Here is a 54,311-nt window from a genome sequence, read left to right on the forward strand (position 1 = left end):
GGCGTTGCGGGCGGGCGCCCGGGCCAGCCGCGCCTTGAGCCGGGCCCGCCGGCGGGAGCCGCGGCGGGCCCGGGCCAGGGTGCGGCGAAGCTTCACCCAGCCCACCTTGGGCACCCACACCCGCGCCCAGCGGCGGCCCAGCTGCTCCACCCGGCCGGCGGCCGGCCCGACGATGCGGAAGCCCTCACGGCGGCCCTTGCGCCGCCAGGTCGGGCGGCCGTGGGTGTCGTTCTGCCAGTTCCGCACCGCCTGGGCGAAGTCCCGCAGCGCCTGCTGCTGCACGGTCTGCGACCCCTCGCCCAACCAGCCGACCGCGGCGCGCGCCTCGGTGAGCTGCCGGGCCTGCTCGACATACCCCGGTACCCGCTGCCCACGGACCCGATAGCCCAGCTGTTCGACCGCGAGGTTCCACACGAACCGGGCGTGCCCGCAGTGCCCGAGCAGGCCGGCCTCCTGCTCGGGGGTGGGGTACCTCCGGAACCGCACGCCCGCACCGTCCCATGTCCTACCGACAGTTTCGCGAGGGGAGGCAGCGCCGGTCCTCCGCCCCGGCAAGCGGGCGGAGGACTGGCGCAACTCAAATGACGGTCCCCGAGCTCGCCGACCACCCAGCCGACCTGTCCGGCGGCTGGGTGCCCGACGTGTGGATCGGCGCACCGGCTCCGGGCGGTCTCGCGCTGCCCGCCGCCAGCCCGACGATGGCCTGGTGCTACTCCCCGCGCGGGGTTCACCTCGACGACGACCACCTCGTCATGGCCGATTCCGGTAACCATCGGGTGTTGATCTGGCACGGGGTTCCGGAGCGCGACGAGCAACCCGCCGATGTCGTGCTGGGACAACCGGACGGCACCACCGAGGGCCGGGCCGCGGGCGGGCGGGGCCCGGAGCGCGGGATGAACCTGCCGACCGGGGTGCTGGTGCACGAGGGCCGGTTGATCGTTGCCGACGCCTGGCACCACCGCGTCCTGGTGTGGAACGAGGTGCCGCGCGAGAGCGACCGGGCACCGGATCTGATCCTCGGCCAACCCGACCCCGCCTCGATCGAGCCCAACCGCGGCACCGAGTGTTCGGCGAACACCTTCTACTGGCCGTTCGGGATCGACGTCGTCGGCGGCCGGTTCTATGTCGCCGACACCGGCAACCGCCGGGTGCTGGCGTGGGACGGTGGTATCCCGGAGACCGACCGGCCCGCCGATCTCGTCCTGGGCCAGCCGGATCCCGCCGCTCGCGAGGAGAACCGTGGCGGTGCCGTCGCGCCGAACAGCTTCCGCTGGCCGCACGACATCGCCGGCACCGACGAACTCCTGCTGATCGCCGACGCCGGCAACCACCGGGTGCTCGGCTGGCCGCAGCACCCCGACGCCGACCGCGACGCGGACGTCCTGCTCGGCCAGGCCGATATGGGCTCGGCCGTCGAATGGCCCTACGGCCCGCAGCGCGGCGACCGGCTCCGGTTCCCGTATGCCCTCGCGCTGGACTCGGGCCGGCTCGCGATCGGCGATACCGCGAACAACCGCATCCTCATCTGGGAGGGCCCGTTCACCGACGGCAGGCCCGCCGACCATGTTCTGGGGCAGCCGACGATGGCGGCGAACGGGGAGAACCGCTGGAGCGGTGTCGACCGCGACTCGCTGTGCTGGCCGTACGGACTGTCGCTGCACGGTGACCGGCTCGCGGTGGCCGACTCGGGCAACAACCGGGTCGTGCTGTGGCGGCGGCAGTGAAACTGGGGCAGGTGCGGACCGTGGCCGCGGCGCAGCGGCGGCGGTTGACGGTGACCGGCGTCGTGCAGGGCGTCGGGTTCCGGCCGTTCGTCTACCGGCTGGCCACCGAACTGGGGCTGGCCGGCCTGGTCGGTAACGCCGCCGGAGCGGTGTTCATCGAGGTGGAGGGGCCCGAACCGGTGCTGGAGGAGTTCGCGCACCGGCTGGTCGACCAAGCGCCGCCGCTGGCCGACGTGGCGTCGGTGCAGGCCGAGCCGATCCCGCCGGTGGGCGACGACGGCTTCCGGATCGTGACCAGCCGCGAGAGCGAGGGCGCGCGGACCGCGATCCCCCCGGACGTCGCGGTGTGCGACGACTGCGTGGCCGAGCTGTTCGACCCGGCCGACCGGCGCTACCGGCACCCGTTCGTCACGTGCACGAACTGCGGTCCCCGGTTCACGATCATCACCGACCTGCCCTACGACCGCCCGGCCACGACGATGGCGGGCTTCCCGATGTGCGAGCGCTGCGCCCGTGAGTACCACGATGTCGGCGACCGGCGCTTCCACGCCCAGCCGGTGTGCTGCCCGGACTGCGGGCCGTCGCTGCGGTTCGAGTCCGGCGCGCAGCGGGTCGACGGCGCCGACGCCGCGCTCGCCGCGGCCCAGCGGGCGCTGGCGGACGGCCGCATCGTCGCGATCAAGGGGATCGGCGGGTACCACCTGGCCTGCGCGGTGGACGACGAGTCCGCGGTGCGGGCGCTGCGCGGCCGCAAGGCCCGGGGCGGCAAGCCGTTCGCGGTGCTCGTCCGCGATCTGCCGGTGGCGCGCAGGTTCGCCGAGGTCGACGCCGCCGAGGCCGCGGTGCTGACCAGCCCGGCGCGTCCGGTGGTCCTGCTCGACCGCCGCGCCGAGGCCCCGGTCGCCGAGGCGGTCGCGCCGGGCTGCCCGCAGCTCGGGCTGCTGCTGCCCTATTCCCCGGTGCACCACCTGCTGCTCGCCCCGGTGCCCGGCTCTCCCGCCCCGGTCCCCGACGCGCTGGTGCTGACCAGCGCGAACCTCTCCGATGAGCCGATCTGCTTCACCGACGACGACGCCCGCGACCGGCTGCCGCGGCTCGCCGACGCGGTGCTGACCCACGACCGGCCGATCTTCGTGCCGTGCGACGACTCGGTGGTCCGGGTGCTCGACGACCACGAGCTGCCGATCCGTCGCTCGCGCGGCTATGCGCCGCTGCCGGTGGATCTCGGGTTCGCCGCACCGCCGGTGCTCGCGGTCGGCGGCGAGCTGAAGAACACGTTCTGCCTCACCGACGGCCGCCGTGCCTATCTGTCGGCGCATATCGGCGATATGGGCAGCCTGGAGACGTTACGGGCCTTCGAACGCTCGGTCGGCCAGCTCGGCACGCTGCGCCGGGCCGTCCCCGAGTGGCTGGCCGCGGACGCGCATCCCGGCTACCTCACCACCGGCTGGGCACAGCGCCACGCCGAGGACCGTCCGGTCGAGCTCGTCCAGCACCACCACGCGCATGTCGTTTCCCTGCTGGCCGAGCACGGCAGGCTCGGGGAACCGATCGTCGGGGTCTCCTTCGACGGCACCGGCTACGGCAGCGACGGCGCCGTCTGGGGCGGGGAGATCCTGCGGCTCGGCACCGACAGCCATCGATTCGTCCGAGCCGGGCATCTGCGCGCGGTGTCGTTGCCCGGTGGGGATGCCGCCGTCCGAAACCCCCGGCGGATGGCGCTCTCCCACCTGAGCTCGGCCGGTGTCGACTGGGCGGCTGACCTTCCGCCGGTGGCCGCCTGCACGCCGGCCGAGCTCAGGGCGTTGCGCTCCCAGCTGGCTTCCGGGATCGGTTGCGTCCCGTGCACGAGCATGGGCCGGCTGTTCGACGCGGTGTCCTCGCTGCTCGGGGTGCGACATCGCATCGAGTACGAGGGCCAGGCGGCGATCGAGCTGGAGGCACTGGCCACGACGGTCGGCGGCAACCCGGCCGCGGCCACGCCGCGGCTGCGGCTGCCGGTCCATCCCGACGGGCAGCTCGACCCCTTCCCGCTGCTGGTCGAGCTCGTCGCCGGGTTGCGGACCGGAGTCCCCGCGGCCCTGCTGGCGGCCGCCTTCCACGAGGCGGTGGCCGACGGCGTGATGTCGGTGGTGGCCCAGGTCGGCGAGCGGAGCGGGATCCGGCTGGCCGGGCTGACCGGCGGGGTTTTTCAGAATGTGTTGCTGTTGCAGGCATGCCGGAGCCGGTTGCAGGAGGCCGGCTTCGAGGTGCTGACCCACCGGGTCGTGCCGCCGAATGACGGTGGGCTGGCGCTCGGCCAGGCGGCGGTGGTGGCGCTGCAGGCGCGTGAGGAGGGGGGCTGACCATGTGTCTCGGAATCCCGGGCAGGATCGCCGAGGTGTGGGACGACGAGCGCGGGGCCCGGATGGCCCGCGTCGAATTCCCGGAGGAGACGATGACGGTCTGTCTCGCCTACCTACCCGACCTTCGGGTCGGGGACTACACGATCGTGCACGCCGGGTTCGCGCTGACCCGGATCGAGGAGGAGTCCGCGCTGGTCACCCTCGCCACGATGCGTGAGTACGGCGTGTTCGGCGACCCGGCGCGCGCGATGCCGGGAGGGCTGTCATGAGTGGGCCCACCCGCGAGGCCACGAGCGCGGCGGCGCTCATCGACGACGGGCTGGCGGCCGATCTCGCGGCCGCCTCGCTGATGCTGGCCCGCCGGTTCGCGGCGGGGGCGACGCTGTGGTGTCTGGCCCCGTCCTGGGAGCCGCACGCCAACCACGTCGCGGTGGAGTTCGTGCACCCGGTCGTCGTCGGCAAGAAGGCGCTGCCCGCGGTGGCGCTGACCGGACCGGATCTGGTGTCGACCGTGCGGGTGTCGGTCCGGCCCGGTGACGTGGTCGTGGCCGTCGCGTCGGCCGCCGATCCCGCGGTGCGCTCGGTGATGCGCCGGTCCCCGGCCTGGGGTGTGTCGACGCTGTGGATCGGCAGCGGTCCCCGGCCGCCCGCCGGTTCGGCCGATCACGTGCTCTGGCTCGACGATCCGGATCCGCGGCTGCCCGCAACAGGTGGATTCGTGCTGCTCTACCACCTGCTGTGGGAGCTCACGCACGTCTGCTTCGAGCACCCGGGTCTGCTGAGCGAGCCCGTACCGGAGTGCACCGACGAGGTCTGCGTGACCTGCAGCGACGAGGGCAGGCTCGCCGAGGTGATCGAACCCGCGATCGGCGGCCGGAGCCTGGTGCGCACCGCCGAGGGCGAGGAGACGGTCGACACGATGCTGGTCGACCCGGTCGAGGCCGCCGACCTGCTGCTGGTGCACGCGGGGATGGCGATCAGCAAGGTGGACGAGGAGCTGGACCGATGACCGGGCCCGAGACATCTGAGGCGACGGGATTCCTCTACCCGTTCCTGGAGGCCGCGGAGCGAGACCACGACTCGCTGCTCACCGACCTGGCGGCGTCCGCGCGGGCCAAGGCCGCGGAAAGCGCCGCGCTGCAGCGCAGCACGCTCGCGGCGAGCGCGGAACTGGTCGAGACGACCGCCGCGGAGATGGCGCGCCGGTTCGCGCGCGGCGGCCGGATGTTCGCCTTCGGCAACGGCGGCAGCTCCACCGACGCGGCCACCCTCGCCGGCCTGTTCGCCCGCCCGCCCGCCGGCAGGCCGCTTCCGGCCTGGTCGCTGACCGCCGACCAGGCGGTGATCACCGCGCTGGGCAACGACGTCGGCTTCGATCTGGTGTTCGCTCGCCAGTTGATCGCGCGCGGCAGAGACACCGATATCGCGGTGGCGATGTCGACGAGCGGCAGCTCGAAGGACCTCACGGTGGCATTCGCCGAGGCCAAGCGGCGGGGAATGCTCACAGTCGGCTTCGCAGGCTACGACGGTGGGCAGTTCGCCGCGGACGGCGCCGTCGACGCATGTTTCGTGGTGCGCTCACAGAGCGTGCACCGCATTCAGGAGTCGCAGGCCCTCCTGGGATACCGACTATGGGCCGCGGTCCATGAGCACCTTGCTGAACTGGGGGAACGTCAATGACGTCCGTGCACCACTCCGGCCCGACCTTCGCCGAGAACGAGGTCATCGAACGGATCGAGGCGTTCCGCAGACGGCGCCCGCGGCTGCGGGACGAGATCGTCACGCTGGCCCATGGGGCCGGCGGAAAGGCGTCGGCGGCATTGGTCGACGCGGTCTTCGTCGAGGCATTCCGCAACGAGCAGCTGGAGGCCCTCGGCGACGGCGCGGTGCTCACGCTGCCCAGCGGTGACCGGCTGGCCTTCAGCACCGACTCCTTCGTGGTCCAACCGCTGCGCTTCCCCGGAGGCTCGATCGGTCACCTCGCGGTGCACGGCACCGTGAACGACCTGGCGATGGCGGGAGCCCGGCCGTCCTGGATCTCGGCCGCGTTCGTGCTGGAGGAGGGTTTCCCCGTCGCGGAGTTGCGGAGCATCGTCGCCGATATGGCGCAGGCCGCCGAGACGGCCGGGGTACAGATCGTCACCGGCGACACCAAGGTGGTCGCCAAGGGCGCTGCGGACGGCCTGTTCATCACCACGGCGGGCGTCGGGGTGATCCCGGGCGAGCGGCAGCTGTCGGCGGCCGCGGTGCGTCCGGGTGACCGGGTGGTGATGTCGGGATCGATGGGTGACCACGGGATGGCCGTGATGCTGGCCCGCGGGGATCTCGCGATCGAGGCCGATATCGCCTCCGACACGGCCGCGGTGAGCGATCTGGTGGAGACCCTGCTCGCGGCGGCACCGTCGACGCGCTGGCTGCGTGACCCGACCCGGGGCGGGGTCGGGACGGTCTGCAACGAGTTGGCCCAGACCACCGGGCTCGGCGTGGTGCTCGACGAGCAGCGGCTCCCGATCCGGCCCACGGTGAACGGAGCCTGCGAACTCCTCGGCATCGACCCGCTCTACGTCGCCAACGAGGGCAAGTTCCTCGCGGTGGTGGCGCCGGAGGAGACCGAGGCCGCGTTGTTGGCGATGCGCACGCATCCGCTGGGCGGCGAGGCGGCGGTGATCGGCGAGATCACCGAGGAACCGGCCGCCACGGTCGCGTTGCGCACCGGCTTCGGCGGAACCCGAATCGTGGACATGCTGGTCGGCGACCCTCTGCCGCGAATCTGCTGAATAAGGAGAAATCTATGTGCCTGGGGATTCCGGGGCAGATCGTCGACATCGTCGATGCCGATAACCACCTGGCGACGGTCGACGTCAGCGGTGTGCAGCGCACGATCAGCGTGCGACTGCTGGAAAAGGATCCGCCACAGCCGATGGACTGGGTGCTGGTGCACGTCGGCTTCGCGATGGCGAAGATCGACGAGACGGAGGCGCTGCTGACCCTGGCCGCGGTGGAGAGGCTAGGGGAGGCCTATCGCGAGGAGATCGAGGCATTCGACTCCTCCTCGATCGTCTGACGCGAGACCGGCCCGAGCCGACCCCACCCACCACGAAAGGAATTCCCTGTGCGTTTCGTCGATGAGTTCCGCGACCCCGCGGCCGCGCGTTCGCTGATCGCCGCGATCGAGGATATGGCCGGCTCCGAGCATCACAAGTTCATGGAGGTGTGCGGCGGCCACACACACACCATCTACCGGCACGGGCTGGAGCATGTGCTCCCGGAGTCGGTGGAACTGGTGCACGGCCCGGGCTGTCCGGTGTGCGTCATTCCCATGGGACGCATCGACGACGCGATCTGGCTGGCGGAACAACCGGACGTGATTTTCACGTCGTTCGGCGACATGATGCGGGTGCCGGGCAGCAAGGGCAGCCTGCTCGATGCGAAGGCGCGCGGCGCGGACGTGCGTTTCGTCTACTCGCCGCTGGACTCGCTGCGGCTCGCGGTGGACAACCCGGACAAGAAGGTCGTGTTCTTCGCCGTCGGGTTCGAGACCACCGCGCCGTCCACCGCGGTCACCCTGGTCCGGGCCCGCGAACTGGGCGTCACCAACTTCAGCGTGTTCTGCAACCACGTGACGATCGTTCCGCCGATCAAGGCGATCCTGGACTCGCCGGACCTGCGGCTGTCCGGGTTCCTCGGCCCCGGGCACGTCTCCACCGTGGTCGGCATCCGGCCGTACCGCTTCGTTCCGGAGACCTTCGGCAAACCCCTGGTGGTGGCTGGATTCGAGCCGCTGGACGTCCTGGCCGCCGTCGCCATGCTGCTGCGCCAGATCCGGGAAGGCCGCTGCGAGGTGGAGAACCAGTACTCCAGGGTGGTCCGCCCGGAGGGCAATCCGGCGGCGCTCGCCCTGCTGGGCCAGGTCTTCGAGCTGCGACCGCATTTCGAATGGCGGGGCCTCGGGTTCATCTCGCAGAGCGCGTTGCGGATGCGCGCGGAGTTCGCCGGCTTCGACGCCGAGCAGATCTACGAGATGCCCGGGGTGCGGGTCGCCGATCCTAAGGCGTGCCAGTGCGGTGAGGTGCTCAAGGGCGTGCTCAAGCCGTGGGAGTGCAAGGTGTTCGGCACCGCGTGCACCCCGGAGACGCCGATCGGGACGTGCATGGTGTCCGCCGAGGGGGCCTGCGCGGCGTACTACAACTTCGGCCGGATGCACCGCGAGGCCGCCCAGCTGGTCGGGCAGTCGGGTCTCCGGTGAGCCCACTGGGTGCCCCCTTGGTCGAGGACACCCGCGGAGCCTGGCTGTTCGCGCGCTACGCGTACGCACCCAACAAGCTGGGCTACTGCGGTCCACCGGACTCGGGCACGCTGGCGGACGCCGGCAGCGTGCCTTCCGCAACTGCCGACGTACGGGCGGTGGCCCGGCGGTTCTCGGGCGCCTGGCCGTATCTGGAGGTGCTGGCGAAGCTGACCGGGCTCGAGGATCCGCTGGACAGCCGGCTCGTCGAGTCCTACTGGCTCGGCGGCGGTGTGGGCGCGCAGATCAGTCCGCGCGCCTTCGGCGAGGAGCTGCTGGCCCGCATCGCGCCGCAGGCCGGTCACTACTGGGCCCACCTGACCCCGGAGCTGCTCGACGAGGCCGCGGGGGATCACTGTTTCCACGTGTTCGGCGTCTACCCGTGGTCCCGGCTGTTGACCACGGTCGCCCACGAGCACCCGCTGCACGTTCTGGACAGCTGCCGGATCCGCTGGGGAACCGTGCTGTCGCGCCATGACGGAGAGATCATCGTCCGGTCTCGGCGGCTGACCTGGAACGGCAGCGAACTCGCCCTCGCCGAGTCCACCGAAGAACGCGTCGCGGTCGCGGTGGACGGGCTGAGCTTTCTCCCGGACGTCGCCCCGGGGGACCAGGTCGCCCTGCATTGGCAGTGGCTCTGCGATCGGTTGAGCGACGATCAGGTCACCGGGCTGGAGGCGAGCACGCTGCGCCAGATCGAGGTGACCAACCGCAGGCTGGCCAGGGAACGCGAGGCGGCAACGCCGGGGAGCACGGGATGAGTCGTCCACGCATCGTCCAGAACGAGGACCAGATCGGCTTCCACTGGGTCACCACGGCCGGGGTGCCGGTCAGCCTGGTCGATCTGGTGCGTTCCGACAGCGAACCCGAGCGACTGGTGCCGACCCACCTCGAGGCGCTCGACGACGCGTTGATCATCGCGGCCGGCCGGTTCGGCGAGATCCTCGGCGGCGGACGCCGTCCCGCCGGGCCGGAGGAGCAGGACCTGCGCGAGCTGCATCGTGCGATCGACCGGTTGTGCCACGAGTACGAGGCCGCGCTGACCGTCACCGGCCTGACGGCCGGGGCCCGCGGAGGACAGATCATCGGTACTGCGGCGCTGTTCGGGATTCGTGCCCGGCTGCCGCTGGGCCTGCTGGGACCGGCACCGCTGGACGGGCAGCTCGACGATCCGTCGCTCGGCGTCGTCGGCGGTTTCGGCGAGCTACATCAGGTCGACCCGGCCCAGCCCGGCAAGGGCGCGCGCTGGGTGGTGCGGACCGAGGAAGGCCGGCGCTACCCCGCGACGCTGTCGATGCTGATGTTCGACAGCTCGGGGGTGAACAAGGACGCCGCGCTGGACGAGCACCGCGAGGCCCTGCGGGCGGTGACGGTGGCGGCCATCGCGGCCGACGTCGACCCACTGGCCGCCGCCTGCGGGATCGACTGGCTGCTCTACGACTGGCTCATGGCGCACCGGGACGGACCGGACAGCGCCGCGATTGCGCTCAAGGGCAAGTCGGTCGACGGTGACGCGACGATGATCGTGTGTGCCGCCGCGGCATCGGCTCGGGCACGCGCCACCATCGACCCCGGGCTGCTCGAGCTGCCCGGGCCCGCCCGGCTCAGTTCGTGAGGGGCGAGCCGGCCTGGATGTAGCCGTCCCACCAAGCCTGCCCGTCCCGCCTCGTCACCTCGCTGCGGCCGGCGCGCAGCACGGCCAGGGTGGTGCCCAGCCGCGAGCGCAGCTCGTTCTGGGCGGGGGCGACCCGATCCGGGCGTCCCCGCCAGACCGCGGCGGTGGGCGCCAGCAGGCTGCGGCCCTGGCAGAAGCTGATCGGCCAGCCCGGCTGGCACCACTGCATTGCGGCGAGGTGGGCGGCCAGATGCCTCGGCTGGCCGGATGGGGTGAACACGATCCCGGCCACGCTGCCGGCTCCGGCCTCGCGCAGGCTGCGCACGGATGCCATCGCGACATCCTCGGAGGCCGCGGTCTGCCCGGCCCGGCGCCCGGGAAGAACGAGGTTGGCGCCCAGCACGGTCGCGGCCAGGTCGACCTTCGCGGCGTCCAACGCGGACATCACGGCGCCGACCGTGCGGGTGTGGACGACCTCGACCTGCTCGATGGTGTCCTGATCGGCCACCCGAACCACGCATTCGACAACCGGTACCAGCCCACCGCGCTGGCAGATGGCCGCCCAGGTGGCCACCGCGCGGATGCGAACCTGCGCCTCGTCTGCGACCGATCGGTCGCTTCCGTCGATGACCTGTCGCCACCGGGCGAACATCGCGCCGTTCTCCGCGTGCCGGTCGACCTCCTCGGTGATCCGGTCGGCGGAGCCGATCACCTCGGTGGTCTCGTCGCCCATCCGGACCCCGATCGGGACCCGTCGGGCGGCGAGCAGCGAGGGCAGCGGGCCGACCGGGTGGGCGGTCGCGGACAGCTCCTCCGGATCGAGCAGCACCCCGCTGAGCATTCGGTGCAGCCCCGGTGTCGCCAGCACGAGATCGCGCAGCGCGCGACAGTTCTGCTCGGTCGAGGTGAGCCGGGCCCGCCGGAGCATGTCATGGAGGTGGACGCTCGGCTGGTCCACGGCCAGCAGGCCGCGGCCGGGAGCTGTCAGGCAGCCCGCGAGACTGCGCAGGGCGGTCATCGGTTCGTCGCCGTGCCGAGGCGGGCGACGCCCGGGAGCCCGTGTTCGCAGAGCGCGGCCGACGCGGCGGCCAACCCGGCATGTAAGACCTGCTGCCCGGCCCTCACATACGTCGCGCGGCCGCGCCAGGCGTGCAGCGCCGGCTGGGTGACATGCCGTCCGAGGTAGAACGTGACCGGCCACGGCGGCGCGGCCGCGCACACCTGCGCGACCGCCTCGACGGTATCGGCGGCGGACTGCTGGCCACCGGCGAGCGCAACCCCGCCGAGGGTGCTGGGAAGCGTGGCCAGCGGGCTGGCGATGAGTGGATCGCGGCCGGGGCCCGGGCTGGCCTCGACACAGATCACGACGGCGGAGAGATCGACGTCGAGATCCTCGAGATGTCCGGTGACGCTCAGCGCGGCTGCCGCCAGGGTCGCGTCCCGTGCCGGTCCGGGATCCATGCCGAGCCGCGTTCCGACCCGGACGAGGGGCACCAGACCCAGATCCTGGCAGACGTACGCGAAGCGGGCGGCGGCCTGACTGTTCGCGGTGAGCTGGCGCACCGCGCCGTGATCGGCGCTGGGGCTGGCGACGGTGCTCCAGACCGCGAAGGCCGCACCGTGGCCGCGCAATCCGCGCAGCCGGGTGGCCAGCCCGTCGAGGCCGGAGGTCACCAGCTCGCGGTCGTCGGACGACATCGGCTCGATCCCGGTGTCCGCGCGGACACCGGGCAGGATGCCCGCGGCTCGCAGGGTCTCCGGCAGCCGGTGACCACGTGTCCTCGATGCCTCGAACGCCTGCGGGTCCAGTACCGCGGCGCTCGTGGCCGACGCCAGATCTGGCGTGCCGAGTAGCATCGTCAGATAGTCGTCGGTGGTCCGCGGGGAGAGGCTGAGCGACGCCGCGCGGAATCGGCTGGTGAGGGCCGCCGGAGCCGTGTCGAGCGCGAGAATCCCCTTGCGGAATGCGAAGAGCCGGCGCGTGCGACGCCGCAGTGCGTTCATGATGTCTACCCCTCGAGGCGCCACATCCGCTGGTGCGGGGAGTCCTGCCAGCCTGGGCGAGGGAAGGCTCCCGCATCGGCGTCGATGTGGCACCCCCTCAGCGGGGGAAATGGTGGGGCAGCCCGCAGCCAGGATCGATGGTGATCGCCGCGAGACCGGCGGTAGCGTTGTCGCCACACCTCTAACGTGCTCGTCGAAGCGATCATCGGTCGCCTGAGCCGGTTCGGGCCCCGACGCCGATCAGCCCGGGCCTCCCCGCTGCCCCCACGCCGATATCGACATCGCGGGGGTGCGGATCCGGGCTGGAGACGCCGTGGTCCTGGCCAGCGGCGCCGCCGACCGGGATCCGGCTGCGTCCGCCGAACCCGACCGGTTCGACCTCACCCGCGACCCCGAACCCGCACCTCGCCTTCGGTCACGGCCCGCACGCTTTCCACCCTGCGGCTAACGGTGTCGGTCGAGCGGCTCGACCTGCGTACCGACGTGCTCACCGGGGCTGCGGGCGCCGCCCGGCACCTGATGATCAAGCCATCTCGGGCACCCGCAGGTGGGCGAGCGCCAACTCGAACTCGCCGACCTCGAGGATCCGGACGCCGGTGTCCCTGACACCCGTCCGGCGCAGCGTCTCCGCCTGCTCGCGGCTGCGCACCATGGCCTCGCGGCTGTCGAAGGTCACCGAGGAGACGCCGTAGCCGCCGGCCCTGTCGACCAGCAGGCTGGCGCTGCGGAATCCGTCGAAGCCCTCGATCGTCGGCAGCAGCGCCATCCGGTAGACGTCGATCGCGTGGTCGGCTCGGTCGGCCGGGATCCGCACCCAGGTCGCGCGCACGCAGGCGCCGGGCCCCGAGCGGTCGTGGCGGTGCAGAACGGCGATCTCCCACTCGTCGACCTGCGGCCGGCCGCCGAGGATCTCGGCCGCGTGGTCCCGCACCGGCCGGATCCGGGTCTCGCTGGCGCGCATGGCCTCCCGGCTCTGCCACGAGCTGGTCGCGATGCACCGGCCCGAGTCCCGGTCGACCAGCATGGAAAGGCCGATGCACCCGTCCGTCGCCAGCAGGGTGGGCATCACCTCGTCGCGGATGTGCGCGATCCCCGCGTCGATCGACTCCGGGTGCGCAAGGACCGTGGTGGAACGTGCGTACACGATCCACCCCCTTCCGGTCAGGGGCAGCGCCCCGGCGGCGCCGCCGGTCTCGGCACACCTTTCTCCCAGGAGCCCGGCCTGGCAATGGTCGGTTTCGGGTCCTGGCCTCGCCCCGGTCGTGACCGGGCGCGGCTTCCGGAGGTGATCTCCGCCGCCCACCCGCCACGTGAGCCGCTCAAGCACCGCGGAGCGACGCCTGTGCCGCTCACGTGGCGGGCCAGGTGAACCGGGACGAAGCACGCGACGGGCCGCCGAGTGTGGCGAGGCGCCGGTTGATCCGGTGCTGGTCGAACGGTGTGGGCCGCTCCGGGAAGTCGGGAACCCGGTCCTCGACCAGGGCGTCGCCGCACCCACCGGCGCAGTACGGGTAGGTGAGGGCGCTGTCGGGTTCGACGACCTTCTCCAGGGTGATCGTGTGGTCCCAGCAGTCGCCGAGGTCGTATCGGTAGTCGATCGAGCGGCCGGGCCGCGGGAGCACGGCCGCGAGCCGCACCGCTGTCTCGTCGGCATATCCGTCGAGATCGTGGTTCGGGTCGGCGTAGCCGGCACCGTCCGCGGTGAAGACGTGCAGGTGGTCGTCGTCCCAGTCGAACGCCACCTGGATGATGCGGTGCAGCAGGGCGAGGCCGGCGTCGGCCGGCACCAGCACGCGCCGCCACACGGGTGGTCGGACGTGGCGGCGCATGATCTTGAGTTGGAGGATGCGCCCCGCGGGTTTCTCGCCGGGCGGTTCCCCGGCGGCCGGGTCGGCGGGCTCAGCGAGGGCGCGGCGCGCCCAGCGCCCCAGCGGGGTGATCACTCGGTCGTCGACCGCGCCGAACTCGGCGAGCAGCTCGACGGCCGCCGGAACCGGCATCACTCCACGGCGGAACGTCTGGTAGACGGTGACGGTCTCCGGGTAGCCGCGGTCTCCCAAGACGTCGTGGACCACGTCCTCCAGCTCGTGGACGCACAGTCCCGGGCAGTCGTCCAGGACGTCGAGCACGGCGCGGGACAGCACCGCGCACCGGGAGACCGGTTCGGCGATCTCGGGCGTCATCGCGGATCCCGCATGGCGCGGTAACGGTCGCGGTCGGCGATGATCTGCCCGCGGCGCGCCGCCGTCAGGTAGTCGGGGGAGGCCAGGTCCATCCCCCCGTACTGCTCCGGGGCGACGCCGATGGCCCTCAGCAGCGGTTTGCTGCGCGGCGAGACGGTGCTCCGGCCGAGCCCGAAGTGGCCGGTGAGATCCTTGACCGCGACGCCGTCGGCGCCGACGGAACGGTTCGCCTTGCCGATGATCCAGCAGATGGCCGCGGCGGCGGTGGCGGCCCGGCCCCGGCGGCGGAAGATCTCCGGATCGCCGGCGGCGGCGCGGGCGAGCAGGCGGCGGCAGGCCGTGCGGGACTCGACGTCGAGCAGCTCGCCGCTCCCGCGATCGACGAGTGCGAGCACCTCGGCCACCCGGTCGTGAATGTCGGCCGGTATCGACCTCCAGTCGAACGACTCGTCGGGCAGGGGCGACGCGTCGAGGGCGTCGAGAGCGGATTCGCTGCCGACGGCGCGGCGCAGGGCATCGAGCATGATCTCGGGAAGGCCCGGCGGTTCGGCGTCGAGTGGTGGCCAGGGGCCGTCCGGGTCGAGCGCTCCCATCGCGGCCAGGAGTGCGGCCGGGCCCTGGGGCCGCGGGGAACGGATGGTGCGCCGGTACCCCGGTTCGTGCTCGTCCACGGCGGCGAGGGTCAGCGCGGTGAGCGCCGGCCGGATGCCGCGCTCGTGGTGGCAGAACCGGATGAAGGCGCGCAGCAGGGCCGGGGCCTTGGCGAGGTAGGGGGCGTCGGCGACGATCTTCCGGGGGATCCAGTCGGCCAGCAGGATCTCCACCGCGACCGGGCTCCAGCGAAGCGGGTCGCCGGGGCCGTAGTCGGTGCCGAACCACAGCAGCGACTCGAGCAGGCCGCGGTGGTCGGCGTCGTCGAACTCGGCGCCGAACGGGGAGGCGAGGAAACGCTCGGTCAGCGCCGCCAAAGCGTCGTCGTCCCACTCCGGCCGCCGGTAGCCGGTACCGCCGGTCGGCAGCAGCCGGACCGCCCACTCGACCAGCGGGCGGCACCCGGGCCAGGTGTCGGTCTCGAACGGCGGGAAGGTGATCTTGCCCCGGTCAATCGCCTCGGTGATCCTGACTCCGGCGTCGGCGCGGTCGAGCTCACCCGCGGTGGTGTCGGGATCGTCGATCGTGGCGAGCATCTGCTCGACCAACCCGGGGAGGGGTTCGGGGACCACGAACGCGTCCTTGGCGACCGTGCCCAGATTATGATCGACATAGACCGCGACGGAGAGCTCCCGACCACCGGACAGCCGGACCCCGAACATGATGTCGTCCCCGTCGCCGAGCACGTGGCCCACCCCCACCGCCTCGCCGACCGTCTCAGCCCGGTCCAGCTCGACAAGCCAGCGCGGCAGCGCGTGGCCGCGCGACGCGAGTTCCCGGCGGACCCGGCGCCGCAGCACGTCCTCGCCGAGCAGCTCGGCGAGCGCCGCCAACAGGGCGGAGGTCTCGGGCAGGTCGACCTCGAGGAAGGTCGCCACCAGCTCCTCCCGGGACGGGAGATCCGGCCCGGCCGGCGGCTCGAAGGGGCCAGGGCGCGGCTCGATCGCGGCGAGCAGCGTGCTGACCAGGCCCAGCAGGGCGAGCGGATGATCGTCGGCGAGGGCGGCCGCGACGTCGCCCAGCAGGTCCGGCTCGGCCGGCCGCACCGGCCGCCGCCGCGGGGTGCGACGCTGCTTTCTGTTCCCGGGCCGGTTCGCTGCCTTGCGGTGGCGGGCACGCTTGGACACGCGGGCAGAGTAGTGGGTGAGGCCTGCCGTGGACGGGAACCGTGAAGCATCCGGCGCGGCCCGGCGCCGACGGCCGGCGTAAACCGGTTGCCGAGGGCGGTCGGGTGATGAGTTCCTTGTCCCCGGTCCGTCGTACATGGGTAGCCGACGCCCGGACGAGGAGCGAGATGACCGTCGATACCGGTCTCGCGGTCGAGGCCACCGGCCTGGTCAAGACCTTCGGCGCCACCCGCGCGGTGGACGGCGTCGATCTGGCCGTGCGCCGCGGCAGCGTCTACGGGGTGCTCGGCCCCAACGGCGCGGGCAAGACGACCACGATCCGGATGCTGGCGACCCTGCTCCGGCCCGACACCGGCTCGGCCCGGGTGTTGGGCCACGACGTCGTGCGCGAGGCCGACACCGTGCGTGGGCTGGTCAGCCTGACCGGCCAGCTCGCCTCGGTCGACGAGGAGCTCACCGGCCGGGAGAACCTCGTGCTGCTCGGCCGCCTGCTCGGGCTGACGCGGGCCGCCGCCCGGGCGCGGGCCGCCGAGCTGCTCGACGCCTTCGGCCTCGCCGAGGCGAGCGGACGGCTGGTCAAGGGGTACTCCGGCGGGATGCGCCGCCGCCTGGACATCGCGGCCAGCATCGTCGTCACCCCGGAGCTGATGTTCCTCGACGAGCCCACCACCGGCCTGGATCCCCGCTCCCGCAGCCAGGTGTGGGACATCGTCCGCGCGCTCGCCGCCGCGGGCGCGACGATCCTGCTGTGCACGCAGTACCTCGACGAGGCCGATCGGCTGGCCGACGGGATCGCGGTCATCGACCACGGACGGGTGATCGCCGAGGGCACGCCCGCCCAGCTCAAGGCGTCGGTCGGGTCGGCCGCGCTGCACGTGCGGTTGCTCGACCCCGACCGGCGACCCGAGGCCGAGCGGCTGCTCGCCCGAGCGCTCGGCGGTGTGCACCGCGAGCCGGACGCCGCGGCGCTGTCCGCGCCCTGTGCCGACGCCGAGCAGGCGGCCGACGCCGTCGCGGGGCTGGCCCGCGCCGGCATCCCCGTCGCCGGCTTCGCTCTCGGCCAGCCCAGCCTGGACGAGGTGTTCCTGGCGCTGACCGGGCGTCCCGCCGAGGCCGCCCCCGGCACCGGCGAGGAGACCGCGACATGAGTACCGCCCCGACCACCAGCAGCGCGCCCGCCGCCGACACCGCCGCGGTGCGCACCGCCCTGTCCTCGATGCCCCGCCCACCCCGACCGGGCCCGCTCTCCACGGCGCTGACCTTCGGCTGGCGCGGCATGCTCAAGATCAAGCATGTGCCGGAACAGCTGCTGGACGTGACGATCACGCCGGTGCTGTTCGTGGTGATGTTCACCTACCTGTTCGGCGGCGCGATCGCCGGCTCGACGGGCGCCTACCTGCGGTACCTCCTGCCGGGCATCCTCGTCATGTCGGTGGTGTTCACGACCGTCTACTCCGGGGTGTCGCTCAACACCGACATGACCAAGGGCGTCGTCGAGCGCTTCCGCTCGCTGCCGATCTGGCGGCCCGCGCCGCTGGTCGGTGCGCTGCTCGGCGACACGCTGCGCTACGTGCTCGCCGGATCCGTGATCGTCCTGCTCGGCCTCGTGCTGGGCTACCGCCCGCCCGCCGGGCCGGGCGGGGTGCTGAGCGGGATGGTGCTGGTGGTTGTGTTCTCCTTCGGGCTGTCGTGGGTGTTCACCACCGTCGGGCTGCTGCTGCGCTCGCCCGGCGCGGTGATGAATGGCGGGTTCATGGTGCTGTTCCCGCTCACCTTCCTCAGCAACGTCTTCGTCGACCCGACGACGCTGCCCGGATGGCTCGAGGCGTTCGTGGCCGTCAATCCGATCTCGCACCTGGTCACGGCCACGCGCGGGCTGATGGAGGGCACGGCGACGACCGGGGACGTCGGGCTTGTGCTCGCCACGGCCGTCGGGCTGACCGCGGTGTTCGCGCCGCTCACCGCCTACCTCTACCGCAACCGGGTCTGACCGGAACCGGGTGAGCCGGGCCGTCCGAGTACCGGGAGGTCGCGGCCCGGGTGCGCAGCCGCCGCCCGCGCCGCGGCGTCACTGATCGCCCCCCTCGTCGAGCAGCCGGTGCACCTCCCGGTTGATCAGCGCCAGCCGCGCCTCCTTGACCAGCGGGATGGCGCGCCGCCGTCGCCGCACGTCGGTGAGGTCGATATCGACGGTGAGCAGGTGTTCGACGTCCTCGGGCGCCTCGGCGATGATCTCCCCCCACGGGTCGACGACGTGCGATCCGCCCCAGAAGTGCAGATCGCCCTCGGTGCCCACCCGGTTCACGAACACGACGTAGAGCTGGAACATGCGCGCATAGAACCGGGTGATATCGCGCCAGTAGGTCTTCGAGTCGTAGCGTTCCGGAAACTGGCTCTGCGCACTGGAGGCCGGGACCAACAGCACGAGGGCGCCGTCCTGGGTGGCGAGGAAGGCCAGCTGGGGCTGCCAGGCGTCGTTGCACACCAGGATCGCCATCCGGGTGTCCTCGGCGGCGGGGAACGCCCGCAGCGAGGGGCCGGGGGTGAAGTGCTTGCGTTCCTCGAAGACGGTGTAGGTCGGCAGGTACAGCTTGCGGTGCACGTGCACCAGGTGGCCGTCCTGGAAATAGGCCGCGCTGTTGTAGGTGTGCACGCCGGGCCCGTCCTCGACGAAACCCAGCACCACTCCCGCATCCCCGGCTCGCTTGGCGATGCGCCGCAGGCCCCGATCGTCGGCCCGCAGTGACAGGTCCTCGTCGATCAGGCCGATCGAGTACCCGGACAGGTGCAGCTCCGGGAACACGATCAGCTCCGAGCCCTCCTCCACGGCGTTGGCGACGGCCTGCTCGGCGCGATCGAGGTTCGCCTCGACATCGCCGAGCACGCCGCCGACCTGGGCAAGGGTGATCCGCATCTACGCCGTGAACCCGTTGTCCTGCAGGAACTGCTTCGCGACGTCCTCCGGGAGCTCGCCGTTGACGTCGACCTTCTCGTTGAGCCCGCGGAGAACCTCGGTGGTGAGCTTCGCGGCGATCGGGTCGAACACCTGGGCCAGCTGCGGGTGCTGGTTGGCGACCTGCTCGCGGACCGTCATGGCGACGTTGTAGGGGACGAAGAAGTTCTTGTCGTCCTCGACGATCTCGAGCTTGTTGGCCGCGATCCGGCCGTCGGTGGCGAAGACCTCGCCGAAGTTGCACTGCTCGCCGGTCGGGACCTGGGTGTAGACGATGCCCAGATCCATCTCGGCGACGTTGGCCGTCGGGAGGTCGAACCCGTAGGCCTTCTCCAGGCCGGGCCATCCGTCGTCGCGGGTGAGGAACTCGGTCGCGGCACACAGACTGGCCTTCGTCGGGTCCTCGTTGGCCAGCCGCGCGTAGTCGGAGAGGTTGTGGACGCCGAGCTGGTCGCCTCGGCCCTGCGCGGTGGCGATGGCGTAGGTGTTGTTGGCGGGCGCGGGAGACATCCACACGATGTGGTTCTGCTGCAGATCCTGCGCCGCGACCTCCTTGTAGAGCGCCTCCGGGCCCTTCGGCGCCTCGGAGGCCTCGTGCTTGAGGTGTACCGTCCAGCCCGTGCCGGTGTACTCCCAGTACATGTCGATCTCACCGGAGGTCAGCGCGGCGCGGACGTTGGTGGTGCCGGTGATACCGGTCCGGTCCTCCACCGTGGCGCCGGTCGCGGCCAGCGCCTGCAGCGCGATCTGGCCGAGGATGAGCTGTTCGGTGAACTCCTTGGATCCCACCTTGAACGTCGTCCCGGACAGGTCGATGGCGCTGAGGGAACCCTCGCCTCCGCCGCCTCCGCCACCGCCACCTCCGCCGCCTCCGCCGCACGCCGTGAGCGCCAGCGCGGCGGCGGCCAGCAGGGTCAGCAGCCGGGCCCGGATGGTCCTCGCATGCATTCGCTACTCGCCTTCATCGTGGTGGGTTACCTACAGGCCTCGGGGCCGGAGTACGTCCTCGGCGACCCCAGCCAGATAGTCGATCAACAGGGCCAGCACCGCGGTGAGCACGCTGCCGACGATCGTGATCAGTATCCGGCCCTGAACCAGACCGGCGACGATGATGTCGCCGAATCCGCCGGCGTTGATGAAGGCGGCCAGCGTGGCGGTCCCGACGTTGATCACGAGCGCGACCCGGATCCCGGCCAGGATGACCGGCACCGCGAGTGGCAGCTCGATGCGGGTGAGCACCCCGGTCCGGCTCATCCCCATGCCGCGCCCGGACTCGATGACCGCGGCGTCCACCTGCCGCAGCCCGATCATCGTGTTGCGCAGCACCGGCAGCGCGGAGTAGGCGACCAGCGCGACGATCGCGGGCCAGAATCCGATCGTCCAGACCACGGCGAACAGTGCGACCAGACCGATCGAGGGGATGGCCTGCCCGATGTTGAACACGGCGAGGGTGGCCGGGGTGATGCGCCGGGCGAACGGGCGGGTCAGCGCGATGCCCAGCGGGATCGCGATGATCAGCACCAGCACCGTCGACACCGCGGTCAGAGTGAGATGCTGGACGGCGGCGTTGCGGATGAAGGCGAGGTTGATCCGGCGCTGTTCGATGCTGTCCAGTTCCTGGCTGCTCACGTACAGGTACAGGGCGAGCAGCACCGCGGCGAGCAGGAAGGGCATGAAGAGGTACCCCGTGAGGGACCGCCGCCTCGACGGCGCGCCGGGGACCTCGACGGTCTGCTCGGTGACGACCGACATCGCTACCCGACCTCGTCCACGACGTCGAAGCCGCGGCGTAGCCGGCCCCGTTCGGCGCTGCGCATCCCGCGGATCGCCTCGTTGATGGTGTCGATGTCGACGACGCCCTGGTACTCGCCGGACTCCCCGACCACCACGGCGGTGCTGTAGCGGGCGGTGAGCATCTCGTTGAGAGTGTCGCTGAGGGTGGCCCGTGGTTCGACGACGGCCAGCGGCAGGCCGATCTCGGACAGCGGCCGGGCGTCGCTGCGCCGCAGGTGGTCGGAGTCGACCCAGGTGCGCGGACGCCGCTGCCGGTCCAGCACCAGCAGGCTGCCCTTGTCGCTGGCGTGCAATGCCGCGATGGCCTCGGCCCGATCGGTGTCGTCGGTCACCGTGGGCCAGCTGCCGAGCTCGATATCGCGAACCCGGCTCAGGCTCAGCCGCTTCAGCGAGGCCCCGTGGCCGATGAAGTCGGCGACGAACTCGTCGGCCGGGTCGACGAGGATGCGTTCCGGCGTGTCGTACTGCGCGATGCGCGAGTGCTCGCGCAGGATCGCGATCCGGTCGCCCATCTTGATCGCCTCGTCGATGTCGTGGGTGACGAACACGATGGTCTTCTTCACCTCCGCCTGGATGCGGAGGAACTCGTTCTGCAGCCGGTCCCGGGTGATCGGGTCGATCGCGCCGAAGGGTTCGTCCATGAGCATGATGTCGGGGTCGGCGCTCATCGCCCTGGCCACCCCGATCCGCTGGCGCTGACCGCCGGAGAGCTCCTTGGGATAGCGCTTGCGGTGCAGGGCCGGGTCCATGCCGACGATCCCGATCAGCTCGTCCACCCGTGCGGCGATACGCTCGCGGTCCCAGCCCAGCAACTTGGGCACGGTGGCGATGTTCTCCGCGATCGTCATGTGCGGGAACAGCCCGATCTGCTGGATGACGTAGCCGATCCGGCGCCGCAGCTGGTCGGGGTCGGCCCGGGTGATGTCCTCGTCGTCGATGAGGATCTGGCCGGAGGTGGGCTCGATCAACCGGTTGATCATCTTCATCACAGTGGTCTTCCCGCAGCCGGACGGCCCGACGAAGATCACGATCTCGCCCTCGGGGATGGAGAGGGAGAGCTCGTCCACCGCCGGCTTGTGCTGGCCGGGGTACCGTTTGGCGAGCTTGTCCAGATGGATCTTGACGCGGCTTCCGTCCCGGGAGCCGACGTCTGCCGGTGCACTCATCGGATCCCCCGTGTCGTCGTGAGCCGGTTGATCAGGACATAGAGCAGGTCGAACAGCACGGCGAGGACGACCACGCCGAGGATCCCGCCGAGCACCAGGTTGAGCGCGACCGGGCTGCCGATCCGGGCCAGTCCCCGGAAGATGTCATTGCCGAGGCCGGGGCCGCGGATATAGGCCCCGATCGCGGCGATGCCGAGCGTGATCAGCGTCGAGACCCGCATGCCGGTGAGGATCACCGGCCAGGCCAGCGGCAGCTCGATGCGGATCAGTCGCAGCGTCCGGCCCATCCCCATCCCCTGAGCGGATTCGACGATCGCCGGGTCCACTCCCCGCAGCCCGACGATCGTGTTGGCGACGATCGGCAGCAACGCGTACATCACCAGCGCGACCACCACCGGCGTCGCGCCGAGCCCGAACACCGGGATGAAGAGCCCGAACAGCGCCAGCGAGGGGATCGTGAGGAACACCGAGGCGATCGCGATCACGAGCTCGCGCGGCCGCTCGGTCCGGTAGGTCGCCACGCCGAGGCCGACCCCGATGACGGTGGCGATCAGCACCGCGACGGCGGTGATGATCGCATGCTGGATGGCGAGCTCGAGAAGATTGTCCCAGCGCGATACGAGGTAGTTCAGGAAGTTCATGCGATTCCCCCGCCGACGCTCGCTGCCCTCGGCACAGCCACCTCCCCCTGATCGACTGTCCTGGGAGCGTGGCACGACGGAGCGCGGGCCACAACTCGGCCATTGGGGCCACCCACACCGTTCGGCCCAGGCCGGACGGCGTCCGGTATGGACGGCCGCCTGTCCGATGGTCGCGACCAGGCGTTTTGCTGGTCTGTACCGAAGGATCGTGTTACCGTTCACATCTCTTGGAAACACTATTGCCGTGGCGGCGACGCCACTTCGGCGATCGCCCCGCGGTCACGGCGGGAGGAATCTGCGATGGCCTCGCTCCCAGGTCTACGGCCCCGATTTCTCGACCGGCTCACCGAGGGGCCGGTGATCTGCGCCGAGGGCTATGTGTTCGAGTTGGAGCGACGGGGGTATCTGCAAGCCGGCGCGTTCGTGCCGGAGGTCGTGCTCGAACATCCGGATCAGGTGCGGGTGCTGCATGAGGAGTTCGTCCACGCGGGCTCGGACGTCGTCGAGGCCTTCACCTACTACGCGCACCGCGAGAAGCTTCGGCAGATCGGGAAGGATCATCTGCTCGAGCCGCTGAACCGGCAGGCCCTCGAACTCGCCCGCGACGTGGCGCTCGACAGCGGGACCCTGCTGGCCGGAGGCATTTGCAACTCCAATGTGTTCGATCCGGCGGATCCGGCGAGACACGCACAGGTCCGCGACATGTTCGACGAGCAGGTCGGCTGGGCGGCTGAGGCCGGGGCCGATTTCGTCATCGGCGAGACGTTTCGCTACCTCGGCGAGGCCCTGCTCGCGCTCGAGGCGATCCGGTCGGCCGGGTTGCCCGCCGTGATCACCCTCAACCTGCACTCAACCACGCAGACCCGGGAGGGGATGGAGCTACCCGAAGCGATGCGAAGGCTCGCCGACGGCGGTGCGGACGTGGTCGGCCTCAACTGTTCCCGGGGACCGGCGACCATGCTGCCGCTGCTGCCCGGGCTGGTCGAGGCCGTGGACGTCCCGGTCGCGGCGCTGCCGGTGCCCTACCGGACCGATGCCGCGCATCCGAACTTCCAGGCGCTCGCCGACCCCGGCTACTCCGGATTCCCCGCCGGACGCCCGTTCCCCACCGGCCTGGACCCGTTCACCTGCAACCGGTACGAGATCGCCGACTTCACCCGCGCCGCGCACGCCGCGGGCGTGCGGTACCTCGGCCTGTGCTGCGGTGCCGCGCCGCACCACATCCGCAGCATGGCCGAGACCCTTGGCCGCCGTCCCCCGGCCAGCCGCTACACCGAGGACATGTCCCGGCACGTCTACTTCGGATCCGACCCGGCGCTGGCCCCGCAGTACCTCGAGTACGGTCGCGCCCTCTGACCCGGATCCGCAGCCGGCACGGCACTCGAGCGGCTCGAGCATCACTGGTCGATGCTTGCGCCGCTCACGCGGCACAAGCGCTGCCCGCGCGCACGTACCGTTGAGGTCCCGAGGAAGGGAGCCTGCGATGCCACAGCCAGCCGGAGCAGAACTCGAGGCCATCCGCGCACGGCGCGACGAGCTCCGGGACACCTACCTACGCACTGGTTCGGCACGGCCGGCCAGCACGGTCCGCGGCGTCCACCACCTCGCGCTGATCTGCCGGGACGTCGAGGAGACGATCCAGTTCTACCAGGGCCTGCTCGGCTTCCCACTGGTCGAGCTCGTGGAGAACCGCGACTACCCGGGCTCCAGCCACTTCTTCTTCGACATCGGCAACCGCAACCTGCTGGGGTTCTTCGACTTTCCCGGACACGACCATCCGGATTTCCACGAGACGATCGGCGGGGTGCAGCACCTGGCGCTGTCCACGTCGCCCGAGGAGTTCGACAACGCCCGTCAGCGGCTCGACGAGGCCGGGATCGAGTACCTGGGGCCCGACCGCGGCGTCGACAACAGCCTCTACATCCGCGACCCCAACGGGGTGGGCATCGAGTTCTACCGCGAGGAACTTGGCAGGTTCGAGGGCGTCCCGCTACTCCCCCTGTGAGTGCGTAACAGTGTTCTAACACTGTTACGCACTCACAGGCCACGCTGAGCAGCGCTGTTGATCGGCCGGTCGGCGCCCACTTTCGGGCGGCAGGCAACCACCTCGCGGCTCGCACGTCCCTCCAGATGCGGGACGGGTGCGTCGGTTGCGTATCGTGCAGGCTCGAAATCGGTGACGTGGCGGCCGCCCGCCCCGCGGTCCTGGAGAACACGCCGACGGGGTGGTGTGGAGCATGAGCGGTAACGTCGGGGGGCCCCGCGGTCCGGGCCGCCCACCGCCCCGGCGCGGTCCGGGGCCGGGCTGGGGCCAGCCGCGTCGTCCGTACCGCGATCAACCACCACCGCCGGGGCACCGCCCGCCACCGCAGCGGACCGCCATGCTGCCGCGCACCCCGCAGGGTGACCGGCCACCGGTGCTCGCCCCGCCGCCGTCGGCCCGCCCGCCAGCCCGGCCGCAGCGCAGGCCGCGCCGGGGACGCCGGATCAAGATCGCGCTGGTGCTGCTGCTGGTGGCGCTCATCGGGTTCGGCGTCCACCTCGACACGAACCTGCAGCGCACCGCGGCGCTGCCGGCCGAGAGCACGGCCTCGTCGAAGGGCACCAACTGGCTCATCGTCGGTTCCGACAGCCGCGAGGGGCTCACCGCCGACGAACAGGACCGGCTGGCCACCGGCAACGATGCGGGCCAGCGCACCGACACGATCATGCTGCTGCACACCGGCAGCTCGGGATCCGTGCTGGTCAGCATCCCGCGCGACTCCTTCGTGCCGATCGCGGGACACGGCAGCGGGAAGATCAACTCTGCGTACTCCGTCGGTGGGCCGCAGCTGCTGGTCAGCACGGTCGAGGCGACGACCGGGTTGCACGTCGACCACTACGCCGAGATCGGCTTCGGCGGGTTCGTCGGCGCCGTCGACGCGGTCGGCGGCGTCGACATGTGCATCCCGGAGCCGATCAAGGATCCGAAGGCCGCACTGAACATCAAGGCGGGTTGCCAGGAGCTGGACGGGGCGACGGCGCTGGGCTACGTGCGTACCCGCGCCACCGCCGGATCGGACTTCGACCGGGTCGCGCGGCAACGGGAGTTCCTGTCCGCGCTGATCAGCAGGTCGACGAGCCCGGCGACGCTGCTCAACCCGTTCCGGGTGGTACCACTCGCCTCGGCGGTGACGGGCACGATCACCATCGACGACTCCGACCACATCTGGAACCTAGCCGGGCTCGGGTTCGCGATGCGCGGGATCTCCGGGGGGGACGGGATCGCCACGACGGTTCCGACCGGCTCCACGCCGACGATCGGTGGTGCCTCGGTGGTGCGCTGGGACAAGGCGCGGGCCAGCGCGCTGTTCGCGGCGCTCGCCGTCGACCAGCGGCCGCCGCAGAAGGCGCTGGGCCCGTAGCCGGCGAGCTCAGGCGGGTTTGCGGGTTCGCTTGCGGGCGGCGGGCTTCTCGTCCTCACTCGCTGACTGGGCCTTCTGGTCCTTCGAGGAGGCTGCCGGACGTCCCCGCGTCTCGCCGGACGAGCTCCGGGCCGCCTCCACGCTGCGCTGCAGGGCGGTGAGCAGGTCGGTCATGCTGTCGCCCTCGTCGGCAGCCGCCGCGGGCACCGGGGTGGGGCGGGCCTCCCCGGTGGTGCGCTTGGCCGCGATGAGCGCCACGACGGCGTCGCGGTACTCGTCGTTGAACGCGGTCGGGTCGAAGTCGGCGCCGAGGCTCTCCACCAGCGAGGCGGCCATCTGCCGCTCCTGCGGCCGCAACTCGACGTCGGCGTCGAGGATGTCGAAGTCGGGCTCGCGCACCTCGTCCGGCCACAGCATCGTCTGCAGCAGGATGGTCTTCCCGCGCACCCGCAGCAGCGCCAGGGTCTCGCGCTGCCGCAGCGAGACCTTGACCACGGCCATCCGATCGGTCTCGGTGAGCGCATCCCGCAGCAGCGCATAGGGTTTGGCCGCCTTGCTCTCCGGTTCGAGGTAGTAGGTCTTGTCGAACAGGATCGGGTCGATCTGCTCGGCAGGCACGAACTCGATCACGTCGATCTCGTGGCCGGTGGCGGAGGGCAGCGACTCGAGGTCGGGCTCGGTGAGCATGATCAGCTCCCCGTCCTCGGTCTCGTACCCCTTGACGATGTCGGCGTACTCGACCTCCTCACCGCAGACGGTGCACGTCCGCTTGTAGCGGATGCGGCCACCGTCGGCTCCGTGGACCTGGTGGAACCGGATGTCGTGGTTCGTCGTCGCCGCATACAGCTTGACCGGCACGCTGACCAGGCCGAACGAGACGGCGCCACTCCATATTGCTCGCATGTACAAGCCTTCCCACCTGAGCCGCCCGATACGCAGGACCCCGCCCCGGAAAGCGCAACGTGACGACGTTCAGTGACAGCATGACGGCGTGCAGCCCATGCTCGCCACCCCAGGATCGCTGCCGAGCGGTCCCGGATGGGTCTACGAGGTCAAGTGGGACGGGATGCGTGTGCTGGCCGACGTCGCCGACGGGCGGCTGCGGCTGCACGGCCGCAGTGGGCGGGAGGTGACCGACAACTTTCCCGAGCTGGCGAGCCTCACCTGGGTCGCACCCGACCTGCTCGTCGACGGGGAGGTGGTGCTCCTCGACGGCGGGGTGCCCAGCTTCGCGGCGCTTGCTGAACGGATCCACCGCCCGGTGAGCGCGGCCCGTGCGCGGGCCCGCCTGGTGACCTTCATGGCCTTCGACGTGCTGCGGCTGTACGGCGTCTGGCTGTTCGACCGCCCGCTCGACGAGCGGCGCGCCACCCTGGAACGACTTGACCTGAGCCTGGTTCCCGCTGTGGGGCTCTCCCCGCTCTACTCCGACGGTGCCGCCCTGCTGGCCGCCACCGCGGCCCGCGGGATGGAAGGCATCGTCGCCAAGCGGCGCGATTCGCCCTACCGGCCCGGCTGGCGTAGCCCCTCATGGGTGAAGGTCAGCCATCGGTACACGCAGAGCCTCCTGGTCGGGGGATGGCGGCCGGAGCGCGGCGGTGCCGCGCGAATCGGGGCGCTGCTGCTCGGCGTCCCCGGCCCGGACGGGGGTCTGCGCTACGCGGGCCGGGTCGGTTCGGGACTCGCGGGTGGGGCGGTGCAGCGTGTGCTGGGGGCTCTGCTCTCCCAGCTCGTCGTTGCCGACCCGCCGTTCGCCGTGCGGCCGCCCCGGACCGACGCGGCCGGCGCGCGCTGGTGCGAGCCGCTGATCGTCGTCGAGGTCGCGCACCTGGGCTGGACCGATGGTGACCGGCTGCGGCAGCCCGTGTTGCGTGGCGTGCGCGACGACGTCGAACCCGGTGAGGTCCGGCGCGAGCCGTGAGCCCTCAGCGCGACAGGGTCGGGGTTGCTGGCCCCCGCATCGCGGCAGAAGGCAGGATATGCGCGTCGAGGAATCCGAGAAGGAGGACGGGATGGATCTGAACTCGTTGAAGGGTAAGGCCGAGGAGTTGCTCAACGAGCACGGCGACAAGGTCGAGGCCGCGGCGGAGAAGGTCGGCGACCTGGTGAAGGACAGGTACGGGCACGACGAGCAGGTCGACCAGGTCGTCGGCAAGATCAAGGAGATGATCCCGGACCCCGAGGCCGGGCAGTCAACGGGGCAGTGACGAGGTTCTTGAGGATCTCGGTTCCCGCGGCCGGCGGCCCGCAGCCTGTCCGGCCCGTCTGAGGAAGGCGTCCGCGCTGATGACGGCGATGTCGATGACCAGCATGCTCGCCTGGCAGGCCGACGGCGAGGTCGGCCTCGAGGGAGTGCGCGTCGTGCGCGGTTCCAGCGGCTTCCGCGCCCTCGGCCGCATGATCCGGCCCGGGTCCGGTAGGGGGTTCACCGCGTCCTATCGGCTCGTCATCGCCGAGGACGGCGGCCTCCAGCGGGTGTCGGTGACCTCGGCGACGCCCGAGCGCGAGAAGCATCTGACGATCAACCGGACCGACGACGGTTTCTGGTTGCTCGACACGGGTTCGGGCAGCAGGCGGGCCGAGTTCGACGGGGCCGTCGACGTCGACCTCGAGTGCAGCCCGTTGTTCAACACGCTCCCCATCCGCCGCCTCGGACTGCACCGGGAGGCGGGCGACCACACCCTTCCCGTTGTCTTCGTGTCGCTGCCGGACCTCGAAGTGGAACTCGTCGAGCAGCGCTACTGCACGGTGTCCACCCTGGATGACGAGGGTGCGGCCGTCGTCCGGTACAGCTCCCGCGACTTCACTGCCGATATCGTCGTCGACGGCGACGCCATCGTAGTCAGCTATCCGGGCGTGGCCCACCGCCTCCGCACCTAGCCCACCCCCGCGAGTCGCGGTATTTCCGCGTGCGAGTCCGAGGTACGCCGCGGGGCGTCAGGTCGCCCAGCCGACCACGACGTCACCGCGGCGGCCGAGTTCACGCAGCTCGGCGAGCGCCCCGGGCCGGTCGAGCCGGACCCGCGTGGCCGACGGCCGGCGAGCGGCTGCCCAGCGCTGCCGCGCCGCGAAACCGGCCTGGACCGTGGCGGCAAGCCCGCCGGTCGAGGCCAGCGAACCGCGCATGGCCCCGAGCCTGCCGAGGGCGTCGTCGACGGCGGCGAGCAGCGCATCGCGGTTGCCCTCACACATCGCGAGCACCAGTTCGGGCCGGGTGCCCGCCACGCGGGTGCCATCGGCGAACGAGCTTGCGGCGAGCGCGAGCGGCAGATCGCCCCCCGGCCGCCCCGCCCCGACCGCGGCGAGCACCGCGGCGAGCAGGTGCGGCAGGTGGCTGATCCTCGCAACGGCGAGGTCGTGTTCGTCCGCCGCCGCGGGGACGACATGGGCGCCGCACGCCCAGGCCAGCTCGGCGACATCGGCCCAGACCTCGAGGTCGAGCCCGTCGTCGGCCGCAACCACCCAGGCCGCCCCGTTGAACAGGCTGGCGTTGCCGGCCGCCCATCCGGACTCGGCGGTGCCCGCCATCGGGTGGCCGCCCACATAGCGGGCGCGTGGCGCGTGCCTCGCGACGGCACCGGCCACCGCGACCTTGACGCTCACCGCGTCGGTCAGCCTGATGACCGGTGCCACCGCATCGATCCGGCGCAGCACGTCGGGCACGGCCGGTAGCGGCACGGCGAGGACGACGAGCGCGTCCGCGGCGGCGGCGCGATGGAGCGCAGCATCGAGATCGGTGGTGACGGCGAAACCGTCCGCCCTGGCTGCCGCGGCGGTCGGCTCCGACGCGCTCGTACCCCAGACCTCACGACCGGCCTTCTCCGCGGCGCGCAACAGCGACCCGCCGATCAAACCGGTCCCCACCACACATACGGCCCGCTCTGCCACGGCACGCAACCCTACCCCTGTGAGTGCGTAACAGTGTTCTAACACTGTTACGCGCTCACAGACGGTCGAGAGCTGCGGCGACCCGCAGAATGCCGCGCTCCTCCAGCCCGACCCCGACGATCTGCACCCCCACCGGAAGACCCCCGTCGGTGGCCGGGCGGGGCACCGAGATCGCGGGCCAGCCGGCCAGGTTGAACGGCAGGGTCAGCGCGAGCAGCGCGCTGGCCACCGGGACGACCACGTCGTCGATTTCGATCTTCGTCTGGCCGATGGGAGTGGCCCGCAGCTGGGTCGTCGGCAGCACCAGGACATCGACGGCGTCGCAGGCGGTGCGCAGTGCGGCGGTGAGCCGCCGCCGGGCCCGTTGCGCATTGATGTACGTGCGGGCAGACAGCTGCTCGTTCGGCTCCAGCCGTGCCAGGGTCATCGGCTGGTAGTCCGCGCCGCGTTCGGCAAGCCACGGCGCATGCGTCGCGTACGCCTCGGCCCCGACGATGGCGAAGTAGGTCGCGGCCAGCTGGTCGATCATCGGAGTGGCGATCTCGGTGACCTGGGCGCCCGCCTTCTCCAGCATCGCCACCGCCTCGGCGACCCCCTCGTTGAGCATCGGTTCGGCAGCCTGCCAGTACGGGTCGGGCAGCACCCCGACCCGGACGCCCGACACGCCGGGTGCCTGGATGCCTCCGCCGGTGCCCTCGGCGCGACTGAGCACGTCCCAGGCCACGCTCGCGGAGTGCACGTCGGCGGTGAGCAGACCGACATGGTCGCAGGTCTCCGACAGCGGGAACACGCCCTCGGTCGACAGCCGGCCCCGCGTCGGCTTGAGCCCGACCACCCCGCACAGCGCGGCCGGGGTGCGCACGCTCGCGCCCGTATCGGTGCCCAGGGTCAGCGGCAGGTGCCCCGCCGCCACTGCGGCGGCCGAACCCGAGGACGACCCGCCGGTGATTCGCGACGGGTCGAGCGGGTTGCGCGCGGGCCCGCTCGCGGAGACATCCCCGGTCGGCCCGTACGCGAACTCATGGGTGTGCAGCTTTCCGACGATCACCGCACCCGCCTCGCGCAGCCGCGCGACGACCGGGCCCTCGGTGCTGGCGGACGGGGCGTCCGCCAGGATCTTCGAGCCGGCCTTTGTGGACAGTCCGACCACGTCGAACAGGTCCTTCACCCCGACCGCGACGCCGTGCATCGGTCCGCGCCACTCTCCCCTGGCGAGTTCCTCGGTGCGCGCGGCGGCCTCGGCCAGCGCTTGCTCGTCGTCGAGCATGACCACGGCGTTGTGTTCGTCGGCGTGCAGCCGGTCGAGAACGTTGCGGACATGCTCGGTGGGAGAGAGCTCGCCGGACCGCAGGGCCAGGGCGAGATCGCGGATCGAGAGGGTCACGACGTTCAGCTTGCCCGCTGCTCAACAGGGCTGGTTCCCCCGGGTCGTGAGTGCGTAACAGTGTTCTAATGCTGTTACGCACTCACGGGCGCGGAGCGCAGCCCGGATTGTGGCTTGGACCACAGTCAAATACGGCATACCGTAGGGTTATGGCCGTGCAGAGTGTCGAGGCACCCGCGGACGTGCGGGAACAGGCCCTGCCCGGATATGCGGTCGCCGCGATCCGGGAGGACGGACGCTGGCGTTGCACCCGTCTGGACCCCGATGCCCTCGTCGATCTCGACACCGCCATCACCGAACTGCGGGCATTGCGCTCGACCGGTGCGGTGCTGGGGCTTCTCGACGTCGACGACGAGTTCTTCGTGCTGCTGCGGCCCGGTCCGGGCGGCGTGGCGCTGATGGTGTCCGATGCGGTGGCTGCGCTCGACTACGACGTGGCGGCCGACGTCCTCGATCTCCTCAGGGTCGAACTTCCACCCGAGGACGATGCCATCGACGCACCACCATGGCCGGAGGGAGACCTCGGCATCCTTGCCGACCTCGGGCTGCCCGCCGACGAGCTCGAGGTGCTCGCGGGCGAGGTCGAGCTCTACCCCGACGAGCAATTGGCCGCGATCGGCCGCCGCTGCGGGTTCGCCGAGGCACTCGCCGAGGTCGTCGACGCTCGGTGAGGCAGGCTGGTGACGAGGCGCTGGTCCGGTGTGCCCTGAGCGTTGCCATCACCGCGACGCACACCGGTGATGTGCCGATCGGTGCGGTCGTCGTCGACTCGTCGGGCCGCGAGATCGCCGCCGCCTGCAACGCCCGCGAGGCGCTCGGTGATCCGACGGCGCACGCCGAGGTGCTGGCCCTGCGGGCAGCGGCGGCGGTGGTGGGGGAATGGCGGCTGGAGGGCTGCACGCTCGCGGTCACCGTCGAGCCATGCACGATGTGCGCGGGCGCGATCGGGCTGGCCCGGATCGCGCGAGTGGTGTTCGGCGCCTGGGAGCCGCGGACCGGCGCAGTCGGTTCCCTGTGGGACGTGCTGCGCGACCGGCGGCTCAACCATCGCCCCGAGGTGGTGGGCGGGGTGCTCGAGGACGAGTGCGCGGCGCTGTTGGAGGGCTTCTTCGCGGGTCAGCGCGGCTGATCCCGGCTCAACCGGCCCGGGCGGCGGCCGACGGCCGGGGTTGGGTACGCTTCTCGGCGGTAGCGTGTCCGAGCGGCCGAAGGAGCACGCCTCGAAAGCGTGTGAGGGTTCACGCCCTCCGTGGGTTCAAATCCCACCGCTACCGCCACTGAACAGGCGAACGCCGGGTAGGTCCACACGGCCCGGCGTTCGTCGTCTGGTTGTCTCGCACGCCCACGTTCGGACACCGTGTAGGCGTGTCCCACCTCTGGTCGTTCATCGCGCTCGTCGCCGTGCTCGTGGCGATTCCCGGCCCCGCCGTCACCCTGATCATGAAGAACGCGGTCATCCGGGGCAGCCGCGTCGCCTTCCTCACCGCGGCCGGAATCCTCGTCGCCGACCTTGTATGGGTCCTGGCATCGCTCGTGGGGCTGACCGCCGTCCTCGTCGCGTCCGAACCGGCGTTCCTCGCCGTCAAGCTGCTCGGCGCGGCCTACCTCGCCTATCTCGGCGTCCGACTCTTGCTGAGCAGACACGACACGCCGGCCACGACCCCGGATGCCGCGATCGCGAGCGCGGCGACCGGCGGAATCAAGGCCTTCCGCGAGGGCGTCATCTGCGACCTGTCGAACCCCAAGACCGTCCTGGTCTTCGCCAGTGTCATCCCCCAGTTCTTGCCGGCCGGCCACACCTTCGCCGATGCGGCCATCCTCGGCGTCACGTTCGCGCTCGTTGGATTCACCTCCCTCGCCGTGTACGCACTCGTGTTCTCCCACGTCCGGTACGCCCTGAACCGCCCACGACTGCGAAAGATGCTGCTGCGCGCCAGCGGCGGAATCCTCATCGCATTCGGCGTCGGACTCGCGGTGGAATCCCGATAGGCGAACAGCGGAGATGGATTCATCGTGCTCGCACACGCGGTGTGGTGCTCACACTGGCGACCGGGCCGGTGTGCGGGCACCGCGACGCGTGTGCGAGCACGCCACGACCCCGAGCCGCCGTGGAGAGGAGCCGGATCCGGCTTCGTGACTCTTTCCCGGAAGGAACTTGCCGCGCGACAACTCAACGATGGAGACCTTCCGGAAGGCTGCTCGGGCGTTCAGCGCTCACCAGAGCAGCGTCGCACGAGCGCGCAACCAGAATCGGGCAGCGCTCGAACGCGCCACCGCTCAGAAACCTGGGAGATGTCGCTTGGCTGCATTCGGCCGCGCTACGCGCCCGTGGCGGACTCGCTCAAGCCTGACCCATCGTCGCCACTCCGGCAGCACCAGATCCGCGAGCAGCTCATAGCCACCGGCTCCCGGGTGTGCACCGTCCCCACACCGGACCTCGCTCATCCACCGCGGCTCCGCCACCAGTGCCCCGAAAACGTTCACGTACGGCACCCCGGCCTCGGCGGAGACTGCGCGGAACATCTCGTCGAGCGCTGAGATCCGCTCGTTCTGCGCGGGATCGTCGACCGGCGGCGGACCGACCACGAGCAGTGGGGTGCGACCGCCGAGGCACGGTCGGCGACGGTGAGCAGGTTCGCGATGCTTCGCGCCGGCTCGACTCGAACACAGCCGCCGTTCTCGACGGTCGTGTCGTTCACCCCGAAGGACACGACCAGCCGCTCCTCACGGCCAGCGGCGCGCCGCGCGGCCACCTCCGAGGGCCAGCGACGGCACACGTCACCGCTCGTGTCCCGCCGAACACCGAGGTTGTAGGACGTGATCGGCACGCCGTCCCGGTGCGAGCGGGCCGCCAGCCGGCCGACCCAGCCTCGATGCTCCGGGTCTCCGACTCCGGCGACGAACGAGTCCCCGACGAAGAACACCCGCCGGTCCGGGATGACGGTCACCGGCGCAGTCTCGCAACGAACGCGGCTCGACCTCGCCTCGCCGTCCGCGAACGATCTGTTGACCCGGCTTCCACGGCGGCGCCATTCTGGGTGGTTCGGCAGTGCAGAAGGGAGCGCCGCATGGCCTGGCAGCTGCAAGGAACGTACTTCGAGAACTGTTCCTGCGACATGGTGTGCCCGTGCACCACCTCGGGGCTCAGCATGCCGGCCGACTACGAGCGTTGCCGCGTGGTGCTCGCCTTCAATGTCCGATCGGGCACCGTCGACGACGTCGACGTGAGCGGCCTGACGGTGGCCGTCCTCGCCGACACCCCGCCGCTGATGTCCGACGGCAACTGGCGGGTGGGGGTCTTCATGGACGCGGCGGCGTCCCAGGAACAGGCCGAGAAGCTCGGCGCGGTCTTCTCCGGTCAGCTCGGGGGTCCGATGGCGATGCTCGCCCCCCTGATCGGTGAGAACCTCGGCGTCGAGACCGTTCCGATCGACTATGCGGACGACGGCCGCCGGCATCGGATCAAGATCGGCGAGGCGGTGGACATCGAGATCGAGGACTTCGTGCCACCGCTCAACCCCGAGGGGGAGGTCTCGAAGCTCACCGGGATGTTCCATCCGGCGAACTCCACCCTGACGATCGCCCGGGCGACCGCATCCAAGGTCAACGCCTTCGGACTGCAGTTCGACAACTCCGGCAAGAACGGGCACTCGGCGCCCTTCTCCTGGGCGGCATGAGCACGGCCGTTCCGTCGCTGCGGCGGCTGACGCCGCACACAGCGGTTCTGCTGCTGCTCGCCGCGGTGGCCTGGCTGTTGACCATCGCCGGGGCGCGGCAGATGGCCGGCATGGCGGGCCTCGGCCTGCCGAGCTATGTCGGCATGTGGGCGCTGATGATGGCGGCGATGATGCTGCCGTCCGTCGCGCCGGTGGCCTCGATGTACCACCGGTCGATCCGCACCCACCGGGCGCTTCGCCTCGCCGGTTTCACCGGGGGATACCTGCTCGTCTGGGTCGCGACGGGCGTACCCGCGTTCTACCTGACCGAATTGCTGACGCGGCTCGCGGGCGGCGACCCGGCGTGGGCGACGGCCGTCGCGGCCGGGGTGTTCGCCGCCTGCGGGGTGTACCAACTGACGCCGTTGAAGTCGCGCTGCCTGCGCCACTGCCGGTCTCCGCTGTCGCTGCTGCTGCGCTACGGCTCCTATCACGGACCGCTTCGCGATGTTCGCGCCGGCGCTCACCATGGCGCCTACTGCCTGGGGTGCTGCTGGTCGTTGATGGCGCTGTTCGTCGTTCTCGGGGCGATGAACCTGGCCGCCATGGTGGTACTGGCCGCGGTGGTGCTGGTGGAGAAGCTGTGGGTGCACGGCGAGGCCGTCGCAAGGGCGATCGGCGTGGCGGCCCTGGTGCTCGCCGTGGCCGTGATCTGGTTCCCGGCGCTCGCGCCCGGGCTCCACGGCGCCGCGATGATGGGGCCTTGACGCCCGGTTCAGTGCCAGCGGACGTGCCGGGCGAAGTCGGGCTTGCGTTTCTCGGCGAACGCGGCCGCGCCCTCGAGCCCTTCGGGGGAGGCGGTGAACAGGTCCAGCGCCGACATCGCCAGGTTGGACAGCCCCGCCTGGTGGTCGGTGTCGGCGTTGAACGACTGCTTGAGGAAGCGGATCGCGGTCGGACTCTTCTCGGCGACCTCGAAGGCCCACGCCCTGGCCTCGTCGAGCAGGCGTTCGGCCGGCACGACGGCGTTGACCAGGCCCATCCGCTCCGCCTCGGCGGCGCTGTACTGCCGGCACCAGAACCAGATCTCCCTGGCCTTCTTCTCCCCGACGACCCTCGCCAGATACGCCGACCCGAAACCGGCGTCGAACGAGCCGACCCGGGGGCCCGCCTGCCCGAAACGCGCCGTCTCGCTGGCGATCGACACGTCGCACAACACGTGCAGGACGTGCCCGCCCCCGATCGCGACCCCGTTGACCGCGGCGATGACCGGCTTGGGGATGTCGCGGATCAGCTTGTGCAGGTAGCCGATCTCGAACATCCCGCTCTCGGTCGGACCGTAGTCGCCGGTCTCGGCGCGCTGCTTGACGTCCCCACCGGTGCAGAACGCCTTGTCGCCCGCGCCGGTGAGGATGACCGCCTGGACCTGCCGGTCGGCCCAGGCCGCCCGGAACGCCTTGATCAGCTCGTCGACCGTCCGGCCGCGGAAGGCGTTGTAGCGCTCCGGCCGGTTGATCGTGACGATCGCGACGGGACCATCGAGCTCGTAGCGGATGTCCTCATAGGTCTGCGCTGTCACTGCTGGCTCCCCCTCGTCCGGGCGTCGGAGCGACGAGACGTGCCGCTCTGCCGTCGCTCTCAACCGTGCCGGAGCCCGTCCCCGGAGTCCAGGCGATCTCACCTGGCCCGCCAGCAGCCGAGGACGTGGTCGTCGACGATTCCGACGGCCTGCATCAGCGCGTAGCAGGTCGTGGGCCCGACGAACCGCAACCCGCGCCGCTTGAGCTCCTTGGCCATCGCCGTGGACTCCGGCGAGACGGCGGGGACGTCGGCCGGCGTTGCCGGACGCGTCCGCCCGGTGGGATCGGGGGCGAACGACCAGACCAGCTCGTCGAGCGGAACATCGAGGTCGAGCACCGCGCGGGCGTTGTGCAGGGTGGCCTCGATCTTGCGCCGGTTCCGCACGATTCCTCGGTCGCCGAGGAGGCGAACCACGTCGTCCTCGTCGTATCGGGCGACGACCGCCGGATCGAAACCGGCGAACGCGGAGCGGAACGCGGGACGTTTGCGCAGGATCGTCAGCCAGGACAGCCCCGACTGGAACGCCTCGAGGCTGATCCGCTCGAACATGGCCGCGATCCCGCGCAGCGGCACACCCCATTCCTCGTCGTGGTAGACGAGGTAGTCGGGCGCCGAGCCGGTGGCCCAGCCGCAGCGCGGACGGTCGTCGGGTGGGCTCGCCGCAGCCGCTTCCTGCGACGCGCCGACGCGATCGGGTTCGGACATCACGCGGGCAGTGTCGCGGACGGGACCGACAGTCACGCCGACGTCGCGTCGGCCGCGGGGCGGCAGGTCCGGCAGGGCCGGTACCCGGCCGCGACCGCGGCGCCGACGGAGCGAAACCCGTGGCGGTGGGCCGGGTCGATGCGCCGGGCGTTGTGGCAGGTCGGGAAGCACACGACGCCGGTGGTGTCGCTGCCGAGGTAGTGCACCCCCTGCCTGGCGAGGGCCACGACCTCGTCGAGGTCGACGCGTTCGTCGCGCAGCAGCTTCTCCTTGTGCGCGGACCCGAACATGTAGTCCCCGAGCCGCCCGTCGGCCCGGACGACGCGGTGGCAGGGCACCAGCAGCGGCATCGGGTTGCGGGCGAGCACCGAGCCTGCTGCCCGCACGGCGCGGGGCCGGCCGGCTTCGCGGGCGACCCATCCGTAGGGGCGCGTCTCGCCGGCGGGGATGCGTCGGGTCGCGGTGAGCACGTCGCGCTCGAACTCCGACAACCCGCGCAGATCCAGCCGCAAGGAGGTCGCGGGACGGCCGCGCAGGGTCGGCAGCAACCCGGAGGGCGCACGAGCGGCCGGGCGCAGCGGCCGGCCGAACCGGTCCCGATAGGACTCGGCGAACGCGTCGATATCGCCATGCAGCGTCTCCGCAGGGCGTACGAACTGCACACCGTGGCCCGTGAACGCCACGAACACCTCACCGAGCCTGCTGGGCGCGGCCAGCCAGGCGGTGAACACCTTGTCGGCCAGCCCGGTCGGCGGGGGGGCAGCGAGCGCACCCAACGCGTCGGCGATCGGGTCGGCACCATTGAGCATCATCGATCCGTCCTTCCATCCAAGAGCGCCGGCCGGCGCTCGGCCAGCAGCGCTCGTAGTCGTTGCAATCCGCGGGAGATGTGCGACTTGGCCGTGCCGTCCGGGCAGCCGAGGACCTCGGCGACCTCGCTGGTCGGCAGGCCCACCACGTGCCGGAGCACGACGGCCATCCGCTGGGTCTCGGGCAGCCTGCCCAGCGCCATGCCCAGCTCGCGCTGCACGTGGTCCTGCTCGACCCGCTGCTCGACGCCGGGGCCGGCCGAGAGCTCCTCGGCCGGTTCGAACGCCGGCGGGGGGCCGGGACGGCGGCTCGCGTCCCGGGCGGCGTTGCGGGCCGCGTTGCGCAGGATCGTGAGCAGCCACGGCCGTAGCCGCAACCCCTGGATCCGCTGCGCGTCATAGCCGCGCAGCGCCCGGTACGCCCGCAAGAACGCCTCCGCCGCGAGGTCCTCCGCGTCGGCAGGGAGGCTGCTCAGCCGCAGCGCGACCGAGTACACCACCTGCTCGTGTGCGCGGACCACGTCGGCGAACCCGGCGTCCAGGTCGGCGATCAGGGCTCGGCGGAGGTGCTCCTGTGCCTCGTCAACCACCGGCTCGTCGCATTCGTCGACCATGCCCACCAGAACCCCGGTCCGCAGGATCGGTTGCAGGCCCAGCAGTCAGCGGGCGTTGTGGAAGATGACGCCCAGCACGTGCCGGTCCCCGGCGTGCACGGCGCTGACCCCGTGTCGCATCTGCACCCGGTGGTAGCCGCGAGCGCCCCTGCGCGGCCGCTCGCGCACCGGGAAGATCACCGCCTGGCCCTGGGCGGGCCGGGCGACCATCGGCCGCGACTGCTGGCGCGGCCGCTGCTCGACGAACACGCTCTCCCCGCCGGCGAAGTCCTCGTCAGGCCGGCTGAGCATGATCAGAAACTGCAGGGGGAACGTGAGCTCGCCGTAGACGTCCTGGTGCAGGCAGTTGTGGCCGCCCGGCCCGTACCGCAGGACCAGCGGCGTGGGCTCGCGCTGACCGAGCCGTGCGCATTCGGCAAGCAGTTCGTCGAGTGTCTCGGGAAAGCGGCGTCCGCCCAGCCGCTCGGCCCACCGGTTCGCGATCGCGGCGATCGGCGGATAGAGCCGCTCGCGCAGGGCCTGCACCAGCGGGGGCAGCGGCTCGGCGAAGTAGCGGTAGGTTCCCTCACCGAACGCGTGCCGGGCCATGACGACCGTGCTGCGGAAGCGGGCGTCGTCGTCGAACATCTCGAGGACCTCGGCGCACTGTGTGGGCGAGAGCATCGGCGGCGTCATCGCGAACCCGGATTCGTCGAGGCTGCGCCCCAGCGCCGGCCAGTCGAGATCGGCCAGCGCGGGCAGGTCGGGCGCGGTCCTGGGCTTGCTCATGATTCTCCTCGGGGGATCGGGCCCTGCCACCCTCTACCCGGGACCCACTCCTCGGCTGGCGGTTATCAGACATGGAGGTACTAAAGGACCTTCAGGCCCGCCACCCCCGCGATGATCGCGACCAGGCAGAGCAGCCGCGCGACGGTCGCGGGCTCGCCGAGCACGACCATCCCGTAGATCGCGGTCCCGACCGCGCCGATCCCGACCCAGACCCCGTACGCCGTGCCCACCGGCAGCGAACGCAGCGCGACGGCCAGGCCGACCATGCTCAGCACCATGGCCACCCCGAAGACGATCGACGGGACCAGCCGGGTGAACCCCTGCGACTGCGCCAGCGACACCGCCCACACGGTCTCCAGCAGCCCCGAGACGACCAGAACCACCCACGCCAAGACGCCCACCTCCGCACCGCGTCGTCTTGTCGCTCTCCGGGTACGGCGCGTCTCGTCCGGGGGTGCCGCCGTGCTGCGGGCCCACCCGACCGTACCCATGTCGACGGCTGTTCAGATCTCGTACACCTGTGCACACCCGATCCGTGGACGATGGGCGGAAACGCCCGGCACCGAATGGGGTGCGCGCCGGGGTCGATCGTGCGAGCGTCACGGGCACGAGACTCGTGGGCCGAGGAGACGCGATGAGGATCGGAACCGCCTGGGAGCAGTTCCAGACCGGCGAGGAGCCGCGCGACGTGCGCGGCGACGTGCTCACCTCCTGGCGCCGGTCCCGGATCAGCGGGGTCGACCCCGAGTATGTCGACGTTCCGTACGTCGACACGGATGTCGACACCCACTTCGTGCGCGTTGCGGTGCCCATCCTGACCCGAATGGCCGAGCTGCTCACCGGCGCGCAGACCTGCCTCGCGCTGGCGGACGCCGGCGGCCGGGTCGTCTGGCGCTGGGTGTCCGAACCGGCGCTGCGCAACACCCTCGACGCGCTGTCGGTCGACCAGGGCTTCTGCTTCGACGAGGAGTTCGTCGGCACCAACGGTCTGGGCACCTCCCTGGAGACCGGCCGCATCGCCGTCATCCGCGGCTCCGAGCATTTCGTGCACCGCTTCCACGGCGTCACCTGCGTCGCGGCGCCGGTGCGTCATCCGATCACCCGGCGGACCGTCGGGGCGGTCAACGTCACCTGCCGCGCGACGGACACGAACTCACTGCTGCCGGTCGTCGTGCTCAGGCTCGTCGACGAGATCCGGGCGGGCCTGCTGGCTGCCGCGGCGCCGCGGGAGCGGCAGCTGCTCGACGAGTTCCTGTGCGAGCAGCGACGCACGACCGCTCCGGTGATCTCGGTCGGCGAGGGGATCGTCATCGCCAACCGGGCCGCCGTCGAGCTGGGGCTGGACCAGCACGAACTGTGGGACGAGCTGCGCGGTGCACCGGACGGCGCCCGGATCGATCTGCGCCCCGATCTGTCCGGACGGCTGCGGCTGCTGCGTGACGGTCTCGTCACCACGGGTGCGGTGCTCACCCTGAGCGGTCCCGTCCCCGAGTTCGCCCCGCGCCGGCGGACCCGGGATGAGCCGGCCGCGCCCAGCACCTGGGACCGGCTGCTCGCGCAGGCCGAGGAACTGCTCGGCGAGGGGCCGTTGACCGTGCGCGGCGAGCCGGGCACCGGCAAGACGATGATGCTCACGGCGGCGCTGACGGTCCGGTACGGCATCGAGTCGGTGGTGGTGGACGCCGCCACGTGCCCGGTGGAGGGACTGGCGGTCTGGGTGGCCCGGTTCGGGGTGCATCTGGCCGAGCCCGAGGTCCCGCTCGTGCTGCGGCACGCGGAGCTGCTGAGCGAGGAGGCGGCGCGTGCGGTGGGTGCGCTGCTCGCGGACGCGCAGGCTCCGCTCGGCGCGACCCTCACCGTGTCCGACGCCGGTCGGGCCGATGCCCCAGCTCGCCTGCTCGACCGGCTCGGCGGAGCCGCGATCACCATCCCGCCGCTGCGCCGTCGGGCCGCGGACATCATCGAGCTCGCTTCCCGCGAGCTGCGTGGGCACGGAACGCGGCTGTCGTTCTCGCTGGAGGCGCAGACCGCGCTGCGGCGCTACGACTGGCCCGGCAACGACCGCGAGCTGGCCAGGGTGGTGCGGGCGGCGACACGCCACTCCCGGGGTGGCGTCGTCGGCCTCGAGGCGTTGCCGGCGGAGGTCCGGGCGGCCTCCGGTCGCCGCGCGCTCACCCCCCTGGAGCGCGCGGAGTCGTCGGTCATCGCGGCGGTGCTGCAGGAGTGTGGCGGCAACAAGTCGGCCGCGGCCAAGGAACTGGGCATCTCGCGCACCGCGCTCTACGCGAAGATCCGCAGCTACCGGCTGTAGATCCATGCCCTGTATCGGCAGGGCTCCCCCGGGCACGCCGCCCCGGACGGCTACCCACCCCGGCGGGCCACCCCGGCGACGCGCGCCTGGGCGGGGGGAGCCCCACCGCGCCACCGTGCCGCTCCGGACCGGCTGGAGTCGCCCGGAGCTGCTTGCGGTGACAAGGGCACCGTAGGGGGCGGGCCGCATGCTCGCGGGGGCATGTTTGGACGAGCGGCCGGATCCGTGCGGCCGGCGGTTGGCCCGCACCGGGTTCGGTGTCCGGCAGGCCCCGGTCCACGCTCGACATGCGTGCAGTTCGCGGCGTAGCGTCGCCTGCCCACCGCGCTCCCGATACGGGCGCGCAGTCGCGCTTGGGTCAGGGTGTGTCGCCATTCGTTTGTAGGACGGACCGGAGGGATCGGGGATGGCTGTTCGCGAGCATTATCTGCACCCAGTTGGCCGTGGCGCGGTATATGTGACGCATCGGAATGCGCGGCCCCGCGTCGATGAATCTGCCTATATTGCGCCCACCGCGGTGCTCTGTGGCGACGTCTCGGTGGGTGCGCACAGCCGGGTACTCTTCGGCGCCGTGATCACCGCCGAGGGCGGTCCGGTGGCGATCGGTTCGAACTGCATCATCATGGAGCAGGCCGTTGTCCGCGGGGTGCCGAGGCATCCGGTCCAGATCGGTGACAACGTGCTGGTCGGCCCGCATGCGCACCTCACCGGATGCGTGGTCGAGGGCGATGCGCGGATCGCGACCGGTGCGATGCTGTTCAACGGCGCGCGGCTCGGCGTGACCGCCGAGGTCGAGTTCGGCGCGGTCGTCCATGTGAATACCGCGGTACCGCCCGGAATGGCGGTTCCGATGGGTTGGTTCGCCGGCGGCGACCCGGCCGAACTAGTACCCCCCAGCAATTGGGAACGGATCCGTGAGCTCATGGGACCGCTCGACTATCCGGGAACTGTTTTCGGAGTGAGTCGCGGGCCAGGGAGAGATCCGGCAATGCCGGATATTGCGCGCCGCTATGCCCGAGGATTGGCCATGCACCGGTACGACGAGATCTATGACGGAGCGCGAGGCTCCGAGACACGGCCGTAGCGACCCGGAGGCCCCGCGCGAGATGGACGCGATCGCGCGCGTCGCGGCGCGGTTGTTCGCGGTGGCACCGCTCGTGAACTGGCTGATGGATCTCATCGGGTCGGCCCCCGGGCCGCTCCGGATCGCCGCGCTGCTGCCGACGGTGTAGGCCGTGTCCGTGCTGACGGTCATCGGCGCTGTGGCGGGGTGCGGATCGCGTCGGTCGCGCCGGCAGGGCCCTGCCGTGACGGTGGCGGGCGACCACCTCACCGTCGCGGAGGGCCCCTCCGCACTGCACCTGCGCCGCGACCGGGTCGCGGCCGTGTTCACCGACGGCCGGGACCTCGTGGTTCCCGGCCACGCAGACGGGGCCCTCGCCGACAAGCAGGCCGGAGCCGCCGGGGATGCGCTGGATCAGCTCCGGACGGGGAAGGGGGTCGCGGTCCGGGACCGGGACGGCGCGCAGCAGTACCGCCGCGCCTGACGGCGAACGTCAGACCGTCGGCGTCTCACTCGTCTCCGCCGCCCTCGCGGCACACCGCTGCTCCCATGCCGACGATCGGCCGAACTGCGGCATGGGCTTCGTCGGCCGCTTACGAGCTCGAAGGAGACCGGAAGCTGGTACGTCTCCGTACGCAGCCGATCAGCCCGCGACACGTCTCGTCGCCACCGCATAGGACCGGACCATCGCCAGGATCAGTCCGATCAGGATGATCCCGAGGACCCGGTGGTACCACCGCCAGCCCACGCCGATTCCGACGAACCCGTCCAGGATCATGATCCCGGCGCCGGCGCCCGCGGCCAGCAGCATTCCGACCAGCACCAACAGCATCACTGTTCTCGGCACCCGACGGCCGAGCGCGGTGACCGTGGCGACGGCAAGGCACGCACCCAGCACGCCGGACGCGGTCGCGCTCCAAACGCCGGCCAGCGCCGTGGTCGAGCGGAATCAACCATGGCCGCGACCGTAGGCACCACGCAGACGGGATCCACTCCCGTGGGCGAAGGAGACGGCTCCCTCGTATGAGGGAGCGCCCGAACCCACGGAACTGAGACTGAACGACGAACGCCGGGCCTGCCCTCTGCGGGGCGCCCGGCGTTCGTGCCGGTCGCGGTGGCGGAGGATGCGGGATTCGAACCCGCGAGGGGTTGCCCCCAACACGCTTTCCAAGCGTGCGCCCTAGGCCACTAGGCGAATCCTCCGCCGACGAGGATAGCTGCCGCGTCGCCGACGCCCCTCGGCGGGATCGGATCTCCGGAAGCGACTACACTCGTCTCCGGACCCCGCGCGGCGTCCATCCTGTGAACTCCCCCAGGGCCGGAAGGCAGCAAGGGTCAACGGGCTCTGGCGGGTGCGCGGGGTCCGCTTTCGTGTCGCGGCCCGGCCGGTCCCACCGTCGGGGCGGGTGGGTAGCCTCGCGGCTGTGGCGCTGGCTCTGTACCGCAAGTACCGTCCGGCCAAGTTTGCCGATGTCGTTGGACAGGAGCACGTCACCGAACCGCTCGGCACGGCGCTGGCGGCAGGCCGGATCAATCACGCGTACCTGTTCTCAGGGCCGCGCGGATGTGGCAAGACGTCCTCGGCGCGGATCCTGGCCCGCTCGCTGAACTGCGAGAGCGGTCCGACGCCCGACCCGTGCGGGCAGTGCCCGTCATGTATCGCACTGGCCCCGGAGGGACCCGGGTCGATCGACGTCGTCGAGCTCGACGCCGCGTCGCACGGCGGCGTCGACGACGCCCGCGAGCTGCGCGACCGAGCTTTCTACGCACCCGCCGAGTCGCGGTACCGGGTCTTCATCGTCGACGAGGCGCATATGGTCACCACGCAGGGTTTCAACGCCCTGCTGAAGATCGTCGAGGAGCCGCCGGAGCATCTGGTCTTCGTCTTCGCGACGACCGAGCCCGACAAGGTGCTGTCGACGATCCGCTCGCGCACCCACCACTACCCGTTCCGGCTGATCCCGCCGGGCACGCTGCGCACGCTGCTGGAGCGCATCTGCGCCGAGGAGGGCGTCGTCGTGGCGCCCGCGGTGTATCCGCTGGTCATCCGGGCGGGCGGCGGCTCCGCGCGGGACTCGCTCTCGGTGCTCGACCAGCTCCTCGCCGGGGCGGGCGAGGAGGGCGTCACCTACGAGCGGGCGGTCGCGCTGCTGGGGATCACCGATGTCGGGCTCATCGACGACGTCGTCGACGGGCTCGCGGCGGGCGACCACGCTGCGGTGTACGAGGCCGTCGACCGGCTGGTCGAGGCCGGCCACGATCCGCGCCGGTTCGCCGCCGACCTGCTCCAGCGGCTGCGCGACCTGACGCTGATGCAGGCGGTGCCCGAGGCGGCGGGCCAGGGACTGGTCGAGGCGGCCGACGACGAGCTCGCCCGGATGATCGAGCAGGCCGCGAAGTTCGGGCCGGCCACGCTGAGCCGCTACGGGGAGATCGTGCACAACGGGCTCACCGAGATGCGGGGCGCGACGGCGCCGCGGCTGCTGCTCGAACTGCTGTGCGCGCGGCTGCTGCTGCCCGCCGCGTCCACCACCGACGCCGGGCTGCTGGAGCGGCTCGAACGGATGGAGCGGCGGATCGCCACCGGGTCGTTCGAGCCGTCCCCGGCACCCCGCGACGCCGCACCCGCCGTCGAGGAGCCGTCCGCACCGGGACGCCGCCAGTTCGTCCGGCCCACCGCGGCGGCCACCGGGCGGAACGCCGAGGCGGACCGCTCGCCGGAGCGGGCCGAACCCGACTGCGGACCCGCCGCGGCGTCCATCGGCGACGGCGCCGCCCGTCCCGACCGGGGCCGTCCGGCGCCGCGGGAGGCGGTACCGCCTGCCGACCGCGGTCGCGCCGAGGCGCCCGCCCCGGCCCCCTCCAGCGCCCCGGATGTCGCGGAGGTACGCCGGAGGTGGCCGGAGGTGCTGGCCGCGACCAAGCAGCAGAAGATGCGGACCCATGCGCTGCTGATCACGGCCACCGTACGCACGGTGGTGGACGACACGCTCGTCCTCGACGCAGGCACCGCGGCGCTGGCCCGGCTGCTGTCCGAGCAGAGCAACCTCGAGATCATCGCCGAGGCGCTGGGCGCCGTCCTCGGCGGACACTGGCGGGTGCGCTGCGAGTTCGGCGACACCGAGCCGCCCGCCCAGGCGCCGGCGCAGGCTCGCAACCCGCCGCCCCGACGTCCGAACCGTCCCGAGCCCGCCCGCCCCGAGACGTCTCGCCGTCCCGCTCCGGACGACGCCGTCCCAGTTCCGCCCGAGCCGCCCGAGCCGCCCGCCGAGGAACCCCCGCCCGACGACGAGGAGGCGATGATGGCCGAGGCCGCCGCCGAGCCGCGGGGCGAGCCGGTCAGCCGTCGCGATCCGGAGGAGGCGGCGATCGAGCTGCTCAGCTCCGAACTCGGGGCCCGGGCGATCGACCAGCGCTGAAGCGGCCTTCGGCCCTGTGAGTGCGGAACGCTGTTCCCCACTCACAGGGCTGGCAGGCCAGGCCGACTGCGTAGGCTCGGCCGACGTGTCCATCATGCGCGAGCGGACGGACGTCGCCACCGGGCTGACGTCCGCGCAGGTCGCCGAGCGGGTCGCCGAGGGCCAGACCAACGACGTCCCGGCGCGGGCCAGCCGCACCGTCGGCGAGATCGTCCGGGCCAACGTCTTCACCCGGTTCAACGCGATCGTCGGGGTGTTGTTCGCGATCATCCTGGTGATCGGTCCGATCCAGGACGGCCTGTTCGGTTTCGTGATCCTCATCAACACCGGGATCGGGATCGTCCAGGAGCTGCGCGCCAAACGGACCCTGGAACAGCTCGCGATCGTCGGGGAGGCCCGGCCGCGGGTGCGCCGCGACGGGGCGGTCGTCGAGCTGCCGCCGAGCGGGGTGGTGCTCGACGACGTGATCGAGCTGGGACCAGGCGACAAGATCGTCGTCGACGGGGTGGTGCTGGCCACCGACGGGCTGGAGGTCGACGAGTCGCTGCTCACCGGGGAGTCCGACCCGGTGCACAAGCAGCCCGGCGACCCGCTGCTTTCGGGCAGCTTCGTGGCCGCCGGCAGCGGATCGCAGCAGGCGACCAAGGTCGGCCGGGAGGCCTATGCGGCGAAGCTGGCCGAGGAGGCCAGCTGGTTCACGCTGGCGAACTCCGAGCTGCGCTCCGGCATCAACCAGATCCTGAAGATCATCACTTATCTCATGGTGCCCGCCGCGGCATTGATCATCTACAGCCAGTTCCGGACCGCAGGCACCGATGTCGACGACGCCGTGCGCGGCATGGTGGCCGCCCTCGTCCCGATGGTGCCCGAAGGTCTGGTGCTGCTCACCAGCATCGCGTTCGCCGTCGGGGTCATCCGCCTAGGAAGACGGAAATGCCTGGTCCAGGAGCTACCGGCGATCGAGGGCCTGGCCCGGGTCGACGTCGTCTGCGCGGACAAGACCGGCACGCTCACCGAGAACGGGATGCGGCTGGCGCGGGTGCAGACCCTCGACGGGTTCGACGAGGCAACGGCGCGCGCGGTGCTCGGGGCGCTCGGTGCCGCGGACCCGCGCCCGAACGCGAGCATCGCGGCCATCGTGGAGCGCTGCCCGTCGCCCGGCTGGACCCCGACCGCGACCGCGCCGTTCTCCTCGGCCCGCAAGTGGAGCGGCGCGAGCTTCGACGGCCGCGGCGACTGGGTGCTCGGCGCGCCCGATGTGCTGCTCGCCGACGGCAGCGCGGCGCGGGTGGACGCCGAACGGATCGGTGCGCAGGGGCTGCGGGTGCTGCTGCTGGGGCGCAGCGACGCCACCGTCGACGCCGCGGTGGCGCTCGGCACGGTGCGCCCGGCGGCCCTGGTCGTGCTGGAGCAGAAGGTGCGGCCCGAGGCGGCGGATACGTTGCGCTACTTCGCCGAGGAGGACGTGCACGTCAAGGTCATCTCCGGGGACAACGCGGCATCGGTCGGTGCGGTCGCGGCGTCGCTGGACCTGCCCGGCGCGCGCACCCCGGTCGACGCCCGCGAGCTCCCGCACGATCGCGCCGAACTGGCCGGGCGGCTGGACGCCGCGACGGTCTTCGGCCGGGTCACGCCGGCGCAGAAGCGGGAGATGGTGGGGGCGCTGCAGTCCCGCGGGCACACCGTCGCGATGACCGGTGACGGCGTCAACGACGTGCTCGCGCTGAAGGACGCCGACGTCGGTGTCGCGATGGGGTCGGGCAGTCCGGCGTCCCGCGCGGTCGCGCAGATCGTGCTGCTGGACAACTCGTTCGCGACGTTGCCGCACGTCGTCGCCGAGGGCCGCCGCGTGATCGGCAATATCGAGCGGGTCGCGAACCTGTTCCTGACCAAGACCGTGTACTCGGTGTTGCTGGCCATCGCGATCGGCGGGATCGGCGTCCCGTTCCCGTTCCTGCCCCGCCACCTCACCCTGATCGGCTCGCTCACCATCGGGATCCCGGCGTTCTTCCTGGCGCTCGCACCCAACGCCGAGCGCGCCCGGCCCGGCTTCGTGCGCCGGGTGCTGCGGCTCGCCGCACCGTCCGGGGTGATCGCCGGAGTCGGCACGATCGTCACCTACGTACTGGTGCGCGACGACCCCGGCGCGACCGCGGTCCAGCAGAGCACGGCCGCGGTGGTCGCGCTGTATCTCATCGCGCTCTGGGTGCTCGTCGTCGTGGCCCGGCCGTTCGTGTGGTGGAAGCTCGTGCTCGTCGTGGCGTCGGTGGCGGTGTTCGGGCATGCGTTGCTGTCCCCGCTGCCGTTCGGCCGTGAGTTCTGGGACCTGGACGCGGGGCACGCGCCGTCGATGCTGGTCGCAGTGGGTATGGCCGCCGCGGGCGCCGTGCTGGTGGAGCTGGCGTCCCGGCTCACCACCAGGTCAGGAACGACATGATCCCGGCCGCGATCGCCGCGGCGTAACGTTCCCGTCCCTCCGGGGACGACAGCAGCGCGGCCTCGGCCGGGTTGCGCATGTTCGCGCATTCGACCAGCGCCGCGGGTCTCGTGGACAGGTTCAGCCCGGCAAGATCGGAGCGCGGCGACAGACCGTCGCGGCCGATGTAGGTCGACACCGGAAACCCCGCGTCGCGCAGGTGGTCGCGCAGCGTGGCGGCCAGCACGCGTGCCGGTCCGGACTGGGCGGGGTTCAGCGGGGGTTCGGCGTAGGCGACGTGGAAGCCGTGGTTGTCCGGCGCCGAGCCGTCGGCGTGCAAGGAGACGACGACGTCGGCATCGGCCCGTTCGCCTGCCGCGCCGCGTTCGTCCACGCAGGGGCCGACGCCGGAGTCGTCCGGGCGGGTGAGCACCACCGTGATGCCGTGCTCGGACAGCAGCGCGCGGACCCGCTGGGCGAGGTCCCAGCTGAAGGCGTGTTCGGGGTATCCCGTGGTGGTGGACGTACCCGTGGTGTTGCAGGCCTTGGTCCCGCCGCGGCCGTCGGGCACCAGGCGGTTGACCATGCCGCGCGCACGGGCGTTGCCTCCGTTGTGCCCCGGATCGAGGAGGACGACGGGGGTCCGCGCGGCGGCGGGTTCCGCAGCCGCGGAGGTCATGGCGGGAGGCTCGGCGACGGTGCTCGGCGGGGGCGGTTCGGCGGTGCAGCCACCGGCCGAACCGCCGAGCAGAAGGCCGAACAACAACGCGGGAACAGCGCGGCGCGGGGCGGACACGGCGGACAGCCTGACACGGTTACGCTGCAGAGAGGCGGTGTTCCCACCGAACACCGCGCGGGGACGAAGGAGAGCGCTGGTGCAACCGGGTCAGCCCGATATGGCGATGATTCTCCAGCAGGCGCAGAAGATGCAGGAGCAGTTGGTGGCCGCGCAGGCCGAGCTGGCCGAGACCGAGGTCACGGGCCAGGCCGGGAACGGTCTGGTGCAGGTCACGATGACCGCCAGCGGTGAGGTGCGGGCGGTGCGGATCGATCCCAAGGTTGCCGACCCGGACGACGTGGAGACGCTGCAGGACCTCGTGGTCGGCGCGATCCACGATGCGACTGGGGCCGCGCAGCGCATGCAGGCAGAGAAGATGGGCCCGCTCGCCGGCGGGTTGGGCGACGTGGCCGGCGGGCTGGGTCTGCCGGGCGCTTGATCGGGCAGCGGTGTTCGAGGGACCGGTCCAGGACCTGATCGACGAGCTGGGCAGGCTGCCCGGTGTCGGGCCGAAGAGCGCGCAGCGCCTCGCGTTTCACCTGCTGGCGGCCGATCCTGCCGACGTCACCCGGCTGCAGGACGTCCTGCAGCGGGTCAAGCAGGGGGTCCGATTCTGCGATGTCTGCGGCAACGTTTCGGAGAAGGAACGCTGCCGCTACTGCTCCGACGCCCGACGAGACCCTACGATCGTCTGCGTCGTGGAGGAGGCCAAGGACGTGCTGGCCGTCGAGCGGACGCGGGAGTTCAAGGGCCGCTATCACGTGCTCGGCGGAGCGCTCGATCCGCTGGCCGGGATCGGGCCCGATGCGCTGCGGATCCGCGAGCTGCTCGCCCGGCTCGGCGGCACCGGTCCGGCGCCCGACGAGACCGAGATCGCCGAGGTCATCATCGCGACCGACCCGAACACCGAGGGTGAGGCCACGGCGACCTACCTGGTGCGGCTGCTGCGTGAGTTCCCGGGATTGACGGTCACCCGGCTTGCGTCCGGCCTGCCGATGGGTGGCGATCTGGAGTTCGCCGACGAGCTCACGCTCGGCCGGGCGCTATCGGGGCGGCGGGCGCTGTAGCGGCCCCCGACCGCCGTGACCGCCGGCCACGGTGGTCGTCACGCCCGGGTGGCGTGGCGGCCGGATCCGTGATCCGGCGGTCGGCGTTCGAGGAATGTGGCGGCGGCGCCGACCCCCCGGCGGCGTGACCTCCCCATCCGTCCTTGTTCGTCCTCATTCATCCTCGTCTGCCCAGCTGTCGTAGCCATGGGCCGATCGTTCGAGCTGGCGGTCTTCCCAGTCGCGGCGTCGCTCGGCGGCGACCCACCGCCACTGGGCGGCGTTGGCGGCGTCGAGAATGCCGACGATGACACCGATCGTGAGTAGAACGCCGAAGCCCACGGCGATCACGGTGATCATTGCGACCACCTGCCTCGGCGGACGGTGACAACCTTCGCCGCAGCGTGGCCGGTGGTGTGGCTGGCTTCCATCTCCTCTCCCCCTTTCGTTCTCTCCCGCACCGGCGGTTGCCGGTGCCGTGGCTCCCGGCGGTGGCCGGGGCGGGACTGAAAGCGCGGTCGCCCGGGTTACGGGCGAGTGTGCGACAGAGGTGGCCGGGGCGGGTCGCGGCGGAGCTCGGCCGGTTGGTGATCACGGCGACCTCCTCTCCCGACTGTGGCCCGAGCGGGTGGAGGTGACCCTGACCGCTGGTAGGCCATCTGTGCTTAGATTGCCCTATGGCAGTGCGTTGTGCAATTGCACGGCCATGGGGCAGAGGGAAAGACCCGTCCGGAGCAGCGACAGGTCACGCTGTGTAGCGACGGAGCGGTCTCATCGGCTCACGGGGAAGGGGAGATGGCTGCAGCGCAGGGTCCGGCCGGGCCGAGGCGTCGCCTCGGCGCCGAACTGCGCCGGCTCCGCAGCAAGGCCGGGATGCATCTCGAGGACGTGGCCCGTCAGCTCGACTGTTCGACGTCGAAGATCAGCAGGCTGGAGACGGGCAAGGGCGTCCCGAAGCTGCCGGACGTCCGCGAGCTGATGCGGATCTATGGCGTCACCGCCGATACCGAGCGCGACATGCTGCTGCGGCTGGTCAAGGACAGCCGCGCGCAGGGCTGGTGGGAGCCGTACACGGAGGGCGTGCAGCCGGCCCGGCATGTCCTGGAGTCGCCGGGTCGTTACGCGGCGCTGGAAACCGAGGCCGTCGCGAACCGGAGCTTCACGGCGATGGTGCTGCCCGGCCTGCTCCAGACCGCCGCCTACGCGGAGGTGCTCCTGTCGGCGATCCTGCCGCACCACCCCGAACGCGATATCGGAAGCCTCGTCGAGCTGCGGATGCGGCGTCAGCAGGCGCTGTACCGCGCGGAGCGGCCGCTGGAGCTGTCCGTCGTCATCGATGAGGCCCTGCTGTGTCGGGTCGTGGGCGGGCCGGAGCTGATGACGGCACAGCTGAGGGCGATCGCGGAGAAGGCCGACATGGCCAATGTGGAGGTACGAGTGCTGCCGTTCGAGGGCGGTGTCCACCGCGCCCACGTCGGGCAGTTCACGATTCTCGAGCTACCCAAGCCGCTCGGCGACGTCGTCTACATCGAAAGCCATGCGGGAGACACCTATTTGGACTCCGACGACGACATCAAACTGTACAAAGAGGTCTTCGCTGACGTCGCTGCCCGGGCCCTGCCGCCTCCCGAGACCAAGATCATGATCGCGGAGTATCTTCGCCGCTACACGTGAGGAAGGTGGGTCGTGACCGAGTTCGTCACCAGCAGTTTCTGCAACTTCGGCGAGTGCGTCGAGATCGGGCGCGGCCCGGACGGGACCATGCTCGTGCGGGACAGCAAGAACCGCGAGCAGGAGCCGCTGACGTTCAGTCGTGCGGAGTGGGTAGCCTTCGTCGCCGGGGTCAAGAACGGGGAGTTCGACCCGTCCTGAGCCGCCGGACGCGGACCCGCGTTCGTCGGTGGCCGTCGCCGGCGTCCGCGCCATGAGCGAACAGCCCGACCCCATGATGGCCCGCATCTCCGTCGCGATCGAGCAGTCCCGCGCCGGGAAGACCGTGGCCGCGGCCGCCGAGTCCGACGCGATCTGGGCCGAGATCGGCGGCGCGGCCGGTGATCCGTTCCACCGCTGCGTGCAGGCCATCACGCTTCTCTGCAAGTCAAGGGCTTCTATCCGTCGCTGCACCTGAACCTTGCGGAGGACTACCGCAAGCTGGGCGACCTGGCCCGGGCTCGCGAGCACCTCCGCCTGGCACGGGAGCGGCTGCACCATCTGACCAACGTGCCCACCGGATATGCCGACACGATCCGCACCGCGCCCGACCGCGTCGAGCGCGACGTGGCCGCAGCCTCGTGAGCGTGGCTCTCGTCGGCCGGGTGGAGAGCCGGCCGGGGCGTCGGAAGGGGTGTACTCCGACGCCCCGGGCGTGACCCGGCGGACGAGATCGTCGTCGACCGGGACAGGTGGTGTTGACCGCGCGTGACCTGGCCGCGGCCTCGTGTGCGGCAATGATCGCCAGAGCGGTCGTCGCCGCGCACGGGCGCGTCAGCGCATGGCGCGGTTGACCGCCGAGACGACGGCCTTGAGCGAGGCACTCACGATCGAGCCGTTGATCCCGACGCCCCAGAGGACCTTCTCGTCCACCGCGCATTCGACGTAGGCCGCGGCCCGGGCATCGTCGCCTGCCGACATCGCGTGCTCGTGGTAGTCGAGCACGCGGACGTCGAAGCCGATCCCGGCGAGGGCATCGACGAAGGCCGCGATCGGGCCGTTGCCGCTGCCGGTGATCTCGTGGACGTCGTTCTCCACGCGGACCGTGGCGACGATCTCGTCGGTCCCCTCTCCGTCGCTGGACAGCCGATGGCGGATCAGCTTCAGGGGGGTGGTGCGCTCCAGGTACTCGGTGTCGAAGACGTCGCGCATCTCCTTGGGGGAGACCTCGCCGCCCTGCGAGTCGGTGACCTCCTGGACGACTCGGGAGAACTCCATCTGCAACCGCCGCGGCAGATCCATCTGGTGCTCGGTCTTCATGATGTAGGTGACGCCGCCCTTGCCGGACTGCGAGTTCACCCGGATCACGGCCTCGTAGGTGCGGCCGATGTCCTTCGGGTCGACCGGCAGATACGGGACCTCCCAACGGAAGTCGTCGACGTCCACACCGGCCGAGGCGGCGTCGTCCTGCATCGCCTTGAAACCCTTGTTGATCGCGTCCTGATGGCTGCCGGAGAAGGCGGTGTAGACCAGGTCGCCACCCCACGGGTGGCGTTCGTGGACCGGCAGCTGGTTGCAGTACTCGACGGTGCGGCGGATCTCGTCGATATCGGAGAAGTCGATCTGCGGGTCGATGCCCTGGGTGAACAGGTTCATCCCCAGGGTCACCAGGTCGACGTTGCCGGTGCGCTCGCCGTTGCCGAACAGGCAGCCTTCGATGCGGTCGGCGCCGGCCTGGTAGCCCAGCTCGGCGGCGGCCACGGCGGTCCCGCGGTCGTTGTGCGGGTGCAGCGACAGCACGATCCCCTCGCGCCGGGCCAGGTTGCGGTGCATCCACTCGATCGAGTCGGCGTAGACGTTCGGGGTGGCCATCTCGACGGTCGCCGGCAGGTTGACGATCATCGGCGACTCCGGCGTCGGCTGCCAGATCTCGCTGACGGCGTTGCAGACGTCCACGGCGTACTGCAGTTCGGTGCCGGTGTAGGACTCCGGGGAGTACTCGAAGCGCCATTCGGTGTCGGGGTATTTCTCGCTGAACCGCTGCACCTCCTCGGCTCCGCTGGTGGCGATCTTGGCGATGCCGGCGCGGTCGGCCCGGAACACGACGCGGCGCTGCAGGATCGACGTCGAGTTGTAGAGGTGCACGATCACCCGGGGGGCGCCCTCGCACGCCTCGTAGGTGCGCTCGATCAGCTCGGGCCGCGACTGGGTCAGCACCTGGATGGTGACGTCGTCCGGGATCACATCACCCTCGATGATCTCGCGGACGAAGTCGAAGTCGGTCTGGCTCGCGGCCGGAAAGCCGACCTCGATCTCCTTGTAGCCCATGCG

58 protein-coding genes, 2 tRNA genes, 1 other RNA gene, 1 pseudogene and 1 riboswitch (1 of these 63 running past the window's edge) are annotated in these 54,311 nt (G+C 71.4%); of the genes and pseudogenes, 36 read left to right on the forward strand and 26 right to left on the reverse strand.

What is annotated here, in order from left to right:
* The coding region (locus tag G567_RS34425) for a helix-turn-helix domain-containing protein (RefSeq protein WP_028931358.1) at window positions 1-486 on the reverse strand (486 nt) is incomplete at its 3' end.
* A 95-nt stretch (window positions 487-581) separates the two neighbouring features.
* Between G567_RS34425 and G567_RS0119855 the strand changes: the two genes are divergently transcribed.
* From G567_RS0119855 to G567_RS0119900, 10 genes are read left to right on the forward strand one after another with little or no spacing between them, the layout of a single operon-like run.
* Window positions 582-1,724, forward strand: coding sequence for an NHL repeat-containing protein (locus tag G567_RS0119855; RefSeq protein WP_028931359.1), 1,143 nt, complete (start codon window positions 582-584; stop codon window positions 1,722-1,724).
* 11 nt (window positions 1,725-1,735) lie between these two features.
* Window positions 1,736-4,069: a carbamoyltransferase HypF gene (hypF, locus tag G567_RS0119860; protein WP_028931360.1), complete on the forward strand. Its 2,334-nt coding sequence runs from the start codon at window positions 1,736-1,738 to the stop codon at window positions 4,067-4,069.
* Window positions 4,070-4,071: 2 nt separating this feature from the next.
* A complete protein-coding gene (locus G567_RS0119865; protein ID WP_028931361.1) occupies window positions 4,072-4,338 on the forward strand; it encodes a HypC/HybG/HupF family hydrogenase formation chaperone in 267 nt (88 codons plus the stop codon).
* Window positions 4,335-5,078, forward strand: coding sequence for a HypC/HybG/HupF family hydrogenase formation chaperone (locus G567_RS0119870; RefSeq protein ID WP_051233331.1), 744 nt, complete (start codon window positions 4,335-4,337; stop codon window positions 5,076-5,078). Before G567_RS0119865 ends, G567_RS0119870 begins: the two co-directional genes overlap by 4 nt.
* Window positions 5,075-5,749 carry a D-sedoheptulose-7-phosphate isomerase gene (locus tag G567_RS0119875; protein ID WP_028931363.1) on the forward strand — a complete coding sequence of 225 codons (675 nt, stop codon included), beginning with the start codon at window positions 5,075-5,077 and terminating at the stop codon, window positions 5,747-5,749. The genes G567_RS0119870 and G567_RS0119875 overlap by 4 nt, the downstream gene beginning before the upstream one ends.
* Window positions 5,746-6,846, forward strand: coding sequence for a hydrogenase expression/formation protein HypE (gene hypE / locus G567_RS0119880; RefSeq protein WP_037057743.1), 1,101 nt, complete (start codon window positions 5,746-5,748; stop codon window positions 6,844-6,846). Before G567_RS0119875 ends, hypE begins: the two co-directional genes overlap by 4 nt.
* Window positions 6,847-6,860: 14 nt before the next feature.
* Complete coding sequence (locus tag G567_RS0119885) at window positions 6,861-7,133, forward strand: HypC/HybG/HupF family hydrogenase formation chaperone (protein WP_028931365.1); 273 nt, start codon at window positions 6,861-6,863, stop codon at window positions 7,131-7,133.
* A gap of 48 nt (window positions 7,134-7,181) precedes the next feature.
* Window positions 7,182-8,315, forward strand: coding sequence for a hydrogenase formation protein HypD (gene hypD, locus G567_RS0119890; RefSeq protein ID WP_028931366.1), 1,134 nt, complete (start codon window positions 7,182-7,184; stop codon window positions 8,313-8,315).
* Between the two features lie 17 nt (window positions 8,316-8,332).
* Window positions 8,333-9,115 carry a DUF6390 family protein gene (locus tag G567_RS0119895; RefSeq protein WP_028931367.1) on the forward strand — a complete coding sequence of 261 codons (783 nt, stop codon included), beginning with the start codon at window positions 8,333-8,335 and terminating at the stop codon, window positions 9,113-9,115.
* Window positions 9,112-9,969 (forward strand): hypothetical protein, encoded by an 858-nt coding sequence (locus tag G567_RS0119900; protein WP_028931368.1) that lies wholly within the window; start codon window positions 9,112-9,114, stop codon window positions 9,967-9,969. Before G567_RS0119895 ends, G567_RS0119900 begins: the two co-directional genes overlap by 4 nt.
* Here G567_RS0119900 and G567_RS32325 read toward each other — a convergent pair.
* The 5 genes from G567_RS32325 to G567_RS0119925 all read right to left on the reverse strand — a co-directional run bounded on the left by G567_RS32325 (window position 9,959) and on the right by G567_RS0119925 (window position 15,934).
* Window positions 9,959-10,987 carry a class I fructose-bisphosphate aldolase gene (locus G567_RS32325; RefSeq protein ID WP_051233332.1) on the reverse strand — a complete coding sequence of 343 codons (1,029 nt, stop codon included), beginning with the start codon at window positions 10,985-10,987 and terminating at the stop codon, window positions 9,959-9,961. The two genes, G567_RS0119900 and G567_RS32325, sit on opposite strands and share 11 nt — an antisense overlap.
* Complete coding sequence (locus G567_RS0119910) at window positions 10,984-11,973, reverse strand: class I fructose-bisphosphate aldolase (protein ID WP_028931369.1); 990 nt, start codon at window positions 11,971-11,973, stop codon at window positions 10,984-10,986. The genes G567_RS32325 and G567_RS0119910 overlap by 4 nt, the downstream gene beginning before the upstream one ends.
* A 523-nt stretch (window positions 11,974-12,496) precedes the next feature.
* Window positions 12,497-13,117, reverse strand: coding sequence for a hypothetical protein (locus tag G567_RS0119915; RefSeq protein ID WP_037057744.1), 621 nt, complete (start codon window positions 13,115-13,117; stop codon window positions 12,497-12,499).
* Window positions 13,118-13,322: 205 nt separating this feature from the next.
* Window positions 13,323-14,156 (reverse strand): plasmid pRiA4b ORF-3 family protein, encoded by an 834-nt coding sequence (locus tag G567_RS30065; RefSeq protein ID WP_051233333.1) that lies wholly within the window; start codon window positions 14,154-14,156, stop codon window positions 13,323-13,325.
* Window positions 14,153-15,934 (reverse strand): DUF6398 domain-containing protein, encoded by a 1,782-nt coding sequence (locus G567_RS0119925; protein WP_028931371.1) that lies wholly within the window; start codon window positions 15,932-15,934, stop codon window positions 14,153-14,155. Before G567_RS0119925 ends, G567_RS30065 begins: the two co-directional genes overlap by 4 nt.
* A gap of 167 nt (window positions 15,935-16,101) precedes the next feature.
* Here G567_RS0119925 and G567_RS0119930 point away from each other — a divergent pair, with 167 nt between their 5' ends.
* Together G567_RS0119930 and G567_RS0119935 are read left to right on the forward strand one after the other, a co-directional pair.
* Window positions 16,102-17,082: a daunorubicin resistance protein DrrA family ABC transporter ATP-binding protein gene (locus tag G567_RS0119930; protein ID WP_028931372.1), complete on the forward strand. Its 981-nt coding sequence runs from the start codon at window positions 16,102-16,104 to the stop codon at window positions 17,080-17,082.
* The gene (locus G567_RS0119935) at window positions 17,079-17,924 is read left to right on the forward strand and encodes an ABC transporter permease (RefSeq protein ID WP_028931373.1); all 846 of its coding nucleotides are present in this window, start codon (window positions 17,079-17,081) and stop codon (window positions 17,922-17,924) included. Before G567_RS0119930 ends, G567_RS0119935 begins: the two co-directional genes overlap by 4 nt.
* A gap of 78 nt (window positions 17,925-18,002) precedes the next feature.
* Here G567_RS0119935 and G567_RS0119940 read toward each other — a convergent pair whose 3' ends face one another.
* From G567_RS0119940 to G567_RS0119960, 5 genes are read right to left on the reverse strand one after another with little or no spacing between them, the layout of a single operon-like run.
* Complete coding sequence (locus tag G567_RS0119940; protein ID WP_028931374.1) at window positions 18,003-18,848, reverse strand: nitrilase-related carbon-nitrogen hydrolase; 846 nt, start codon at window positions 18,846-18,848, stop codon at window positions 18,003-18,005.
* A complete protein-coding gene (locus G567_RS0119945) occupies window positions 18,849-19,835 on the reverse strand; it encodes a glycine betaine ABC transporter substrate-binding protein (protein WP_028931375.1) in 987 nt (328 codons plus the stop codon).
* 30 nt (window positions 19,836-19,865) lie between these two features.
* The gene (locus tag G567_RS0119950) at window positions 19,866-20,639 is read right to left on the reverse strand and encodes an ABC transporter permease (protein WP_028931376.1); all 774 of its coding nucleotides are present in this window, start codon (window positions 20,637-20,639) and stop codon (window positions 19,866-19,868) included.
* A gap of 2 nt (window positions 20,640-20,641) precedes the next feature.
* Entirely contained in the window at window positions 20,642-21,847 is a 1,206-nt protein-coding gene (locus G567_RS30070) for an ABC transporter ATP-binding protein (protein ID WP_051233334.1), read from the reverse strand.
* On the reverse strand, window positions 21,844-22,488 hold the full coding sequence (locus G567_RS0119960) for an ABC transporter permease (RefSeq protein WP_028931377.1): 645 nt from the start codon (window positions 22,486-22,488) through the stop codon (window positions 21,844-21,846). The genes G567_RS30070 and G567_RS0119960 overlap by 4 nt, the downstream gene beginning before the upstream one ends.
* Window positions 22,489-22,788: 300 nt before the next feature.
* Between G567_RS0119960 and G567_RS30075 the strand changes: the two genes are divergently transcribed.
* From G567_RS30075 to G567_RS30080, 3 genes are all read left to right on the forward strand, one after another.
* Entirely contained in the window at window positions 22,789-23,844 is a 1,056-nt protein-coding gene (locus tag G567_RS30075) for a homocysteine S-methyltransferase family protein (protein WP_037057745.1), read from the forward strand.
* A gap of 127 nt (window positions 23,845-23,971) precedes the next feature.
* Entirely contained in the window at window positions 23,972-24,493 is a 522-nt protein-coding gene (locus G567_RS0119970; protein ID WP_028931378.1) for a VOC family protein, read from the forward strand.
* Between the two features lie 376 nt (window positions 24,494-24,869).
* Window positions 24,870-25,892, forward strand: a complete 1,023-nt coding sequence (locus G567_RS30080; protein ID WP_037057746.1) for an LCP family protein — start codon at window positions 24,870-24,872, stop codon at window positions 25,890-25,892.
* Between the two features lie 9 nt (window positions 25,893-25,901).
* On the opposite strand, the gene ku is transcribed toward G567_RS30080, so the two are convergent.
* Window positions 25,902-26,795, reverse strand: a complete 894-nt coding sequence (gene ku / locus G567_RS30085) for a non-homologous end joining protein Ku (protein ID WP_037057747.1) — start codon at window positions 26,793-26,795, stop codon at window positions 25,902-25,904.
* Between the two features lie 97 nt (window positions 26,796-26,892).
* Here ku and ligD point away from each other — a divergent pair, with 97 nt between their 5' ends.
* The 3 genes from ligD to G567_RS0119995 all read left to right on the forward strand — a co-directional run bounded on the left by ligD (window position 26,893) and on the right by G567_RS0119995 (window position 28,772).
* A complete protein-coding gene (gene ligD, locus G567_RS0119985; protein ID WP_084796287.1) occupies window positions 26,893-27,813 on the forward strand; it encodes a non-homologous end-joining DNA ligase in 921 nt (306 codons plus the stop codon).
* 58 nt (window positions 27,814-27,871) lie between these two features.
* Complete coding sequence (locus G567_RS0119990; RefSeq protein WP_245585721.1) at window positions 27,872-28,099, forward strand: Rv0909 family putative TA system antitoxin; 228 nt, start codon at window positions 27,872-27,874, stop codon at window positions 28,097-28,099.
* A 79-nt stretch (window positions 28,100-28,178) separates the two neighbouring features.
* On the forward strand, window positions 28,179-28,772 hold the full coding sequence (locus G567_RS0119995) for a putative glycolipid-binding domain-containing protein (RefSeq protein WP_245585722.1): 594 nt from the start codon (window positions 28,179-28,181) through the stop codon (window positions 28,770-28,772).
* Window positions 28,773-28,829: 57 nt separating this feature from the next.
* Here G567_RS0119995 and G567_RS0120000 read toward each other — a convergent pair whose 3' ends face one another.
* Window positions 28,830-29,780 (reverse strand): prephenate dehydrogenase, encoded by a 951-nt coding sequence (locus tag G567_RS0120000; RefSeq protein WP_084796288.1) that lies wholly within the window; start codon window positions 29,778-29,780, stop codon window positions 28,830-28,832.
* A 55-nt stretch (window positions 29,781-29,835) separates the two neighbouring features.
* Complete coding sequence (locus G567_RS0120005) at window positions 29,836-31,164, reverse strand: amidase (RefSeq protein WP_028931383.1); 1,329 nt, start codon at window positions 31,162-31,164, stop codon at window positions 29,836-29,838.
* 149 nt (window positions 31,165-31,313) lie between these two features.
* Between G567_RS0120005 and G567_RS35640 the strand changes: the two genes are divergently transcribed.
* The 4 genes from G567_RS35640 (at window position 31,314) to G567_RS0120025 (ending at window position 33,153) form a co-directional block, all read left to right on the forward strand.
* Entirely contained in the window at window positions 31,314-31,835 is a 522-nt protein-coding gene (locus tag G567_RS35640; protein ID WP_051233335.1) for a tRNA adenosine deaminase-associated protein, read from the forward strand.
* Window positions 31,832-32,293 (forward strand): nucleoside deaminase, encoded by a 462-nt coding sequence (locus G567_RS0120015; protein ID WP_028931385.1) that lies wholly within the window; start codon window positions 31,832-31,834, stop codon window positions 32,291-32,293. Before G567_RS35640 ends, G567_RS0120015 begins: the two co-directional genes overlap by 4 nt.
* A 58-nt stretch (window positions 32,294-32,351) precedes the next feature.
* Window positions 32,352-32,441 (forward strand) — tRNA-Ser (locus G567_RS0120020).
* Window positions 32,442-32,529: 88 nt separating this feature from the next.
* Complete coding sequence (locus G567_RS0120025; RefSeq protein WP_028931386.1) at window positions 32,530-33,153, forward strand: LysE family translocator; 624 nt, start codon at window positions 32,530-32,532, stop codon at window positions 33,151-33,153.
* A gap of 288 nt (window positions 33,154-33,441) precedes the next feature.
* Here the strand turns inward: G567_RS0120025 and G567_RS30090 are convergent.
* Window positions 33,442-34,112: pseudogene (locus tag G567_RS30090) on the reverse strand (DUF459 domain-containing protein).
* A gap of 120 nt (window positions 34,113-34,232) precedes the next feature.
* On the opposite strand from G567_RS30090, the gene G567_RS0120035 reads away from it, so the two are divergent.
* Window positions 34,233-34,841, forward strand: coding sequence for a DUF1326 domain-containing protein (locus tag G567_RS0120035; RefSeq protein WP_028931387.1), 609 nt, complete (start codon window positions 34,233-34,235; stop codon window positions 34,839-34,841).
* A complete protein-coding gene (locus G567_RS0120040) occupies window positions 34,838-35,587 on the forward strand; it encodes a DUF2182 domain-containing protein (protein WP_051233336.1) in 750 nt (249 codons plus the stop codon). The genes G567_RS0120035 and G567_RS0120040 overlap by 4 nt, the downstream gene beginning before the upstream one ends.
* Before the next feature lie 8 nt (window positions 35,588-35,595).
* Here the strand turns inward: G567_RS0120040 and G567_RS0120045 are convergent, their stop codons facing one another.
* The 6 genes from G567_RS0120045 to G567_RS0120070 form a co-directional block, all read right to left on the reverse strand.
* Window positions 35,596-36,399, reverse strand: coding sequence for an enoyl-CoA hydratase-related protein (locus tag G567_RS0120045; protein WP_028931389.1), 804 nt, complete (start codon window positions 36,397-36,399; stop codon window positions 35,596-35,598).
* 98 nt (window positions 36,400-36,497) lie between these two features.
* Complete coding sequence (locus G567_RS30095; protein WP_051233340.1) at window positions 36,498-37,106, reverse strand: DNA-3-methyladenine glycosylase I; 609 nt, start codon at window positions 37,104-37,106, stop codon at window positions 36,498-36,500.
* Between the two features lie 32 nt (window positions 37,107-37,138).
* Complete coding sequence (locus G567_RS0120055; RefSeq protein ID WP_028931390.1) at window positions 37,139-37,918, reverse strand: methylated-DNA--[protein]-cysteine S-methyltransferase; 780 nt, start codon at window positions 37,916-37,918, stop codon at window positions 37,139-37,141.
* A complete protein-coding gene (locus tag G567_RS0120060) occupies window positions 37,915-38,529 on the reverse strand; it encodes an RNA polymerase sigma factor (RefSeq protein ID WP_028931391.1) in 615 nt (204 codons plus the stop codon). The genes G567_RS0120055 and G567_RS0120060 overlap by 4 nt, the downstream gene beginning before the upstream one ends.
* Before the next feature lie 45 nt (window positions 38,530-38,574).
* Complete coding sequence (locus tag G567_RS0120065; RefSeq protein WP_037057748.1) at window positions 38,575-39,297, reverse strand: 2OG-Fe(II) oxygenase; 723 nt, start codon at window positions 39,295-39,297, stop codon at window positions 38,575-38,577.
* Window positions 39,298-39,377: 80 nt separating this feature from the next.
* A complete protein-coding gene (locus G567_RS0120070) occupies window positions 39,378-39,689 on the reverse strand; it encodes a DMT family transporter (protein WP_028931393.1) in 312 nt (103 codons plus the stop codon).
* A 15-nt stretch (window positions 39,690-39,704) separates the two neighbouring features.
* Window positions 39,705-39,773: riboswitch (guanidine-III (ykkC-III) riboswitch) on the reverse strand.
* Between the two features lie 158 nt (window positions 39,774-39,931).
* Here G567_RS0120070 and G567_RS0120075 point away from each other — a divergent pair.
* The 4 genes from G567_RS0120075 (at window position 39,932) to G567_RS0120090 (ending at window position 43,155) form a co-directional block, all read left to right on the forward strand.
* A complete protein-coding gene (locus G567_RS0120075; protein ID WP_028931394.1) occupies window positions 39,932-41,608 on the forward strand; it encodes a sigma-54-dependent Fis family transcriptional regulator in 1,677 nt (558 codons plus the stop codon).
* A 406-nt stretch (window positions 41,609-42,014) separates the two neighbouring features.
* Window positions 42,015-42,692 carry a gamma carbonic anhydrase family protein gene (locus tag G567_RS0120080; protein ID WP_084796291.1) on the forward strand — a complete coding sequence of 226 codons (678 nt, stop codon included), beginning with the start codon at window positions 42,015-42,017 and terminating at the stop codon, window positions 42,690-42,692.
* A gap of 22 nt (window positions 42,693-42,714) precedes the next feature.
* Window positions 42,715-42,840, forward strand: coding sequence for a hypothetical protein (locus G567_RS36725; RefSeq protein WP_261763859.1), 126 nt, complete (start codon window positions 42,715-42,717; stop codon window positions 42,838-42,840).
* A 3-nt stretch (window positions 42,841-42,843) separates the two neighbouring features.
* Window positions 42,844-43,155 carry a YqeB family protein gene (locus G567_RS0120090; RefSeq protein ID WP_147201137.1) on the forward strand — a complete coding sequence of 104 codons (312 nt, stop codon included), beginning with the start codon at window positions 42,844-42,846 and terminating at the stop codon, window positions 43,153-43,155.
* A 159-nt stretch (window positions 43,156-43,314) separates the two neighbouring features.
* On the opposite strand, the gene G567_RS30100 is transcribed toward G567_RS0120090, so the two are convergent.
* Window positions 43,315-43,569 carry a hypothetical protein gene (locus G567_RS30100; RefSeq protein ID WP_245585723.1) on the reverse strand — a complete coding sequence of 85 codons (255 nt, stop codon included), beginning with the start codon at window positions 43,567-43,569 and terminating at the stop codon, window positions 43,315-43,317.
* Window positions 43,570-43,786: 217 nt separating this feature from the next.
* Window positions 43,787-43,874, reverse strand: a tRNA-Ser gene (locus G567_RS0120100).
* Window positions 43,875-43,946: 72 nt separating this feature from the next.
* Here G567_RS0120100 and ffs point away from each other — a divergent pair.
* From ffs to G567_RS30105, 3 genes are all read left to right on the forward strand, one after another.
* Window positions 43,947-44,043, forward strand: an RNA gene (gene ffs / locus G567_RS33460) — signal recognition particle sRNA small type.
* 52 nt (window positions 44,044-44,095) lie between these two features.
* Window positions 44,096-46,090, forward strand: a complete 1,995-nt coding sequence (locus G567_RS0120105) for a DNA polymerase III subunit gamma and tau (protein ID WP_028931397.1) — start codon at window positions 44,096-44,098, stop codon at window positions 46,088-46,090.
* A 94-nt stretch (window positions 46,091-46,184) separates the two neighbouring features.
* Window positions 46,185-48,527: an HAD-IC family P-type ATPase gene (locus G567_RS30105; protein ID WP_037057761.1), complete on the forward strand. Its 2,343-nt coding sequence runs from the start codon at window positions 46,185-46,187 to the stop codon at window positions 48,525-48,527.
* Here the strand turns inward: G567_RS30105 and G567_RS0120115 are convergent.
* Window positions 48,502-49,302, reverse strand: coding sequence for an N-acetylmuramoyl-L-alanine amidase (locus G567_RS0120115; RefSeq protein WP_028931398.1), 801 nt, complete (start codon window positions 49,300-49,302; stop codon window positions 48,502-48,504). The genes G567_RS30105 and G567_RS0120115 overlap by 26 nt on opposite strands.
* 76 nt (window positions 49,303-49,378) lie before the next feature.
* Between G567_RS0120115 and G567_RS0120120 the strand changes: the two genes are divergently transcribed.
* Together G567_RS0120120 and recR are read left to right on the forward strand one after the other, a co-directional pair.
* Entirely contained in the window at window positions 49,379-49,723 is a 345-nt protein-coding gene (locus G567_RS0120120) for a YbaB/EbfC family nucleoid-associated protein (RefSeq protein ID WP_147201140.1), read from the forward strand.
* Window positions 49,724-49,733: 10 nt separating this feature from the next.
* Window positions 49,734-50,351, forward strand: a complete 618-nt coding sequence (gene recR / locus G567_RS0120125) for a recombination mediator RecR (protein WP_028931400.1) — start codon at window positions 49,734-49,736, stop codon at window positions 50,349-50,351.
* Between the two features lie 153 nt (window positions 50,352-50,504).
* Here recR and G567_RS0120130 read toward each other — a convergent pair whose 3' ends face one another.
* Window positions 50,505-50,690, reverse strand: coding sequence for a hypothetical protein (locus G567_RS0120130; RefSeq protein ID WP_028931401.1), 186 nt, complete (start codon window positions 50,688-50,690; stop codon window positions 50,505-50,507).
* 435 nt (window positions 50,691-51,125) lie between these two features.
* Between G567_RS0120130 and G567_RS0120135 the strand changes: the two genes are divergently transcribed.
* From G567_RS0120135 to G567_RS35650, 3 genes are read left to right on the forward strand one after another with little or no spacing between them, the layout of a single operon-like run.
* On the forward strand, window positions 51,126-52,004 hold the full coding sequence (locus G567_RS0120135; protein WP_028931402.1) for a helix-turn-helix domain-containing protein: 879 nt from the start codon (window positions 51,126-51,128) through the stop codon (window positions 52,002-52,004).
* A gap of 12 nt (window positions 52,005-52,016) precedes the next feature.
* Entirely contained in the window at window positions 52,017-52,202 is a 186-nt protein-coding gene (locus tag G567_RS0120140; protein WP_028931403.1) for a DUF397 domain-containing protein, read from the forward strand.
* A 52-nt stretch (window positions 52,203-52,254) separates the two neighbouring features.
* Window positions 52,255-52,458: a hypothetical protein gene (locus G567_RS35650; RefSeq protein WP_211223983.1), complete on the forward strand. Its 204-nt coding sequence runs from the start codon at window positions 52,255-52,257 to the stop codon at window positions 52,456-52,458.
* Window positions 52,459-52,814: 356 nt separating this feature from the next.
* Here the strand turns inward: G567_RS35650 and leuA are convergent, their stop codons facing one another.
* Window positions 52,815-54,311, reverse strand: the 3' portion of a protein-coding gene (leuA, locus tag G567_RS0120150) for a 2-isopropylmalate synthase (protein WP_028931405.1). Its footprint extends 309 nt past the window's final position; 1,497 of the gene's 1,806 nt are visible here — the last part of the coding sequence; its start codon lies beyond the right edge, outside the window; it ends in the stop codon at window positions 52,815-52,817.

Origin of the sequence: Pseudonocardia asaccharolytica DSM 44247 = NBRC 16224 (assembly GCF_000423625.1) — a bacterium.
Lineage (GTDB): Bacteria > Actinomycetota > Actinomycetes > Mycobacteriales > Pseudonocardiaceae > Pseudonocardia > Pseudonocardia asaccharolytica.

What these genes read in the sequence shown, in the direction of transcription:
- G567_RS0120040 (WP_051233336.1), top strand. Translation starts at nt 34,838, where the DNA reads ATGAGCACGGCCGTTCCGTCGCTGCGGCGGCTGACGCCGCACACAGCG.
- hypE (WP_037057743.1), top strand. Translation starts at nt 5,746, where the DNA reads ATGACGTCCGTGCACCACTCCGGCCCGACCTTCGCCGAGAACGAGGTC.
- G567_RS0120130 (WP_028931401.1), bottom strand. Translation starts at nt 50,690, where the DNA reads ATGATCACCGTGATCGCCGTGGGCTTCGGCGTTCTACTCACGATCGGT.
- G567_RS0119930 (WP_028931372.1), top strand. Translation starts at nt 16,102, where the DNA reads ATGACCGTCGATACCGGTCTCGCGGTCGAGGCCACCGGCCTGGTCAAG.
- G567_RS0119865 (WP_028931361.1), top strand. Translation starts at nt 4,072, where the DNA reads ATGTGTCTCGGAATCCCGGGCAGGATCGCCGAGGTGTGGGACGACGAG.
- G567_RS30080 (WP_037057746.1), top strand. Translation starts at nt 24,870, where the DNA reads ATGCTGCCGCGCACCCCGCAGGGTGACCGGCCACCGGTGCTCGCCCCG.
- G567_RS0119945 (WP_028931375.1), bottom strand. Translation starts at nt 19,835, where the DNA reads ATGCATGCGAGGACCATCCGGGCCCGGCTGCTGACCCTGCTGGCCGCC.
- G567_RS0120060 (WP_028931391.1), bottom strand. Translation starts at nt 38,529, where the DNA reads ATGGTCGACGAATGCGACGAGCCGGTGGTTGACGAGGCACAGGAGCAC.
- G567_RS36725 (WP_261763859.1), top strand. Translation starts at nt 42,715, where the DNA reads ATGGACGCGATCGCGCGCGTCGCGGCGCGGTTGTTCGCGGTGGCACCG.
- G567_RS0119870 (WP_051233331.1), top strand. Translation starts at nt 4,335, where the DNA reads ATGAGTGGGCCCACCCGCGAGGCCACGAGCGCGGCGGCGCTCATCGAC.
- G567_RS0119900 (WP_028931368.1), top strand. Translation starts at nt 9,112, where the DNA reads ATGAGTCGTCCACGCATCGTCCAGAACGAGGACCAGATCGGCTTCCAC.
- G567_RS0119875 (WP_028931363.1), top strand. Translation starts at nt 5,075, where the DNA reads ATGACCGGGCCCGAGACATCTGAGGCGACGGGATTCCTCTACCCGTTC.
- G567_RS0119950 (WP_028931376.1), bottom strand. Translation starts at nt 20,639, where the DNA reads ATGTCGGTCGTCACCGAGCAGACCGTCGAGGTCCCCGGCGCGCCGTCG.
- G567_RS0119970 (WP_028931378.1), top strand. Translation starts at nt 23,972, where the DNA reads ATGCCACAGCCAGCCGGAGCAGAACTCGAGGCCATCCGCGCACGGCGC.
- G567_RS0120075 (WP_028931394.1), top strand. Translation starts at nt 39,932, where the DNA reads ATGAGGATCGGAACCGCCTGGGAGCAGTTCCAGACCGGCGAGGAGCCG.
- G567_RS35640 (WP_051233335.1), top strand. Translation starts at nt 31,314, where the DNA reads ATGGCCGTGCAGAGTGTCGAGGCACCCGCGGACGTGCGGGAACAGGCC.
- G567_RS0119990 (WP_245585721.1), top strand. Translation starts at nt 27,872, where the DNA reads ATGCGCGTCGAGGAATCCGAGAAGGAGGACGGGATGGATCTGAACTCG.
- G567_RS30070 (WP_051233334.1), bottom strand. Translation starts at nt 21,847, where the DNA reads ATGAGTGCACCGGCAGACGTCGGCTCCCGGGACGGAAGCCGCGTCAAG.
- G567_RS0120035 (WP_028931387.1), top strand. Translation starts at nt 34,233, where the DNA reads ATGGCCTGGCAGCTGCAAGGAACGTACTTCGAGAACTGTTCCTGCGAC.
- G567_RS35650 (WP_211223983.1), top strand. Translation starts at nt 52,255, where the DNA reads ATGAGCGAACAGCCCGACCCCATGATGGCCCGCATCTCCGTCGCGATC.
- G567_RS32325 (WP_051233332.1), bottom strand. Translation starts at nt 10,987, where the DNA reads ATGACCGCCCTGCGCAGTCTCGCGGGCTGCCTGACAGCTCCCGGCCGC.
- G567_RS30105 (WP_037057761.1), top strand. Translation starts at nt 46,185, where the DNA reads ATGCGCGAGCGGACGGACGTCGCCACCGGGCTGACGTCCGCGCAGGTC.
- G567_RS30095 (WP_051233340.1), bottom strand. Translation starts at nt 37,106, where the DNA reads ATGTCCGAACCCGATCGCGTCGGCGCGTCGCAGGAAGCGGCTGCGGCG.
- G567_RS30075 (WP_037057745.1), top strand. Translation starts at nt 22,789, where the DNA reads ATGGCCTCGCTCCCAGGTCTACGGCCCCGATTTCTCGACCGGCTCACC.
- G567_RS0119885 (WP_028931365.1), top strand. Translation starts at nt 6,861, where the DNA reads ATGTGCCTGGGGATTCCGGGGCAGATCGTCGACATCGTCGATGCCGAT.
- G567_RS0119995 (WP_245585722.1), top strand. Translation starts at nt 28,179, where the DNA reads ATGACGGCGATGTCGATGACCAGCATGCTCGCCTGGCAGGCCGACGGC.
- G567_RS0119855 (WP_028931359.1), top strand. Translation starts at nt 582, where the DNA reads ATGACGGTCCCCGAGCTCGCCGACCACCCAGCCGACCTGTCCGGCGGC.
- G567_RS0120065 (WP_037057748.1), bottom strand. Translation starts at nt 39,297, where the DNA reads ATGAGCAAGCCCAGGACCGCGCCCGACCTGCCCGCGCTGGCCGATCTC.
- G567_RS0119910 (WP_028931369.1), bottom strand. Translation starts at nt 11,973, where the DNA reads ATGAACGCACTGCGGCGTCGCACGCGCCGGCTCTTCGCATTCCGCAAG.
- ligD (WP_084796287.1), top strand. Translation starts at nt 26,893, where the DNA reads ATGCTCGCCACCCCAGGATCGCTGCCGAGCGGTCCCGGATGGGTCTAC.
- G567_RS0120080 (WP_084796291.1), top strand. Translation starts at nt 42,015, where the DNA reads ATGGCTGTTCGCGAGCATTATCTGCACCCAGTTGGCCGTGGCGCGGTA.
- G567_RS0120135 (WP_028931402.1), top strand. Translation starts at nt 51,126, where the DNA reads ATGGCTGCAGCGCAGGGTCCGGCCGGGCCGAGGCGTCGCCTCGGCGCC.
- G567_RS30065 (WP_051233333.1), bottom strand. Translation starts at nt 14,156, where the DNA reads ATGACGCCCGAGATCGCCGAACCGGTCTCCCGGTGCGCGGTGCTGTCC.
- G567_RS0119960 (WP_028931377.1), bottom strand. Translation starts at nt 22,488, where the DNA reads ATGAACTTCCTGAACTACCTCGTATCGCGCTGGGACAATCTTCTCGAG.
- ku (WP_037057747.1), bottom strand. Translation starts at nt 26,795, where the DNA reads ATGCGAGCAATATGGAGTGGCGCCGTCTCGTTCGGCCTGGTCAGCGTG.
- G567_RS0119940 (WP_028931374.1), bottom strand. Translation starts at nt 18,848, where the DNA reads ATGCGGATCACCCTTGCCCAGGTCGGCGGCGTGCTCGGCGATGTCGAG.
- G567_RS0119935 (WP_028931373.1), top strand. Translation starts at nt 17,079, where the DNA reads ATGAGTACCGCCCCGACCACCAGCAGCGCGCCCGCCGCCGACACCGCC.
- G567_RS0120055 (WP_028931390.1), bottom strand. Translation starts at nt 37,918, where the DNA reads ATGATGCTCAATGGTGCCGACCCGATCGCCGACGCGTTGGGTGCGCTC.